General features: G+C 72.7%; 37 protein-coding genes and 3 pseudogenes (1 of these 40 running past the window's edge). 18 read left to right on the top strand and 22 right to left on the bottom strand.

Going from position 1 to position 57,671, the window contains the following annotated elements; genetic code table 11:
• The 3 genes in view from ACGFIZ_RS26090 to ACGFIZ_RS26080 are tightly spaced (at most 19 nt apart) and all read right to left on the bottom strand, a layout consistent with a single transcriptional unit that may run on beyond the window.
• A protein-coding gene (locus tag ACGFIZ_RS26090; protein WP_393423384.1) for a type I polyketide synthase crosses the window boundary here: on the bottom strand, nt 1–429 show its beginning. The gene continues 2,358 nt to the left of window position 1, outside the view; the window shows 429 of its 2,787 coding nt (coding positions 1–429); its start codon is at nt 427–429; the stop codon falls past the left edge of the window.
• Nucleotides 422–6,901, bottom strand: coding sequence for an SDR family NAD(P)-dependent oxidoreductase (locus ACGFIZ_RS26085; RefSeq protein ID WP_393423382.1), 6,480 nt, complete (start codon nt 6,899–6,901; stop codon nt 422–424). The genes ACGFIZ_RS26090 and ACGFIZ_RS26085 overlap by 8 nt, the downstream gene beginning before the upstream one ends.
• 19 nt (nt 6,902–6,920) lie before the next feature.
• On the bottom strand, nt 6,921–15,020 hold the full coding sequence (locus ACGFIZ_RS26080; RefSeq protein ID WP_393423380.1) for an SDR family NAD(P)-dependent oxidoreductase: 8,100 nt from the start codon (nt 15,018–15,020) through the stop codon (nt 6,921–6,923).
• Nucleotides 15,021–17,361: 2,341 nt separating this feature from the next.
• On the opposite strand from ACGFIZ_RS26080, the gene ACGFIZ_RS26075 reads away from it, so the two are divergent.
• Together ACGFIZ_RS26075 and ACGFIZ_RS26070 are read left to right on the top strand one after the other, a co-directional pair.
• Nucleotides 17,362–18,561: a cytochrome P450 gene (locus ACGFIZ_RS26075; RefSeq protein WP_393423378.1), complete on the top strand. Its 1,200-nt coding sequence runs from the start codon at nt 17,362–17,364 to the stop codon at nt 18,559–18,561.
• A gap of 74 nt (nt 18,562–18,635) precedes the next feature.
• Nucleotides 18,636–20,117, top strand: a complete 1,482-nt coding sequence (locus ACGFIZ_RS26070; RefSeq protein WP_393423376.1) for a M28 family peptidase — start codon at nt 18,636–18,638, stop codon at nt 20,115–20,117.
• A 229-nt stretch (nt 20,118–20,346) separates the two neighbouring features.
• On the opposite strand, the pseudogene ACGFIZ_RS26065 reads toward ACGFIZ_RS26070, so the two are convergent.
• A pseudogene (locus ACGFIZ_RS26065) lies at nt 20,347–20,739 on the bottom strand (sigma-70 family RNA polymerase sigma factor); the annotation flags it as partial.
• A gap of 204 nt (nt 20,740–20,943) precedes the next feature.
• Between ACGFIZ_RS26065 and ACGFIZ_RS26060 the strand changes: the two are divergent.
• From ACGFIZ_RS26060 to ACGFIZ_RS26050, 3 genes are all read left to right on the top strand, one after another.
• Nucleotides 20,944–21,714: an FkbM family methyltransferase gene (locus tag ACGFIZ_RS26060; protein ID WP_393423374.1), complete on the top strand. Its 771-nt coding sequence runs from the start codon at nt 20,944–20,946 to the stop codon at nt 21,712–21,714.
• A gap of 19 nt (nt 21,715–21,733) precedes the next feature.
• The gene (locus ACGFIZ_RS26055; RefSeq protein ID WP_393423373.1) at nt 21,734–22,840 is read left to right on the top strand and encodes a hypothetical protein; all 1,107 of its coding nucleotides are present in this window, start codon (nt 21,734–21,736) and stop codon (nt 22,838–22,840) included.
• A 500-nt stretch (nt 22,841–23,340) separates the two neighbouring features.
• Complete coding sequence (locus tag ACGFIZ_RS26050) at nt 23,341–23,628, top strand: PRC-barrel domain-containing protein (protein WP_393423371.1); 288 nt, start codon at nt 23,341–23,343, stop codon at nt 23,626–23,628.
• 3 nt (nt 23,629–23,631) lie between these two features.
• Here the strand turns inward: ACGFIZ_RS26050 and ACGFIZ_RS26045 are convergent, their stop codons facing one another.
• The gene (locus ACGFIZ_RS26045; protein WP_393423369.1) at nt 23,632–24,204 is read right to left on the bottom strand and encodes an NUDIX hydrolase; all 573 of its coding nucleotides are present in this window, start codon (nt 24,202–24,204) and stop codon (nt 23,632–23,634) included.
• 20 nt (nt 24,205–24,224) lie between these two features.
• Nucleotides 24,225–24,392 (bottom strand): annotated as a pseudogene (locus ACGFIZ_RS26040) (DUF6444 domain-containing protein); the annotation flags it as partial.
• Between the two features lie 603 nt (nt 24,393–24,995).
• On the opposite strand from ACGFIZ_RS26040, the gene ACGFIZ_RS26035 reads away from it, so the two are divergent.
• Nucleotides 24,996–26,024: a methyltransferase gene (locus tag ACGFIZ_RS26035; RefSeq protein WP_393423367.1), complete on the top strand. Its 1,029-nt coding sequence runs from the start codon at nt 24,996–24,998 to the stop codon at nt 26,022–26,024.
• 348 nt (nt 26,025–26,372) lie between these two features.
• On the opposite strand, the gene ACGFIZ_RS26030 is transcribed toward ACGFIZ_RS26035, so the two are convergent.
• Entirely contained in the window at nt 26,373–27,203 is an 831-nt protein-coding gene (locus ACGFIZ_RS26030) for an SAM-dependent methyltransferase (RefSeq protein ID WP_393423365.1), read from the bottom strand.
• 306 nt (nt 27,204–27,509) lie between these two features.
• Between ACGFIZ_RS26030 and ACGFIZ_RS26025 the strand changes: the two genes are divergently transcribed.
• Together ACGFIZ_RS26025 and ACGFIZ_RS26020 are read left to right on the top strand one after the other, a co-directional pair.
• The gene (locus tag ACGFIZ_RS26025) at nt 27,510–28,466 is read left to right on the top strand and encodes an NADP-dependent oxidoreductase (protein WP_393423363.1); all 957 of its coding nucleotides are present in this window, start codon (nt 27,510–27,512) and stop codon (nt 28,464–28,466) included.
• Between the two features lie 21 nt (nt 28,467–28,487).
• Nucleotides 28,488–29,699 (top strand): annotated as a pseudogene (locus ACGFIZ_RS26020) (von Willebrand factor type A domain-containing protein); the annotation flags it as partial.
• A gap of 656 nt (nt 29,700–30,355) precedes the next feature.
• Here the strand turns inward: ACGFIZ_RS26020 and ACGFIZ_RS26015 are convergent.
• From ACGFIZ_RS26015 to ACGFIZ_RS26005, 3 genes are all read right to left on the bottom strand, one after another.
• Complete coding sequence (locus ACGFIZ_RS26015) at nt 30,356–31,465, bottom strand: glycoside hydrolase family 26 protein (RefSeq protein ID WP_393423361.1); 1,110 nt, start codon at nt 31,463–31,465, stop codon at nt 30,356–30,358.
• A complete protein-coding gene (locus ACGFIZ_RS26010; RefSeq protein WP_393423359.1) occupies nt 31,453–33,366 on the bottom strand; it encodes a glycosyltransferase family 2 protein in 1,914 nt (637 codons plus the stop codon). The genes ACGFIZ_RS26015 and ACGFIZ_RS26010 overlap by 13 nt, the downstream gene beginning before the upstream one ends.
• Nucleotides 33,367–33,508: 142 nt before the next feature.
• On the bottom strand, nt 33,509–35,041 hold the full coding sequence (locus tag ACGFIZ_RS26005) for a glycosyltransferase family 39 protein (protein WP_393423357.1): 1,533 nt from the start codon (nt 35,039–35,041) through the stop codon (nt 33,509–33,511).
• Nucleotides 35,042–35,285: 244 nt separating this feature from the next.
• Between ACGFIZ_RS26005 and ACGFIZ_RS26000 the strand changes: the two genes are divergently transcribed.
• On the top strand, nt 35,286–35,918 hold the full coding sequence (locus tag ACGFIZ_RS26000) for a hypothetical protein (protein WP_393423355.1): 633 nt from the start codon (nt 35,286–35,288) through the stop codon (nt 35,916–35,918).
• Nucleotides 35,867–36,928, top strand: coding sequence for a kinase (locus ACGFIZ_RS25995; RefSeq protein WP_393423353.1), 1,062 nt, complete (start codon nt 35,867–35,869; stop codon nt 36,926–36,928). The genes ACGFIZ_RS26000 and ACGFIZ_RS25995 overlap by 52 nt, the downstream gene beginning before the upstream one ends.
• A gap of 1 nt (nt 36,929) precedes the next feature.
• On the opposite strand, the gene ACGFIZ_RS25990 is transcribed toward ACGFIZ_RS25995, so the two are convergent.
• The 5 genes from ACGFIZ_RS25990 to ACGFIZ_RS25970 all read right to left on the bottom strand — a co-directional run bounded on the left by ACGFIZ_RS25990 (nt 36,930) and on the right by ACGFIZ_RS25970 (nt 39,778).
• Nucleotides 36,930–37,226, bottom strand: coding sequence for a MoaD/ThiS family protein (locus ACGFIZ_RS25990; protein ID WP_393423352.1), 297 nt, complete (start codon nt 37,224–37,226; stop codon nt 36,930–36,932).
• A complete protein-coding gene (locus tag ACGFIZ_RS25985) occupies nt 37,223–38,338 on the bottom strand; it encodes a WD40/YVTN/BNR-like repeat-containing protein (RefSeq protein WP_393423350.1) in 1,116 nt (371 codons plus the stop codon). Before ACGFIZ_RS25985 ends, ACGFIZ_RS25990 begins: the two co-directional genes overlap by 4 nt.
• Before the next feature lie 138 nt (nt 38,339–38,476).
• Nucleotides 38,477–39,097, bottom strand: coding sequence for a dihydrofolate reductase family protein (locus tag ACGFIZ_RS25980; protein ID WP_393423348.1), 621 nt, complete (start codon nt 39,095–39,097; stop codon nt 38,477–38,479).
• A 133-nt stretch (nt 39,098–39,230) separates the two neighbouring features.
• Nucleotides 39,231–39,482, bottom strand: a complete 252-nt coding sequence (locus ACGFIZ_RS25975; RefSeq protein WP_393423346.1) for a hypothetical protein — start codon at nt 39,480–39,482, stop codon at nt 39,231–39,233.
• A complete protein-coding gene (locus ACGFIZ_RS25970; protein ID WP_393423344.1) occupies nt 39,479–39,778 on the bottom strand; it encodes a DivIVA domain-containing protein in 300 nt (99 codons plus the stop codon). The genes ACGFIZ_RS25975 and ACGFIZ_RS25970 overlap by 4 nt, the downstream gene beginning before the upstream one ends.
• 268 nt (nt 39,779–40,046) lie before the next feature.
• On the opposite strand from ACGFIZ_RS25970, the gene ACGFIZ_RS25965 reads away from it, so the two are divergent.
• On the top strand, nt 40,047–40,937 hold the full coding sequence (locus ACGFIZ_RS25965) for a helix-turn-helix domain-containing protein (RefSeq protein ID WP_393423342.1): 891 nt from the start codon (nt 40,047–40,049) through the stop codon (nt 40,935–40,937).
• Nucleotides 40,930–41,133 (top strand): DUF397 domain-containing protein, encoded by a 204-nt coding sequence (locus tag ACGFIZ_RS25960; RefSeq protein ID WP_393423340.1) that lies wholly within the window; start codon nt 40,930–40,932, stop codon nt 41,131–41,133. The genes ACGFIZ_RS25965 and ACGFIZ_RS25960 overlap by 8 nt, the downstream gene beginning before the upstream one ends.
• A gap of 61 nt (nt 41,134–41,194) precedes the next feature.
• Here ACGFIZ_RS25960 and ACGFIZ_RS25955 read toward each other — a convergent pair whose 3' ends face one another.
• Together ACGFIZ_RS25955 and ACGFIZ_RS25950 are read right to left on the bottom strand one after the other, a co-directional pair.
• Nucleotides 41,195–44,053 carry a tetratricopeptide repeat protein gene (locus ACGFIZ_RS25955; RefSeq protein WP_393423338.1) on the bottom strand — a complete coding sequence of 953 codons (2,859 nt, stop codon included), beginning with the start codon at nt 44,051–44,053 and terminating at the stop codon, nt 41,195–41,197.
• Complete coding sequence (locus tag ACGFIZ_RS25950; protein ID WP_393423336.1) at nt 44,046–44,507, bottom strand: hypothetical protein; 462 nt, start codon at nt 44,505–44,507, stop codon at nt 44,046–44,048. The genes ACGFIZ_RS25955 and ACGFIZ_RS25950 overlap by 8 nt, the downstream gene beginning before the upstream one ends.
• 115 nt (nt 44,508–44,622) lie before the next feature.
• Between ACGFIZ_RS25950 and ACGFIZ_RS25945 the strand changes: the two genes are divergently transcribed.
• Nucleotides 44,623–45,018 carry a hypothetical protein gene (locus ACGFIZ_RS25945; protein WP_393423334.1) on the top strand — a complete coding sequence of 132 codons (396 nt, stop codon included), beginning with the start codon at nt 44,623–44,625 and terminating at the stop codon, nt 45,016–45,018.
• 178 nt (nt 45,019–45,196) lie between these two features.
• Here ACGFIZ_RS25945 and ACGFIZ_RS25940 read toward each other — a convergent pair whose 3' ends face one another.
• From ACGFIZ_RS25940 to ACGFIZ_RS25930, 3 genes are all read right to left on the bottom strand, one after another.
• On the bottom strand, nt 45,197–46,051 hold the full coding sequence (locus ACGFIZ_RS25940; protein ID WP_393423332.1) for a hypothetical protein: 855 nt from the start codon (nt 46,049–46,051) through the stop codon (nt 45,197–45,199).
• A 318-nt stretch (nt 46,052–46,369) separates the two neighbouring features.
• Nucleotides 46,370–48,520 carry a UvrD-helicase domain-containing protein gene (locus tag ACGFIZ_RS25935; RefSeq protein WP_393423330.1) on the bottom strand — a complete coding sequence of 717 codons (2,151 nt, stop codon included), beginning with the start codon at nt 48,518–48,520 and terminating at the stop codon, nt 46,370–46,372.
• 59 nt (nt 48,521–48,579) lie between these two features.
• Entirely contained in the window at nt 48,580–51,102 is a 2,523-nt protein-coding gene (locus ACGFIZ_RS25930) for a DUF262 domain-containing protein (protein WP_393423328.1), read from the bottom strand.
• 1,184 nt (nt 51,103–52,286) lie between these two features.
• On the opposite strand from ACGFIZ_RS25930, the gene ACGFIZ_RS25925 reads away from it, so the two are divergent.
• Nucleotides 52,287–52,751 carry a hypothetical protein gene (locus ACGFIZ_RS25925; RefSeq protein WP_393423326.1) on the top strand — a complete coding sequence of 155 codons (465 nt, stop codon included), beginning with the start codon at nt 52,287–52,289 and terminating at the stop codon, nt 52,749–52,751.
• Complete coding sequence (locus tag ACGFIZ_RS25920; RefSeq protein WP_393423324.1) at nt 52,691–53,704, top strand: hypothetical protein; 1,014 nt, start codon at nt 52,691–52,693, stop codon at nt 53,702–53,704. The genes ACGFIZ_RS25925 and ACGFIZ_RS25920 overlap by 61 nt, the downstream gene beginning before the upstream one ends.
• 27 nt (nt 53,705–53,731) lie before the next feature.
• Here ACGFIZ_RS25920 and ACGFIZ_RS25915 read toward each other — a convergent pair whose 3' ends face one another.
• On the bottom strand, nt 53,732–53,926 hold the full coding sequence (locus tag ACGFIZ_RS25915) for a DUF397 domain-containing protein (protein ID WP_393423322.1): 195 nt from the start codon (nt 53,924–53,926) through the stop codon (nt 53,732–53,734).
• The gene (locus ACGFIZ_RS25910; protein ID WP_393423321.1) at nt 53,919–54,800 is read right to left on the bottom strand and encodes a helix-turn-helix domain-containing protein; all 882 of its coding nucleotides are present in this window, start codon (nt 54,798–54,800) and stop codon (nt 53,919–53,921) included. The genes ACGFIZ_RS25915 and ACGFIZ_RS25910 overlap by 8 nt, the downstream gene beginning before the upstream one ends.
• Before the next feature lie 417 nt (nt 54,801–55,217).
• On the opposite strand from ACGFIZ_RS25910, the gene ACGFIZ_RS25905 reads away from it, so the two are divergent.
• From ACGFIZ_RS25905 to ACGFIZ_RS25895, 3 genes are all read left to right on the top strand, one after another.
• Nucleotides 55,218–55,418 carry an AlpA family transcriptional regulator gene (locus tag ACGFIZ_RS25905; RefSeq protein ID WP_145776728.1) on the top strand — a complete coding sequence of 67 codons (201 nt, stop codon included), beginning with the start codon at nt 55,218–55,220 and terminating at the stop codon, nt 55,416–55,418.
• A gap of 521 nt (nt 55,419–55,939) precedes the next feature.
• Complete coding sequence (locus tag ACGFIZ_RS25900; protein ID WP_393423319.1) at nt 55,940–56,275, top strand: nucleotide pyrophosphohydrolase; 336 nt, start codon at nt 55,940–55,942, stop codon at nt 56,273–56,275.
• Between the two features lie 142 nt (nt 56,276–56,417).
• Nucleotides 56,418–57,587, top strand: a complete 1,170-nt coding sequence (locus ACGFIZ_RS25895) for a DNA/RNA helicase domain-containing protein (protein ID WP_393423317.1) — start codon at nt 56,418–56,420, stop codon at nt 57,585–57,587.
• The last annotated feature ends 84 nt before the right edge of the window (nt 57,588–57,671 follow it).

Raw genomic sequence — 57,671 nt, 5'->3', positions numbered from 1 at the left:
CACCTGCCCGGCGTGCTCGAGCGCCTCCCAGGCGACCTCCAGCAGGAGCCGCTGCTGCGGGTCCATGCTGGCGGCCTCGCCGAGGGAGAGGCCGAAGAAGCCCGGGTCGAAGTGGTCGACCTGGTCGAGGAAGCCGCCGTAGCGGGTGTTCATGGTGCCCGGGGTGGCCTGCTCCGGGTCGTGGTACGCGTCGACGTCCCACCGGTCGGCGGGCACCTCCGAGACCAGGTCCACGCCGTCGCGCAGCCGGGCCCAGAACTCGTCGGGGCTGTTGGCGCCGCCGGGCAGGCGGCAGCCGACGCCGATGATCGCGATGGGCTCGGTCCGGGCGCGCTCCACCTCGTCCAGGCGGGCCTGGAGGGTCTCGATCGCGACCAGGGCGCGCTTGAGCGGGGACAGCGCGGCGGTGGCCGCTCCGGCGTCATTCATGGGTCACCTCCAGGGCGGTGAGTTTCGCGGCCAGCAGCGCCTCGACGTCGGCGTCGTCGAGCGCCGCCACCCGGGCCACGATGTCGTCCTGCTCGTCGGGGTCGTCGTCGGCAGTCGGCGGCGGTGTCTCGGGCTCCCCGAACACTTCGCGGAGCAGGTAGTCGGTCAGCTTCGCCACGGTGGGGTGGTCGAAGGCGAGGGTGCTCGGCAGGCCGCGTCCGGCGAGGAGCCCGAGCGCGTTGCGCAGCTCGACCGCCATCAGCGAGTCCAGGCCGAGTTCCTGCAGCGGCTGCTGCGGGTTGACCGCCTGCCCGGGCGGCAGGCCCAGGATCGTGACGGCGGTGCCGCGCACGTACTCCTGGAGGACCTGGCGGCGCTCGGTGGGGTGCGCGGCGGCGATCCGCTCGCGGGCCCCGCCCTGGGGGGCCGGGACGGCGGCGGCCGGGCCGGCGCGGTGCAGGCGGGCGAGCAGCGGCGGCGGTTCGTCGCCGTGCTGGCGCAGGTGGGTCGGCCAGTCGACGGAGAACACGCCGGCCTGCGTCACGTGGGCGTCGAGCAGCAGGCCGAGGGCCTCGGTGGCCTCGTCGGGCGTCATCGGGCGGTAGCCCTGCGCCGCGAGGCGTTGCCGCTGCTGCTCGCTCATCCGCGCCGCCATGCCGCCGGCGGCCCAGGGGCCCCAGTCGACGCTGGTCGCGGCGAGGCCGCGGGCGCGGCGGTGGTGCGCGAGCGCGTCGAGGAAGGTGTTGGCGGTGACGTACCCGCTCTGGCCGGGCGAGCCGAGCAGCGCCGCGACCGACGAGCAGAGCACGAAGAAGTCCAGCGGCAGGTCGCGGGTCGCCAGGTGCAGGTTCCAGCCGCCGGCGACCTTGGGGGCGAGCACGCCGGCGAAGCGCTGCCAGGTCTGCCGCGCGAGCACGCCGTCGTCGAGCACCCCGGCGGCGTGGACGACCCCCCGCAGCGGCGGCATCGTGGCCGCGATCTCGGCGAGCACGCCGGCCAGGGCGGCCGGGTCGGTCACGTCGGCCTGCCGGGTGTGGATCCGCGCGTCGGGGTGCAGGGCGCGCAGGGTGGCGGCGACCTCCGCCGAGGGCGCGCTCCGCCCGAGCAGCACCAGGTGCCGCGCCCCCTTCGCCACCAGCCAGCGGGCGATCGCCGGGCCGATCCCGCCGAGACCGCCCGTGACCAGGTACGTCGCGTCGGGGCGTACGGCGGGCGGGGGCGCGTGCTCCACGACGACCTTGCCGACGTGCCGGGCCTGGGCCATGTGGCGGAACGCGTCCACGGCCCGGGCCAGGGGGAAGGCGCGCAGCGGCAGCGGCGACAGGCGGCCCTCGGCGAGGGCTTCGGTGATCTCCCGCAGCATCGACCGGACGAGGGCCGGGTCGTCGTCGGCGACGACCCCCAGGTCGAACGGGTGGTACGCGACGTCGGGCCGCAGCCGCGCGACCCGGTCGGCGTCCCAGATGCCGCGCTTGCCGATCTCGAGGAAGCACCCGCCCTCGCGCAGCAGGCCGAGGCTGCGCGGGATGAACTCGTCGGTCAGGGAGTTGAGCACGACGTCCACGCCGGCCCCGCCGGTGCGCTCGCGGATCTCGTCGGCGAAGTCCAGCGTGCGGGAGTGGAAGACGTGCCGGACGTTGAGGTCGGTCAGGACCGGCCACTTGGCGGGGCTCGCCGTGGCGAACACCTCCGCCCCGGCGGCCTGGGCGAGCTGCACGGCGGCCAGTCCCACGCCGCCGGCCGCCGCGTGGATCAGCACCCGGTCGCCGGGGCGCAGCCGCGCCAGGTGGCGCAGGCCGTACGCGGCGGTGCAGAACGCCACCGGGATCGTGGCGGCCTCGGCGTGGCTCAGCGCCGGCGGCACCGGCGCGACGCGGGCGGCCGCGACGGTGGTGTACGTGCCGAAGCTCTCCGGGGCCAGGGCCAGGACGCGCTCGCCCACGGCGAGGTCGTGGACCTGCGATCCCACCGCCACGATCTCGCCCGCGCACTCCAGGCCGAGCGGCCCCGCCTCGCCGGGGTACATGCCGAGGGCGTTCAGCACGTCGCGGAAGTTCAGGCCGGTGGCGTGGACGCGGATCTCGACCTCGTCCGGTCGGGGGTCCCGGCGCGCGGCCGGCTCGAGGGCGAGATTCTCCAGCACGCCGCGCTCGCGTACCCGCAGGTGCACGGGCTGCGCGGCGGCCGGTGGGGCCGGCGCGGCCGGCACCAGCCGGGGCACGTGGACGACGCCGTCGCGCAGCGCGAGCTGGTCCTCGTCGCCGGGCGCGAGGAGCAGGTCGGGCAGGTCCTCGGGAACCGGCCGGGGGTCGGCCGGGTCGAGGTCGAGGCAGGTGCAGGCGATCCCGTCCGCCTCCCGGGCGAGCGCGCGGCCCAGGCCCCACGCGGCGGCCTGCGCGACGGCGACGGGGGTGCCGGGCGTGACGGCCCGGGCCCCCCGGGTGACCAGCCACAGGTGGGGCGCCGGCGCGCCCTCGGCGGAGAGGACGCGTACCAGGTCGAGCACCGCGCGGACGGCGTGCTCGTGGGCGGACATGACCTCGTCGAGGGTCGGCTCGTCGGCCGCCGCGTCGAGGCCGGCCAGGTGCACGATGCCGCGCCAGGGACGGTCGGGGGTCAGGTGCCCGCGCAGCCGCGCCGCCGGGTCGTCGCCCGACTCGGAGGGCAGCAGCGTGACGTCGTCGCCCCGCGAGCGCAGCAGGTCGGCGAGGGCGGCGCCGCGACCGCCTCGGTCGCCCACGACCAGCCAGCCGCCCGCGCCGGGGGGCGTGGCGGGCCGGTCGGCCCGGGCGGGTTCCCAGGCGATCTCGTAGCAGAGGCCGGGGGCGGTCGCGCGCCGCAGGGCGCGGTGGTCGGCCCGCTTGAGCAGCAGCCCCTCGGCCAGCGCCAGCAGGGTGCCGTCGGCGGTGCGCAGCTCGACGTCCGCGACGGCCGTCTCGGCGCCGCGGGTGCGCAGCCGGGCGTGGCTCCACACCTCGGGCCCGGGCGACGCCAGCGGCGCGAAGCGGTCCAGCCCGATCGGCAGCCAGGACTCGGACAGGTCACCCGGGAACGCCGCCAGGGCCACCTGGAGGGCGGCGTCGAGCAGCGCCGGATGCCAGTGGTAGGCGGCGCTGTCCGCGCGGAGGGCGTCGGGCAGGGCGACCCGGCCCAGCGCCTCGTCGGCGCCCCGCCACAGCTCGGCGAGCCCGGTGAAGGCCGGGCCGTACTCGATGCCGATCCCGCGCAGCCCCTGGTGGAACCCCGCGACGTCGGCCGGCGCGAGCCGGTCCCGGAGCGCGGCCGGGGCCGGCCGCTCCCCCGGCTGGGGGGTGTATTCCCTTACCGTGGCGGTCGCGTGCCGGGTCCAGGGCTGCCGGTCGGGGTCGGTGGCCGGCTGGCTGAACACCTGGAACGTCGTCCCGTCCGCGCCGGGGGCCAGCACGACCTGGACCGGCCGGGGCGCGTCGTCGGGCAGCGCCAGCGCCTCGTGCAGCACCAGGTCGGTGACCTGTGCCGGGGCGGTGCCGGCGTGGGCGGCCAGGGCCAGTTCCAGGTACGCGGTCATCGGCAGCAGCGCGGCGCCGTGGATCCGGTGGTCGCCGAGGTAGCCGACCGTGGCGTCCAGGGCGGTGTCGAAGGTCGGCAGCGCCGTCCGGGCCCGGCGGCCCAGCAGGGAGTGGCTCCCGGCCGCCGGGGGCGCCAGGGGGCCGCCGGCGGGGCGGGGCGTGGGCCGCAGCCAGTGGCGGCGGCGCTGCCACGGGTAGGCGGGCAGCGCGACGGGCCGGCCGGGGCTCGGGTGCAGGCGCTGCCAGTCGACGGTGTGGTTGGCGCGGTAGAGGGCGGCGAGCCCGGCCAGGAGGGTGGACCGGGCGTCCGCGCCGGCCCGCATGGAGGCGACCACCACGCCGGCCTGGCCGCTCTGTTCGAGCTGCTCGGTGATCGGCCGGGCCAGCACCGGCTGCGGGCCGACCTCGACGACCGTCCGGGTGCCGTCCTCGACGCCCAGCTGCGCCAGCGCCGCCGCGAACCGGACGGGCTGGCGGATGTTGCGCCCCCAGTACGCGGGACCGAAGTCGTCGCCGGTGGCCGGGCGGCCGGTCACCGTGGACACGATCGGCACGGTGGCGGGGCGGGGCGTGACGCCGTGCAGCGCCCGCACCAGCGGCTCCCGGAACGGCTCCATCTGCGGGCTGTGGAAGGCGTACCGGACCCGCAGCATCCGGTTGGCCACCCCCCGCGTGGTCAGCGCGGCCAGCACCTCGGCCAGCGCGTCCGGGTCGCCGGCCAGCACGGTCGAGGTGGGACTGTTGACGGCGGCGACCGACAGCCGGTCGCCGTACCCGGCGACGGCCGCCTCGGCCTCGGCCGGCGGCAGCGCGACGCTCGCCATCCGGCCCAGGTCGTGCGCCTGCTGCATCACCCGGCCCCGGTGGAACGCCACGCGCACCGCGTCCTCGAGGGAGAGCACCCCGGCGACGTGCGCGGCGGCGACCTCGCCCACGCTGTGGCCGATCACCGTCTCCGGCTCGACGCCCCAGGAACGCCAGAGCGCGGCGAGCGCCACCTGCACCGCGAAGAGCGCGGGCTGGGCGATCTCGGTGCGGTCCAGCCGGGACCGGTCCTCGTCGGCGAGCACCTCGTCCAGCAGCGACCAGTCGGCGTGGGCGCGGAACAGCTCGTCGCAGCGGCGCATCGCCTCGGCGAAGACCGGCTCCTGCGTCATGAGGTCGCGTCCCATGCCGGCCCACTGCGCGCCCTGGCCGGAGAAGACGAAGACCGGGCCGGCGGGCGCGTCGGGGGCGACCGCGTCCACCGGGGCGGGGGCGTCGGCCAGGACGGCCAGCCAGTCGGCCAGTTCGGCGTGGCTGCGGCCGGCCACGGCCACCCGGAAGGGGTGGTGGCTGCGCCGGAGGCTCGCCGTCGCGCACAGGTCGCGCAGCGGCACGTCGCCGGCGGCCAGCACCGACCGGTACGCGCCGACCAGCGCGTGCAGCGCCTGCGGGCTGCGCGCCGAGATCGGCAGCAGCTCGGCCCGGTCGGAGTGGCCGGCGTCGGGTGCGTCGGCGGGGTCGGCGTCGGGGGCGTCGGCGGGGTCGGCGTCGGGCGCCTCGCCCACGACCAGGCAGCCGTTCGTCCCGGACCAGCCGAAGGAGCTGACGGTGGCGTACCGGGGCTGCTCGCCGCGCGGCCAGGGGCGCAGCTCGGTGGGGATGACGAAGCGCGACCCGGCCAGGGAGCTGTTCGGGTTCAGCGTCCGGAAGTGCAGGTGCGCCGGGACCGCCTCGTGCCGCAGCGAGAGCACGACCTTGATCAGGCCGGCGATGCCGGCGGCGGCCTCCAGGTGCCCGATGTTGGTCTTGACCGAGGTGAGCGCGATCGGCGGGGACTGCGGGCCGGCCGCGCCGAACACCTCGATCAGCGCCTCGATCTCGATGGGGTCGCCCAGCGCCGTACCGGTGCCGTGGGCCTCGACCGCGCCGACCGCGGCCGGGTCGACGCCCGCGTTGCGCAGCGCCTGCCCGACGATCTGGCGCTGGGACAGGCCGCTGGGCGCGGTCAGGCCGTTGGTCCGGCCGTCCTGGTTGACCGCGGAGCCGCGGATCACCGCGAGGATCGGGTCGCCGTCGCGCTGGGCGTCCGACAGCCGCCTGAGCACCACGGCGCCGCAGCCCTCGCCGCGGACGAAGCCGTCGGCGCTGGCGTCGAAGGTCTTGCAGCGGCCGTCCGCGGCCATCATGCGCATCTTGGTCGTGGCCATGCCGAAGTGCGGCCCCAGGGCCAGGTTCACCCCGCCGACCAGCGCGGTCCCGCACTCGCCGGCGCGCAGGCTCTGGCACGCCAGGTGCACCGCGACCAGGGACGACGAGCAGGCGGTGTCGACGGCGAGGCTGGGGCCGCGCAGGTCGAGCAGGTACGAGATGCGCCCCGCGATGACGCTGTGCGAGGTGCCGGTGCCGGTGTAGGTGTCGATCTGCTCGGGGTCGGCGAACTGGAGCCAGGCGTAGTCGTTGCTGTGGCTGTGCACGCCGACGAAGACGCCGGTGGGGCTGCCCGCGAGCCGGTCGCTGGTCTGGCCGGCGCTCTCCAGGGCCTCCCAGGCGACCTCGAGCATGATCCGCTGCTGCGGGTCCATCTGGTCGGCCTCGCGTGGGGCGATGCCGAAGAAGGCGGCGTCGAAGCGGTCGACCTCGTCGAGGAAGCCGCCCCAGCGGCTGCTCACCCGGCCCGGCGCGGCGGGGTCGCTGTCGTAGAGGGCGTCGGCGTCCCAGCGGTCGGCGGGCACCTCGGAGATGGCGTCGACGCCGTCGCGCAGCAGCTCCCAGAACGCCTGGGGGCTGTCGGCACCGCCGGGGAACCGGCAGCTCATGCCCACGATCGCGATGGGCTCGGTCCGGGCGCGCTCGGTGGCCTCGAGTTTGGCGCGCATGTCGCGCACCGCGGTCAGCGCGCGCCGCAGCGCCGCCGCCGTGGGCTGTTCCGTTGAGGACATGTGGGTTCTTGTCGCCTTCTCAGGAATCGAGGTCGTCGAGTTCTTGCAGGAGCAGCGATTCCAGGTCGTCGACCGAGAGTTCGCTCAGGTCGTCCGGGCCGGACGGCGCACCGGCCGCAGGCCCCGCCCACGGCTCGGGGCGAACGTCGTCGGCGGTGTCGCCGCCGTCGGGCGCGGGCGCGTCCAGCGGGATCTGCATCCGTTCGGCGAGGTAGGGCACCAGCACCTCGATCGTCGGGTAGTTCCAGATGACCGTGGACGGCAGCGGCAGCTGCAGGCCGGCTTCGAGGCGGTTGCGCAGTTCGAGCGACATCAGCGAGTCGAACCCCAGGCTGCGCAGCGGCGTGCCGACCCCGATCCGGGAGGGCGCCAGCCGCAGCACCCGGGACGCCTGCTCGCGGACGTACGCCTCCATCACGCCGCGGCGGCGCCGGCCCGGCTCGGCGGCCAGGAACTCCGCGCGGGCGCCGCCAACCGCCGGCTGCGGCGCCGCGCCCGGGCCGAGCAGCGCGAGCTGGTTCGTCCGGCCGGCAGTCGGGTACGCCGCCACCCACTCGGCCGCGTCGAACGGCATCACGGCGACCTGCGCGGTGTCCTGCCCCAGCAGCGTGCCCAGGACGGTCACGCCCTGCTCGGGGGTGATCGCCCGCAGGCCGCGCAGCGCCTCCTGGCCGCCCTGCTCCAGCCGGGCCGCCATCCCCACCGCCGACCAGGGGCACCAGTTGACGCTGAGCGCCGGGAGCCCGGCCGCGCGCCGGGTGTGGGCCAGCGCGTCGAGGAACGCGTTCGCGGCGGCGTAGCCGCTCTGGCCGGGCGAGCCGAGCACCGAGGTGACCGAGGAGAACAGGACGAAGAAGTCGAGGTCCTGGTCGCGCGTGCGCTCGTGCAGGTGCCAGGCGCCGTCGGCCTTGGGCCGGGCGACGCGGCGGTACCGCTCGGCGGTCTGCTGCAGCAGGATGCCGTCGTCCAGCACGCCGGCCGCGTGCACGACGCCCCGCAGCGGGGGCAGGTTCTCCCGCACGTACGCCAGCACCCGGCTCACCTCGTCGGGGGAGGTGACGTCGGCGGCGAGGGCGGCGACGCGTACGCCGGCCCGGGTCAGCGCGTCGACGGCCGGCCGCGCGGCGGCCGTGGCGCCGTTCCGTCCAACCAGGACGAGCTGGCGCGCGCCCTGGTCGGCCAGCCACCGGGCGACGCTGAGGCCGAGCCCGCCGAAGCCGCCGGTGATCAGGTAGCTGCCGTCGGCGTGGATCGGGGCGGCGCCGGCCGTGGCCGGGGCGACGGGCACCGTCTGACGGTCCGTCACCGACAGCACGATCTTGCCGATGTGCCCGGACTGCTCCATCAGGTGGAAGGCGTCGTGCGCCTCGGCGACGGCGAACCGGCGCATCGGCAGCGGCCGCAGCTCCCCGGCGTCGACGCGGGCGACGATCCGGCGCAGCAGCGCGCCGACCAGCGCGGGCCGTTCCCGGAACATCCGGTCCAGGTCGACCGCGAAGAACGCCAGGTTGCGGCGGAACTCGCCGAGTCCGATGTGGCGGTCCTGGTAGATGTCCCGCTTGCCGATCTCCACGAAGCGCCCGTACGGGGCCAGCGCGGCGATGCCGTGGGCGATGAGGTCGCCCGCCAGCGAGTTCAGGACGATGTCGACGCCCGCGCCGTCGGTCTCCGCGAGCACCTGCTCGGCGAAGGCGGCCGTGCGGGAGTCCATCACGTGCGGCACGCCCAGCGACTTCAGGTGGGCGCGCTTCTCCTCGCTGCCGGCGGTGGCGAAGACCTCCGCCCCGGCGGCCTGGGCGAGCTGCACCGCGGCCAGCCCGACGCCGCCCGCCGCGGCGTGGACGAGAACCCGTTCGCCCCGCTCCATCCGGGCGAGGTGCTCCAGGGCGTACGCGGCGGTGAGGAACGCGATCGGCAGCGTCGCCGCCTCGTCGAAGGTGATCCGCGCGGGCTTCGGCGCGACGAGCCGCGCGTCGGCGAGCACGTGCGTGCCGATGGCGCGCAGGGCCACCGCCACCACCTCGTCGCCGACCCGCAGGTCCGTGACGTCCGGCCCGACCGCCGCGACCACTCCGGCGCACTCGTCGCCCAGGGTGAGGTCCCCCTCGTCCGCGCCGGGGTAGAGCCCGAGGGTCTTGAGCACGTCGCGGAAGTTCAACCCGCTGGCCCGGACCTCGACGAGCACCTCGCCGGGGCCGGGCTGGACCGGCGTGAAGGCGCGCAGCTGGAGGTGGTCCAGTGTGCCGGTGCGGTCGAGCTCGAGCCGGAACGGGCGGTCCCCGGCGGGCCGCGGGGCGGCGGCGGGCTGCTCGGGGGCCGCCCGGGCGACCAGCCGCGAGACCAGGACGTCGGCGCCGCGCACGGCCAGCTCGGGCTCGTCCGCCGGCGCGAGCAGCGCCGTCAGCAGCGCCGCGTCCTCGTCGGCGAGGTCCGCGCCGAGGTCGACGCGGGTGCAGTGCAGGTCCGGGTGTTCGTGCTGGATGGTCCGGCCAAGCCCCCACAGGGGCGCCTGGAGGACCGCCGGGACCCGGTCGGTCGGGACGACGGCCTGGCTGTCGCGGGTCACCAGCCACAGCCGGGGCCGCCCGGCGGCGGGAACCTCGTGCAGCGCCTGGACCAGGTGCAGCACGCTGTCGGCGACCAGGGTGTGGCCGCGCTCCAGCGCGGCCGGGTCGGGCCGGGCGCCGCCGGCGTCCAGCGCCCAGCGGTGGATGATGCCGCGGCAGGGCCGGTCCGCGCCGAACGCGTCGGCGAGCAGGTCACGCAGGTGCGCCGGGTCGGTCGGGTCGACCTGGTAGGCGTCCACCCCCAGCCGCCGGTAGGTGTCCCCGGGTCGGACGACGACGCAGGTGCCGCCCCGTGCCGCCAGGGCGGCGTCCAGGGTGGTGTCGGAGTCGGCGAGGAGCAGCCACCGGCCGCTCCAGTCCGCCTCGGCGGGCGGGGTGGCGAGGGCGGGCGCCGGCTGCCACCGGATCTCGTGGAGCAGGTCGCCTCCGGCGGGCGTGGTCCGCTCCAGCCGGCGCAGGCGCAGGCCGGTCACGGTGAGCAGCACCCGGTCGTCGTCGCGCACGACGAGGTCCGCGGTGTGCAGCTGGTCGTCGCCAGGGTCGGCGGGCCGGATCCGGGCGTGGCACGACAGCGTCGCGCCGGGAGGCTCGCGCAGCTCGAACCGCGCGATCCCGACCGGCACGTACGTGTCGGCGGGCTGGTCCGGCAGCGCGGCGACCGCGACCTGGAGGCAGTTGTCCAGCAGCGCGGGGTAAACGGCGTACCCGTGGGTCGGCTCCTCGGCGAGCTGGATCAGCGCGGACGCCTCGCCGGCCGTGCGCCAGAGCTGCCGCACGCCCTGGAAGCGGGGGCCGTACTCCAGGCCCCGGGCCCGCATCGCCGCGTAGTGGTCGTCGCCGCTCCGCTCCGCGACCCGGTGCCGCAGCCCGGCGTCGTCCGCCTCCGGGACGGGCCGGTCGTCGGCGGGGCCGCGCAGCGTGCCGGAGGCGTGCACCAGCCAGCCGGAGGACTGGCCGGACTCGTCCGGCTGGCGGCTGGCGCAGCGGAACGCGAGCACACCGGGCGTGCGCTCGGTGAGGGTCACCTGGATCGTGGTGGGCCCCTCGTGGGAGGGCGCGAGGGGCTGGGTGACCCGCAGATCCTCGACGGTGTGGGCCCGCGTGCCGAGCAGGTCGGTGGCCGCGCTCAGGGCCATCTCGACGTACGCCGCCGCCGGGAGGAGCACCTGGCCGCGTACGCGGTGGTCGTCGAGGTACGGCAGCAGCTCGACGCCGATCTCGGTGGTCCACAGGTGGGTGCCCCGGTCGAGCGAGGACTCGACGTGGCGGCCGAGCAGCGGGTGGCCCACCGTCCGCCGGGCCCCGGTCGCGCGGCCGTCCGGCCAGTACCGCTCCCGCTGCCACGGGTACCCGGGCAGCCGGACCACCTCACCGGGGGCCGGGCAGAGGGCGCTCCAGTCGAGGGGTACGCCCATGCGGTACAGCTCGCCCGCGGTGTCCAGCATGGCCAACCGCTCGGCGGAGTCGCGGCGCAGGGACGCCAGGACGACGCCGTCGCCGCCGTGTCGGCGGCAGCTCTGCTCGACGGCGGTGGCGAGGACCGGATGCGGGCTGATCTCCAGAAAGCACGTCAACCCGTCATCGAGCAACCGCTGCACCATCGGCGCGAACCGCACCGGCTGACGCAGGTTCTCCCACCAGTACCCCGCATCCAACTCCCCGCCGTCGAGCACCTCACCCCGAACCGTCGAATACAACGGCACCGACGCCGACCCCGGCGACACCCCCACCAACCGCGCCACCAACTCATCCCGCAACCCATCCACCTGCGGACTGTGCGACGCCACATCCACCTGCACCCGCCGCGCGAACACCCCCCGCCCCGACAACGACGACACCACCGAATCCACCGCCTCCGACGACCCCGCCACCACCGTCGTCACCGGCCCGTTCAACGCCGCCACCACCACCGCACCACCAAACGGAGCCACCACCTCCTCAACCTCCGCAGCAGCCAACTCCACCACCGCCATCGCCCCACGACCACTGATCCGCCGCATCAACCCACTGCGCTCACAAATCACCCGCGCCGCATCCGACAACGACAACGCCCCCGCCACACACGCCGCCGCGACCTCACCCATCGAATGCCCCACCACCGCCGCAGGCTCCACACCCCACGACCGCCACACCGCCGCCAACCCCACCTCAACCGCGAACAACACCGGCTGCACCACATCGATCCCCCCCGGAACCGACCCAGCCTCAAGCACCTCCACCAACGACCAATCCACAAACCCCGCGAACGCCGCGTCACACGCCCGCACCACCTCCCGGAACACCGGCTCCCGACGCAACAACTCCCGACCCATCCCCAACCACTGCCCACCCTGCCCCGGAAACACGAACACCACCCGAGGAACCGACGACGGCACCGTGGAGGGCGGGTGCTCGTCGGCGAGCCGGGCCTCCAGCTGGGCGACCAGGTCGGCGCGGGAGGCGGCCGCGACGGCGAGCCGGGTGCCGTGGTGGGTACGGCGGACGCCGGCGGTGTGGCCGAGGTCCCGCAGCCGGATGTTGGGGTGCCGGCGGAGCAGTTCCACGGTGCGTCGGGTCAGCTCGGTCAGTGCGGCCGGCGAGTGCGCGGACAGGGGCAGCAGCACGGCGTCCCCGGCCTCGGGGTCGCCGGGCTTGGCGGGCCGCCGCGGCGCATCGGCGGCCGTGGGGCACTCGCGGTCGTCCCCGGCGGCCACGGGCGCGCCCGCACCGGCCTGCGCGGCGTTGCCGGCGGGCTGGCCGGCCAGCTCGGGCGGCAGCGGGACCGGCGTGACGTCCTGCGGATAGAGCGCCGGCCAGTTGAGCGGTTGACCGAGCCGGTAGAGCGTGGCGGCGGTGTCGAGCAGCACGCCGCGCTCGTCCTCGTCACGGCGGGCCGAGGCCAGGATCATGCCGGGTCGGTCGTGCCGGGCCAGGCTCTGTTCGACGGCGGTGGCGAGGACCGGATGCGGGCTGATCTCCAGAAAGCACGTCAACCCGTCATCGAGCAACCGCTGCACCATCGGCGCGAACCGCACCGGCTGACGCAGGTTCTCCCACCAGTACCCCGCATCCAACTCCCCGCCGTCGAGCACCTCACCCCGAACCGTCGAATACAACGGCACCGACGCCGACCCCGGCGACACCCCCACCAACCGCGCCACCAACTCATCCCGCAACCCATCCACCTGCGGACTGTGCGACGCCACATCCACCTGCACCCGCCGCGCGAACACCCCCCGCCCCGACAACGACGACACCACCGAATCCACCGCCTCCGACGACCCCGCCACCACCGTCGTCACCGGCCCGTTCAACGCCGCCACCACCACCGCACCACCAAACGGAGCCACCACCTCCTCAACCTCCGCAGCAGCCAACTCCACCACCGCCATCGCCCCACGACCACTGATCCGCCGCATCAACCCACTGCGCTCACAAATCACCCGCGCCGCATCCGACAACGACAACGCCCCCGCCACACACGCCGCCGCGACCTCACCCATCGAATGCCCCACCACCGCCGCAGGCTCCACACCCCACGACCGCCACACCGCCGCCAACCCCACCTCAACCGCGAACAACACCGGCTGCACCACATCGATCCCCCCCGGAACCGACCCAGCCTCAAGCACCTCCACCAACGACCAATCCACAAACCCCGCGAACGCCGCGTCACACGCCCGCACCACCTCCCGGAACACCGGCTCCCGACGCAACAACTCCCGACCCATCCCCAACCACTGCCCACCCTGCCCCGGAAACACGAACACCACCCGAGGAACCGACAACGGCGCCGGGCTGGTCTCCGCGGAGGTGGCGTCGAGCCAGCTGTCGAGCTGGCCGACCAGTGCCTGGGGCGTACGCGCGGTCAGGGCGAGCCGGTGCGGCTGCGCCGAGAGCTGCCGGGCGGCGGTGTAGCAGAGGTCCGCCAGGGCGACGGGGCCGGCGGCGAGGTCCCGGACGCGGGCGGCCACCTCGCGCAGCGTGGCGGCGTCGGGCGCCGACAGGGGCAGAAGCTGGGCCGGTGGGGTGGTCGCTCCCTCCAGGACGAGGTGGCAGTTGGTGCCGCCGAACCCGAACGCGCTGACCCCGGCGAGCGGCTTCTCGTCGGGCACGGGCCACGGCTCCGCCGTCCGCGGCACGCGCAGCCGCAGCTGGTCGAAGGCGATGTGCGGGTTGGGCTCGTCGAAGTGCAGGTTCGGCGGGATCGTCTGGTGCCTGATCGCCAGGGCGGTCTTGATCAGGCCGGCGATGCCGGCGGCCGCCTCGAGGTGGCCGATGTTGGTCTTGACCGAGCCGATGACCAACGGGCGGTCGGCCGGGCGGGCCGCGCCGAGCACGGAGCCGATCGCGTTGGCCTCGATCGGGTCGCCGAGGATCGTGCCGGTGCCGTGGGTCTCCACGTAGTGGACCCGGTCGGGGGACACGCCCGCCGCGGCGTACGCGGCCTGGAGCATCGCCACCTGCGCCTGCGGGTTGGGCGCGGTGAGTCCGTTGCTGAAGCCGTCGTTGTTGACCGCGGAACCGCGGATCAGGCAGTGGATGGTGTCGCCGTCGGCCAGGGCCCGGGACAGCGGCTTGAGCACCACGATCCCGGCGCCCTCGCCGCGGACGTAGCCGTTGGCGCGGGCGTCGAACGCCTTGGACCGGCCGTCGGGGGCCATCGCCCCGAACTTCGACATCGCCACGGTGCTCTCCGGGGCGATGGTGAGGTTGACGCCGCCGGCGAGCGCCACCGTGGACTCGCCCGTCCGCAGGCTCTGGCAGGCGAGGTGCACCGCCACGAGCGAGGACGAGCAGGCGGTGTTGACGGTCAGGCTCGGCCCCTGCAGGCCGAGGACGTAGGAGACGCGGGCCGAGACGACACTCAGGTCCTGCCCGGTCGCGGTGTGCGGGGTGATGTCCTCCGCGTGGTGGCCGAAGAGCTGCCCGTAGTCGTGCCACATGGCACCGCAGAACACGCCCGTCGCGGTCCCCTTCAGCGATTTGGGGGCGATCCCGGCGTCCTCCAGCGCCTCCCAGGCCAGTTCGAGGACCAGACGCTGCTGCGGGTCCATCTGCACGACCTCGCGTGGTGCGATGCCGAAGAACTCGGCGTCGAACCCGTCGACCTGGTCGAGGAACCCGCCCCAGCGGGTACTCATCTTGCCCGTGGCCGTCGGCGACGGGTTGAAGAACTCGTTGACGTCCCACCGGTCGCCGGGCACCTCGGTGACGGCGTCGACACCCGCCGTCAACAGTTTCCAGTAGGCGTCAATGTCCTTCGCGCGCGGGAACCGGCAGGCCATTCCCACAATGGCGATCGGCTCGGACTCCCGAACCGCCCGACGCGCCACGACGGGAGATGGCGAGTCGCCGCCCTCCGTGAGGAAACGGACCAGTGCGTCAATCGTCGGATAGCCCCAGACAAGCGTCGCCGGCAGCGGTCGCCCGAGGTATCGGGAAAGCGCCGCGATGAGGCTTGCGGCGCGCGCCGAATTGAGGCCGTAGCGGCTGAGACGCTCCTGCCTGTCCAGCCCGGCCGCATCCAGGCCGAGCAACTCGGCCAGGTGTTCCCGGAGCAAACTCTCCACGGCCGAGGCGGTGGGCGAATCACGACGGACTGATTCCTGGTCGTCCTGGTGCATGCACGTGTCCTAAACGAGAGAATCCCCTGCCTGAAGGGCGGCACCCGGCATCCTCGCGGCGGGGCGAGATGCGGACGCTGCCGGCCGAGAGGCGGCCGGTGGGCCGGGAGCAGGCGCGGAAGTCGGGTCAGGAAGTGGTGCCGCCTTCGTGCGGCGCGGGCGGATATTCGCAGCTCAGCATGGTTCCGACGGCCACGAGCCAGACGGCCGTCGGCCGCTGGCCGGAAGGGAACGGCGAGCCACTCGGGGCCGCTGCGCCCCCGCGCCCGCACCTGTTGTCGATGGGCGGTTCCGCTGCGGACCGCCCACGGAAGGAGGCTTGCGAGACAGCGGGAGCCTCGGCTGGCGGTGACCAGAAAGGCAGCGAACCGGCTTACCAGGCAATTGCCGTGAGAGGCTGGTCATGTCCGGCAGGGCGGGGGCGAAAGGCGTGATCCGCACGGGTGACGTGACCCGTCGAGCAGGAAAGACATCGCTACGCCGTGGCAGTTCACCCACAGCACCCCCCAATACACGAAGCCAGGCCAACCCAGGTTGTTACCAGCAAGCCAACCCGCTCGTAACAAGCTGGAAAGAAACGAGACGGCTGGTGGCCCGAAGGCCGGACGACTCGTGAGCAATCCGCCACGACCGTGGCGACGTCCCCCCGACGCAGTCTTCAACTGATCGCTCGGCCGGATGCTATCAGCGGGACTCGACGATCTGGCAAGACAGATCGGACCGTCACTTTTGGCCGGTCTCGGCCGATCGGTGGCACTAGGCCGGGACTCGTGGCGATCGCGTCCACACAGGACTGACAGCCCCGCTTGGCCGAGTCCGCGGACCGACCCGTACCCACGACAACCAGCGAAGCCAGCAGCAGTCCAATCGATCAGCACGGATACAGCGGCCGTGGAAGGCCCGGCTCGCCCGGTCCCGGACGGGCGCCTCAGAGCCCGCTCTGTCGGCATCCCGACCGGCCGGCCGAACGGCTCGACGCCAGCCGATCGGACGACCTCCGGACACTGTGCGGCGTCCGCGCCGGAGCCGAACGTCGGGAAAGGATGGTCGGGCTCGACCGGTCTTCCTCGACCGACGACATCCCCTCCGACCGAACGCCCCGTTGGCATGGTCGCACCGGCGCGAACGACAACCTGGACGGGCCGCCGGCCGATTTCGCGACGCGACCCCCCGCCGGCTCCCGAAGCCGCCGGTCACACCCGACGGCAGCCCAGCCGGATATCGCACACGCCGACGCCTGCCAGACCAGCGAATCTCTCCCCCACCCGGCTCGGGTGATCCACTCCATGTCGCCGACATTGTGGAGTTGACCCGAGATCTTGGTGGAAATCGGCCCCTCCAGGGGCCATTTCGCACCAAGATTGCGGAGAGCCGAATCGGGATGCGCCCATGTCGCCGCCATGGAGTTGATCAGCGGGCAGCCGACGTGCGGCACTCGCGCACGGACACCATCGGGCCGCCGCCGCACAGCCGGGAACGGGCCGCCGAGATACACCGGAACGGGCACCGCCGAAACGGACGCCACACACAACGGGCGCCGCGGCACAGCCGGGGCCGGGCACCGCCGCACAGCCGAAACGGACGCCGCACACACGGACGCCACACAACGGGCACCGCGGCACAGCCGGGGCCGGGCACCGCCGCACAGCCGAAACGGACGCCACACACACGGACGCCACACAACGGGCACCGCCGCACAGCCGAAACGGGCGCCACACAGCCGGGAACGGGCGCCGCGGTCGACGGTGCGCCGCGTCGGGCACGACGGCGCGCCGACGTGCGGGCGCCCCGACGGCGACGCGGCGACCGGGCGCGCTCCGCCGCGGCGCCGCCGCCGGCAGCGACCGGCAGCGACCGGCGCCAGCCCCACCGGCGCCTCGGCCGCCTGCCTGCCTGCCAGCCAGCCAAATGACGATCGACTATGTGTCCACCGCCCGGCAAGGTTCACCATATGAAGGCCGGCCCATTGTCCGACGCCGAATGTTGACACCCGGGTAGCCGCTGTGGCAGGTTGACGAATGGCGCGGGGAAAAGCCGCTCGGAAGATTTTTTCAACGGCTTGCGTCGTTTCCGGAGCGCAGCACTCCGGGCCTCTTCCGACCCGCATCAGGGATTTCCGCCGGTCGTCGTCAGCATTTACCGATGATCCTGGCACCGAGTGGAAGGGAGACGCTCATGCGTTACATCCACTGACACGTCGCGTCGCCGCGGCCGTCCGGGCGGGTCCGGACGGCCGCGGTGTCACCTGCCCGCAAACAAGCCCACCACCTCGGAAGGGACGCGCCCTGTGGCGGACGAGACCACCGCGGCGGTACGCGACGCGAGCTACGATCCGCTGGCCCCGCCCGTGATCGCCGACCCGTACCCGCACTATCGGAAACTCCGGGAGACGAATAAGGTCCACTGGCACGAGGCGCTGGATTCCTGGGTGGTCACGGGGTATGCGGAGTGCCGGCAGGTGCTCGGTGACACCACCGACTTCGGCTCCGACTTCCGCCGCGTCGGTGTCGATATCCCGGACACCCAGTTGAGCGTGCAGTCACTCGATCCGCCCGAGCACGGCGCCATTCGGCACCTGCTCGTTTCGGCGTTGCACGGGCAGCCGCTGGAGGCCGTACGACAGCAGGCGGCGGCGATCGCCGCGGACCACCTCGCCGAGCTGGCGGGGCAGGTGGGGCCGGTCGACCTGGTGCGCCGCTTCGCGCGCCCGGTGGCGCTGCGCACGATCACCGCCTTCCTGGGCGTGCCGCCGCCCGACGGCGAGCTTTTCGAGCAGTGGTCCAACGCGATCGTGCGGAGCATGGACGCGGGCCTCGATCCCGCCCGGGCCGAACCCGGCAACCACGCGCGGGCGGAGCTGAGCCGGCTCGTCGCCGGGTGGCTGGCCGACACCGACGAACGGGGCTTCCTCGGGGCGGCCCGGCGGGCCGCGCGCACGGAGGACGTACCGGCGGCGGTGCTGGCCAACTCGCTGCGGGCGGTGCTGCACGCCGGCTACGAGTCGGTCAGCCGGCTGCTGGGCGCCGTCCTCGCCCGGCTCGTCCGGCACCCGGAGCTGCTGGCCGCTTCCGCGACCCCGCACGCCACCGAGGCCCTGCTCGACGAGCTGCTCCGGCTCGACGGCCCGGTGCAGGCCGACGCACGGGTGTGCGTCGACGACAGCACGGTCGGCGGCCAGCCGATCCGGCGGGGCGACGTGCTGGTGCTCTTTCTCGCCGCGGCCAACCGGGACCCGGCGGTCTTCCCCGAGCCCGACGTCGTGCGCCTCGACCGGCGTCGGGGCCTGCACCTGGCCTTCGGGCGGGGCGCGCACGCCTGCCTCGGCGCCGGGCTGGCGTCCCTCCAGCTGCGCGAGGTGCTGGCGGCGCTGCGCGCCGGCGGCCTGCGACTCACGCCGGCGGGCCCGGCCGCGTACGAGCCCACGGCCACCCTGCGGGGCCTGGCCGAGCTTCCCGTCTCGGTGCGCCGGGCTGACCAGCCGGGCTGACCGGACCAGACGGGCTCGACGGCAGCCGCCCCGTCGACGCGTACCCCCGAATCCCACCGACGACCGGAGGTGTCGTGCGTAGCTTGACCGCGTTCCACAAGAGACTGGCCGGCCTGGTCGGCGTGCTGCTGCTGGCCGGGGCCGCCCTGCCTCCGGGTGGCGCCGCCCGGGCCGCGCCCGGCACCGCCGGGTCCGAGGCCGCGCGGCCCGGCGTCGCCGCGTCCCTGGCCGACCGGCTGGCGGCGGCCGTCACGGGCGCCGACGTCTACGCCCACGCGGCGGCGCTGCAGCTCATCGCCGACGCCAGCGGCGGCAACCGGGCCTACAACCGCGTCGGGTTCACCCGCTCGGCGGAGTACGTCGGCACGCTGCTGCGGGCGGCCGGGTACCGGGTCGTGGAGCAGCCCGTCCCCTACACCGACTTCGATGTCACCACGGAGCGGCTGCGGGTCGACGGGGCCGCCGTCACGGACGTGCCGGTGCTGATGACCCGGTTCACCCCGTCGACGCCGGCCGACGGCATCGAGGCGCCCGTGGTGGCGCCGATCGCCGGACGTACCGGGTGCGACCCGGCCGACTACGACGGCGTCGGCGCCGCCGGGGCGGTCGTAGTGGTCGCGCGGGCGGCCTGCGGCTACACGCGGCAGCAGCAGGTGGCCGCCGGCGTCGGGGCGCGCGCCGTGCTGCTGTACTACGTCACCCCGTCGCCGGAGAACAGCTACCGGTTCCACGCCTTCGTCCCGCAGGCGTTCACGATCCCGGTCGCCTCGGTGTCGCAGCGCGACGGCGAGGAGCTGGCGCGGGCGTCGCGCGCCAGCGGCGTACGCGCGCACCTGACGCTGCGGGCCAGCAACGTCGAGCGGACCACGGTGAACCTGATCGCCGAGACCGCCGGCGGCGACCCGGACAACGTGGTGCTGCTCGGCGCGCACCTGGACAGCGTCACGGAGGCGCCCGGCATCAACGACAACGGCGCGATGGCCGCCACCGTGCTCCAGGTGGCCCTGGCGCTGGCCGGACGCCAGCACGCGGTGACCAACAAGGTGCGGTTCGTGTGGTGGGGCGCGGAGGAGATGGTCAACGTCGGCTCCGGGCACTACGTGTCCACCCTGTCCGCGGACGAGCGGCGGCGCGTCGCGGCCGTGCTCAACGGGGAGCTGATCGCCTCCCCCAACTACGGGCGCTTCGTCTGGGACCGGGGCACCGGCGGCGGGCACGTGATCGCCGGCCTCTTCGTCGGGTACTTCGACCGTCGGGGGCTGCCGTACGAGCGGACCAGCCCGGACTCCGTCGGGTCCGACCACCTGGCGTTCGAGGCCGTGGGCATCCCCACCGGCGGGATCGACGGCGGCAACCTGGGGGTCAAGACGCCGGCCCAGCAGGGCCTGTTCGGCGGCCAGGCGGGGCAAATGTTCGACCACTGCTACCACCAGCCCTGCGACCGGCTCGACAGCCTCAACCGGCAGGCCCTCGACACCAACGTCCCCGCCGTGGCCTGGGTGCTCGGGCGGCTGGCCGAGGACGTGACGGACGTCCGGGCGGCGGGGGCGGGGTGACGTCGACCCAGCTGTCGGCGTAGTCGATGTACGCCACGACCTGGCCCTGCGAGGCGGTCGCGGTGTTGCGCACGGCGCAGTGGTTGAGCACTCCGCGTTCGGTCTCGTAGCGCACCCGGCTGCCCCGCACGACGGGGTACTCGCCGGCGCAGCCGCGCGCCGCCACGTACATCCCCCGGGCGCTGTAGTTGTTGATCCAGCCGTGGAAGACGAGGTGGTCGCCGCCGGCCTCCCGCGCGACGGCGACGGTCTCCGGCTCGTCCGCGTCGGCCGCGGGCAGCTCGTCGAGCAGCCGGTCCGGGTAGGGCTGCAGCCACCGCACCTCGCCGCCGGTCGCAGGCTGCGGGCGGCACTTGGCGAGCAGGTCCAGGCAGGCGTTGGTGGCGATCCGGTACAGCCAGGCCCGGAACGTCGACCGCCCCTCGATGGTCTCCCGCCGCCGCCAGGCACGCAGGAACGTCTCCTGCACGGTGTCCTCGGCGTCCTCGAACGACCCGAGCATCCGGTAGCAGTGCACGTGCAGCTCCCGCCGGTGCCGCTCCGCCAGCCCCGAGAACGCCGGCTCGTCGACCTCGCCCAGCCCGCTCCCGCCCAGCTCCTCCAGCCGCGTGTCCGTACTCATCACGTCATCCTTCCGCCTCGTCGTGTCCCGTCGTAGGTGTGACGCGGGTGCGGGCGCGACAACTCATCACCGGGGCCGGTCGGCATGGCTGGTCCGGTGGCGGAACCGACACGCGGTACGGCGACGCGGACTTCTGCTCTCCCCAGGGGACCGTTTTCGGCTGAATCGGGCAGAATCCGGCGCAGTCGGGGCTACGGTCTTCGCGTGGACGCCCGCACGAGAGCGATCCAGGCGCTCAGGACCGATCCGGAGCTGTCCGCGCTCCGCCGTTCACTCGACTCCTACTACGGGCACCCCGAGCGTGACACCGCCATGGACGAGCTGTACGCGCAGTTCGTCCACGCCGGTGACCTCGTCCTCGACGTCGGGGCGCACGTGGGCGACCGGGTCGGCAGTTTCCGCCGCCTCGGCGCCCGCGTCGTGGCCGTGGAGCCGCAGCCGCTGTGCGTACGCGCCCTCCGCGCCCTGTACGGCGGCGACGACCGGGTCACGGTCGTGGAGGCGGCGTGCGGTGCCCGTTGCGGCGGCGTCGAGCTGCACGTCAACTCCGCCAACCCCACGGTGTCCAGCGCCTCCTCCCATTTCGTCCAGGCGGCGGACGGTGCGGACGGGTGGGAGGGCGAGGTGTGGGACTCGACGCTCACCGTACGGTCCGTCACCCTCGACGGGCTCATCGCCGAGCACGGCGAGCCGGCCTTCGTCAAGATCGACGTCGAGGGTTTCGAGGACGCGGTGCTGGCGGGGCTGAGCCGCGCCCTGGCCGCGCTGTCCTTCGAGTTCACCACGATCGAGCGCCCGCTGGCGCGACGCTGCCTCGACCGGCTCGCGGCGCTCGGCTTCCACGGCTTCAACATGGCGCTGGGTGACGACATGGCCCTGACCTTTCCCGGGTGGCTGTCGGCGGAGGCGATCGCGGCGCACCTGGACGCGCTGCCGCACGCCGCCAACTCCGGCGACGTGTACTGCGTGTCCTGACCGGCCGGGGGGTCGCCTGATGCGGTGGGTCTCCGGAGTGCTCGGCCTGGCCGTCCTGGTCGTCACGGTGGGCAGCGTCCTGCGCAACCTGGTGGTCCCGCGCGGCCTGGGTTCGTTGCTGGTACGGGTGCTGTGGCGGTCGGCGCGCCGGCTGCTGCGCGGCGCGGCGGCGCCCTTCCGCAGCTACGACGCACGCGACCGGCTCCTCGTCTGGCTGCCGCCGATCGTGCTGCTCGCGATGCTGTGGTCCTGGCTGGCCGGGCTGCTGGCCGCGTACGGGCTGCTCATGCACTCCGCCTCCGGGCTGTCGTGGCCCGACGCGTTCCGGGAGGCCGGGTCCAGCCTGTTCACCCTCGGGTTCGCCTCCGGCCCCCGCAGCCGGCTCACCCCGCTGGACTTCGCGGCCGCCGCGAGCGGGCCGCTGGTCATCGCGCTGCAGATCGCCTACCTGCCGACGTTGTACGGCGCGTACAACCGGCGGGAGCTGGAGGTCACGCTGTTGCAGTCCCGCGTCTCCCTGCCCGCGTGGGGGCCGGAGCTGCTGGCCCGGCAGGCCCTCGTCGGCACGGTGGACGAGCTGCGCGGGCTGTACGAGGACTGGGAACGGCTGGCCGCCGACATCGGCGAGACCCACACCAACTACCCCGTGCTGCTGTCGTTCCGCTCGCCGCGCCCGTACCGCAGCTGGGTGATCGCCCTGACCGCGGTGATGGACGCCGCCGCCATGCACATCTCCCTGGCCCCGTCGGCGGCGCCGGTCCCGGCCGCGCGGCTGATGCTGCGCTCGGGCTTCACCGCGCTGCGCGACATCGCCCGGCTCGTCCGCGTCCCGTTCGATCCCGACCCCCGCCCGGACGGCCCGCTCCAGCTCACGTTCGAGGAGTACGCGGAGGCGGTGGCGCACGTGCAGCGGGCCGGCTTCGTGCTGGAACGCTCGGCCGAGGAGTCCTGGCCGCACTTCCGCGGCTGGCGGGTCAACTACGAGAGCATCGCGTACGAGTTGGCCCGCAGCCTGGACGCGGTGCCGGCGCTGTGGACCGGCGGCCGGGACTTCCCCGGCGGGCCGGTCGCGCCCCGCCGGCCGACGGACCGCCGGCCGGGGCACCCGCGCGGCGACCGGCCCTGACCCGACGGCCGGTCACGCCGCCGGCCGGACGGGGTCGCGTGACACGGGAAACGCCTCGCGGACAGGGTTGGCGGGCCGCACGGCGTGGGTAGGTACGACCAGGTGACGAGGACGTACCGCTTGACGGTCGCGGCCCTGGCCGTGCTGGGGCTCTGGGCGGGGCTGGCGTACCAGGCGACGCGACCGGAGGACGCGTCCGGCTACCTGCGCACCGCGCTGCAGGTGGCCGCCTCGGCGCACGGCGCCGCCGCCACCGGCGCGCTGGTCGGCCGCCAGCAGCTGCGTGTCCGCCTCTTCGACCCCGTCGCCAGCACCGCCTACGACGACGCCGTACGGGCCGTGGCCGGCGCGCAGAAGAAGCTCGGGAGCGCGCTCGCCCCCGACGGCGCCTCGACCGCGCTGCGCGGTCACCCTCTCCGTGCGTCGCGAGATCCTGCCCGACCCGCCCCTGGAGACCTGGCTGCGCGACGCCCTGGTCGCCCGCATCCCCGGAGCGACCGATGCGGGCTGACCGGTCCGGGGAGACGCTGCGCGCCGGCGCCCTGCTGCGGCGTCCCGTCCGGGACGCCGACGGTCGCGTCCTCGGCCGGGTCGCCGACATCGAGACCACCCGCGACGGCGAGGGCCGTGAGCGCGTCACCGCCCTCATCGTCACCGCCGGACGGTGGGGTCGGCTCCTCGGCTACGAGCGCCACGAGACGGCGGGCCCGTGGCTGCTCGAACGCCTCGCCCACCTCGTCCTGCGCCGCCACCTCACCCGCGTGCCGTGGCGGGACGCCCGGCTCTGAGTCCTACCCGACGGGCCGGGCGTCGTCGAGCAGCCGCCGCACGCGGGTCAGGCTCTCCCGCAGGTTGTCCTCGCTGGTCGCCGCGCGGGCCTCCGCCGGCGTGAACCAGCGCAGCGGCGCGTCCGGCGTCTCGGGGCGGGCCGCCGCGGGCTCGGCCGTGGCCAGGACGAACCGCAGGTCGGCGTGCTCGTGGGCGGGCTCGTCGCCCCTGGCGTTCACCGGCACGATCACCAGGTGCAGCAGCGCCGCGTCCGGCCACGGGACCAGGTCGGTCAGGCCGGTCTCCTCGCGGCCCTCGCGCAGCGCGATGTCGACCGGGTCGGTCTCCCCTGGGTCGCCGTGACCGCCGACCTGCAGCCACGCCTGCTGCCGCTGGTGCCAGCGCAGCAGGATCCTCCCGCTGTCGGGATGCACGACCAGCGCGGACGCGGTGAGGTGCAGGGGCGTCGACCGCAGCCACGGGTCCTCGGCGGTCGCCAGCAGCTCGCGTACGCGGGCCACGTCGGCGGCCTCCGTCGGGTCCTGCGGGCGGAAGTTGGACAGGAGGTCGACGATCGGTCGGGCGACGGCGGGCATGCCGGCGAGCTTAGCCTGGGCGCCTTGACCGGCCCATCCGACGACGGCGGCTTCGACGACGTCCGCGAATCCCTGCGCAGCTTCGCCTCCAACTCCGCGACCCGCTGCGTCAACACCTCAATCCGCGCGTCCCGCTCGGCCAGAGCCTGCTCCACCCGGGCAAGCCGCTCCAGCCGCCTCACAACCACCGGCGAGTCGGACACGACGGTCAGGATGCTCAGACCACCACCAAGATCAAGCCAGGCGGCCAAGAACCTGCTGACCAGTCACGTCTTGTAGGCAACTCCGAGGGCGGTGTACGGTGACACCCAACACAAAGGATCAAGTAGTTTACTGTCCATGATGGACGGCGACCAGATGCGTTGCTGCGCAGCTTTCGCTGACCCTCAAGTCGCTCGTTACTGTCTGCTTATCGGTGCTGTTGGCGGCTAGTCGCCACCTCGGTGGCGCTTGGCTTGTGGTCCCCCTTCCAATGTCACTGTCGAAATTAGAACTCGCCTTTGTCTCGGGATTCTTCCTCTCATCGCGATTGAATGCACTGTCGTTCCGCCCGACGAAATGTGTCCTTCCGTGGGGGAGGTCGCGGCTCGTGCGCCAACTACTGCCCCTGGCCCGACTGATGCCTGGTTCAACAAGTTGGGCCCCGAGGCGCTGTACGACATCCGTGGACGGCGCGGCGGCGGCCCAAAGGTCATCGGCGCGCCGCGTGCGAAAAAGCCGCAAATGCGGTATTCGAAAGGAGGAGGGGTGCGGACCAGCAAGTGCCGTGCTCCGGACTGAAAATGACAGTAATGGATGAATCGAATCTGACTCCCCTGCCGCTGCTGCAGCTGAGTAGTGGTTTCTCGAGCTTCAAGACCTTCGCCGCCGCAGTGGAGTTGAGTCTGTTCACCCGGCTCGCCGACGGTCGGACGATGAGCGTGTCGGAGGCGGCTGCCGAGTTCGGACTACCGCATCGTCCGGCGGATCTGCTGCTCACCGCTTGCGCCTCGCTGGGATTACTGGAGAGACGCGGTGACGGGTACGGAAACACCGCACTCGCCGAGAAGTTCCTGGTCGAAGGACGCCCCTACTATTTCGGTGGGTTGGTACGGTTCTACGACAAGCGCGAGTACCCGGCGTGGGATCGTGTTCTCGATGCGCTTCGGACGGACAAGCCGACCGCCTGGGACCCGGAGGTCCAAGACTCTCCGTTCGTGGCCGAGGACTCGCAGATGCTGCAGTTGTTCTGGGACGCGATGCACTGCATCTCGACATTCACCGCCCGTGCTCTCGGTGAGGTCTACGACTTCGGCAGGCACTCCCGTCTACTGGATGTGGGGGGCGGCTCCGGAGCGTTCCCGATCGAGCTGTGCCGCCATTACGCGCACCTGTCGGCGACGGTGTACGACCTGCCCCACGTGTGCCCGATCGCTGATTCGAAGATCGCCGATGCTGGACTGAGTGGACGGATCACCACGGTTGCCGGGGACTTCCTGCGCGACGCCGCGCTGCCTGCGGGCTACGACGTGATCCTGTACAGCATGATCATGCACGACTGGGGTGAGGACACCGACCGGGAACTGCTGCGACGCGCCCACGAGGCACTGGCACCCGGCGGTGTGGTCATCATCAGCGAACTGATGCTCAATGCCGACCGCACCGGCCCCGCCGAGGCCGCCCTGATGGGTATGAACATGCTCATCGAGACCACGGCCGGCAAGAACTACTCCGAAACCGAGTACATGAACTGGCTACAGGATGCCAAGTTCTCCGACATCCGTACCCTGCCGTTCGTCGCAGCCGGCGCGAACGGGGTCGTCATCGGCGTCAAGGACTGACCGGACCGTGACGACAGTCGGGGTGGCGGGCGGCAACGGGTCGCCTGGTGCAACGTCGCCGCCCTGTTCCGCCTCGACGTCACCGGCTGAGCCGCCGCGCCTCAGAAGGTGGCCTGACGTGGCAGCGAGTGCGAGTGTGATCGAGTGGCGTGCCGCATGGTCAGCTGGAAGATCCAACCGCACGTTGTGAGCGACGAGGAAATCGACGCGGACATGGTCGCCACGACACGCGGGGTCGCTGATCAGGATATGCGAGGGCCCCTTCCCTGGGTCGGGAAGGGGCCCGGCCGCGCCCGCCGCGGGCAAGCCGACGGTGCCGCGCGCGGGCCTTCACGTGCACCGCCCCGGTCAGGGCTTGCGGGCGAGGCCGGCCCAGTAGTAGGCGGACTTCGGGTCGGCCGGGTCGCCGTCGTCCGGCCGCCACGCCTTGACGGGTACGACACCCGGCTCGACCAGCTCCCACCCGTCGAAGAACCGCTCCACCTCGGCGTGGGTGCGCGGCACCAGCGTCATGCCGCCCCGGGTCGCCGCGGCGACCGCGGCGTTCATCTCCGCCGGGTTGAACTCCTGGGTCGGGTGGGTGATCGCCAGGTAGCTGCCGGAGGGCAGGGCGTTCATCAGGGTGGCGAGCCTGCCCCTGGGGTCGTCCTCGTCGCGGAGCAGCATGAGCACCGCGACGAGCGTGAGCGCCACGGGCCGGCCCAGGTCGAGCGTGTCGGTGAGGCGAGGGTCGGCGAGGATCTGCTCCGGCTGGCGCAGGTCGGCGTGGATGTACTCGCTACGCCCCTGCTCGCTGCTGATCATCAGTGCCCGGGCGTGCGCCAGGACGATGGGGTCGTTGTCGACGTAGACCACGCGCGTCTCGGGTGCCAGTGCCTGGGCCACCTCGTGCAGGTTGGGCCGGGTGGGGATCCCGGTGCCGACGTCGATGAACTGACGGATGCCCGCCTCGGTGGCGAGGTAGCGGGCGACCCGGTGGACGAAGCGTCGGTTCTCCTTCGCCATGGCCGGAAGCGTGGGGATCGCCTCGATCATGGCGGCGCCCATCGCCCGGTCGGCCGCGAAGTTGTCCTTCCCGCCGAGCCACCAGTCGTAGACGCGGGCGGAGTGCGGGGCGGAGACGTCCACACCGGACGGCGGGAGACCCTCGCTTCGGCCTTCGGCGCCACTGCGCGACATGGTCGTCTCCCTCCACCCGGGCCGGTCCTCGATGCGCAGCCTAGGCGATGCCCCGCGGGGCCGGCCGAGGGGTACGCGGGTCTGCGCATCCTACGTCGACGCCCACATCTCGTGGCGAGCCTGGGCCACCGGATTGGGCAGCGCCGGGTTGGTGGTGTGGGAGAGGCGGACACCTGATCCTGGTCACGGCCGACGGCGGGCTCGCCTCAGCCACCGGCCGCTCTGCGCGTTCTTTCGCCTTTGCGGGTATTCCTGCTGGGATACCCTTATCGGGCCAAATACCCAGTCCGGATGAGGTGATCTCGGGTGCGAGCGGTGGCGGTCGCGAACTACAGCGCGCGTCCGACGATCATGGAACTTCCCGATCCCCGGGCCGGGCACGGGGAGGTGCTGGTCGCGATCCGTGCGGCGGGCGTCAACCCGATCGACCTGGCGATCGCCAACGGAGAATGGGCGGCCCGGGGCGCGGACGCGAGATTTCCCCTGATCATGGGCATCGACATGGCGGGGGTCGTCGAGGCCGTCGGCGAGCACGTGACCCGGTTCGCGCCGGGCGACGCCGTGTTCGGCCAACTGTTCCTGCCGCCCCTCGGCTCGACCGGGACGTACGCCGAGCAGGTCGCGGCGCCGGAGGAGGCGAACCTGGCGCGGGTGCCACCCGGGCTGGATCTGGAGACCGCGGCGACGCTGCCCACGGCCGGCGGCGCCGCCCTGAACATCGCCGACGGCCTCGGGCCGCTGACCGGCGAGACCGTGCTGATCGTCGGCGCGGCCGGCGGGGTCGGGTCCTTCCTGACGCAGTTCCTCGCCGCCTCCGGCGCCAGGGTGCTCACCGTCGCTCGGGCGGGCGCGGCGGACCGGTTGCGCGCGTACGGCGCGGCGGAGAACTTCGACCGCGCCGCGGTCTCGATCCCGGACGCCGTGGGCGCGGCGTGCCCGGACGGCATCGCCGTCCTCGTCGACCTGGCGAGCGACGCCGAGGCGTTCGCCGCGCTGGCGCCACTCGTCCGCGTCGGCGGTACGGCCCTGTCGACCCGTTTCGCCGCCGACGTCGACGACCTGGCCGACTACGGAATCAGCGCGATCAACTTCGCGGTCAACATGACACCGGACCTGCTCGCGCGGCTCGCGGACGCCGTCGTGGCGGGCCAGGTCGCGGCCCCGTCGATCCGGACGGTACGGCTGGACGACGCGCCGAGCCTGCTGAGCCGGTCCCTCACCAGCGACGGCGAGGGCAGGATGGTGATCCTCCCCGCCGGATGAGGGTGAGCGGCCGTCGCCCAAGTGCCACTGTGGAGGCTGCCGGTCTCGTCGGGGTTCCGCGCAGGTAACGGCTTGCCCACGGGTTTGCGACGGCCGACCGCCGCCGCGCTCGTCCTCGCCGCCGCGCTCGCCGGCGCCGGGTGCAGCGGTCCCGGTACGTCCGGCCGCGCCGACCGGGAGCGCGGGGCTCCCCAGCAGGACACACCGTGGGGGGTCGGCGGCGAGACCGCCCCCGAGGACGACGCCCGGTCCACCTTCGCCCTCGACGTGGACACCGCGTCGTACGGCAACGCGCGGCGGCTGATCATGGACGGCCGGCTGCCCGAGCGGACGGCCGTCCGGCCGGAGGAGCTCGTCAACTCGTTCACGCACTACCCCGAGCCGGAGGGCGACGGGTTCGCCGTCCACGCCGACGGTTCCCGGCTGCCCGGGTCGCACCGGGCGGAGCCGGCGGGCGACGTGCGGCTGCTGCGGGTGGGCCTGCAGACCCGCTCGGAGGACCGGGCGAACCGCCCCGACGCCGCCCTCACCTTCGTGGTGGACGTCTCCGGCTCGATGGGCGAGCCGGGCCGGCTCGACCTCGTCCAGGACGCCCTGCACACGCTGGTCGACCAGTTGCGGCCGACCGACTCGGTGGCGCTCGTCGCGTTCAGCACGAAGGCGCGGACCGTGCGGGAGATGACCCGGGTGGCGGACGCCGAGGAGCTGCACGACGCCATCGACGACCTGCGCGTCCAGGACAGCACCATCCTGGAGGCGGGGTTGACGCTCGGCTACCGGGTCGCCCGGGGCGGGTTCCGGGCCAGGGCGACCAACCGGGTCATCCTGCTGTCGGACGGCCTGGCGAACGTCGGCAGCACCGACGCCGACCCGATCCTGCGCCAGGTCCGCGAGGAGGCCGACAAGCAGATCGCGCTGCTCGGCGTCGGCGTCGGCAGCGAGTACGGCGACGCGCTGATGGAGCGGCTCGCCGACTCCGGCGACGGCCTGGTCGTGTACGTCAGCGAGCGCGCCCAGGCCCGGGAGGTGTTCGTCCGGCAGTTGCCGGCGACGTTGCGCGTGCGGGCGTTGGACGCGAAGGCGCAGGTCACCTTCGACCCGGCCACGGTGCGCTCGTACCGGCTGATCGGTTACGACAACCGGGCGGTCGCCGACGACGACCGGGTGGACGGCGGCGAGATCGGCCCGGGGCACAGCGGGACCGCGCTGTACGCGGTCCGGCTCACCGAGGAGGCGGCCCGCTCGGCGCCGGTGGCCCGGGTCGAGGTGCGCTGGCTCGATCCGGCCGACCGGGCCGCCGCCGAGGCGAGCCGGTCCGTCACGGTGGACGACCTGTCCGGCGGGTTCGACCAGGCGTCCCCTCGGCTGTGGACGAGCTACTGCGCCGCCTGGTTCGCGGAGGTGCTGCGGGGGCGAGGTGCGCCTGACCGATCTCGCCGGGACCGCCCGGCGGGCCGCCGACGCGACCGGCGACCGGGAGGTGCGCGACCTGGCGACCCTGATCGACCGCGCCGCCGAGCTCGGGTGACCCCCGCCCCGGGGCGGCGACCAGCCGGTCAGTCGGCGAGTTCCAGCAGGGGGAAGGCGCGGTGGCGGCGGGGTGGGATCAGGAAGTTCTGCCGTCGGGTGCAGGTGAGGAAGCGCTCCAGGCCGTTGTCCTGCTCGGCCACCCGGTGCCGGCGGGCCAGGTCGACGGCGGCCTGGAGGGGTCGGGGCGCCCTGGCCGGAGGCGGCGCCGCTGGCGGACTTCCCGCCGTCGGACCCGCTCGACGAGGTGGTGCGCCGGCGCGGTTCGCAGCGGCGCATGGACCGGTCGGCGACGCTGCCGCGTCCCCTGCTGGAGTGGCCGCTCGCCGCGGCCCTGCGGGGCGTCGTGAGGCCGACGCCGTCTACTTCGGCAGGTCGGTGCGCGGGACCGTGTCCGGCGACCAGCCGAAGTCGTACTGGGCGACGGCGACCGCCTTGGCGAAGGCCCTGGCCACGGCGGGTGAGCTGACGATGCGCCAGTCCCGCTCCTTGTTCACCTCGAACCAGATGACGCCGATGACGTCCGGGTGGCTCGGCAGCACCCGGAACGTCTCGGTGATCCACTCGGCCTTGCGGCCACCGGCGTCGGAGGCGCCGGTCTCGGTGACGACCAGCGGCCTGCGGCTGAAGGTGCGGATCTCGTCGATGCTGCGCTTGAAGATCGCGTCGAAGGACAGGTAGGCCGCGAAGGCCCCCGTGCCGTAGTAGCCGGAGAGACCGACCCAGTCGACGTAGGCGTCCCCCGGGTAGAACGTGGACAGCTTCGGGTCCGAATCGTCCCATCTGACGTTCGGGCTCCACACCCAGGTGACGTTGGTCGCCCCGACCTCCTCGAACAGGTCGTGGACGTGGCGCCAGGCCCGGACGTAGTCGCCGGGGCGGTTGCCGTTGACCGACTCGCACCACGGGTACCAGTCGCCGTTCATCTCGTGGGCGAACCGGATGGCCACCGGGTAGCCGAGCGACCGGATCCCCTCGGCCCAGGACCGCAGGTGGCCGTCGAGGCTCCCGTCGGCGATCCGGGACAGCCCGTACCCGGGCTGGTTCGCCCGGATCTTGTCGATCTCGCGGTTCTTGAGGCCCTTCCTGCGGTGCTCCTCGTCCACGCGTTGGTCCCACGGCTCCCAGCCGAGCATCGGCAGCATGCCGCGGCCGCTGATCCGGTCGAACAGCGCACGGTCGAACGGGGTGGCGGCCCATCCCGCGCTGAACAGCATCACCTGCGGCTGGCGCTGCGCCGCCGCGGTGAACGCCTCCACCGGCGTGAAGTCGTACGGCCCTTCGCGGGTCATGATGCCGACGAACGTCTTGCCGGCCGGCGGGAACAGCGCCGGGGCCGGTGGGGACGACGCGGTCGATCCGGCCGGTTCCCGTCCCAGGGGCGCGGCCCGCGGGGCGACGGCGAAGGCGTACGTCAGCAGCAGCGCGCCGGCCAGCGCCATCATGACCCGCGGGACGCTCAGCCGTGCCACGGTGCGCCCCTTCCGGCGGTCACCCGCGCCCTCGGCGGGCGGCGCCGGCTCGCGGCGCGCCCGGCACGCGCGGCCGCGTCGCGGCGATGCCGGCCGCGCCGGTACGCGCCGCCCGGGTCCGGTGCGCGGCGGGCCGCGAGGCCCGACCCGATCGCGATCAGCGGCGGGAGCAGGCCGGTCAGCAGGGTCAGCACCGGCCACACCCGCAGCAGGGCCACGTCGTGGTCCAGCACGAAGCTCGCCCCGAGCAGGGCGGCGGCGAAGGCCGCCCACGCGTAGTGCAGCCGGAACGTGCCGAGCGACTCGGTGGTGCGCAGCTTTCCCTTGGCGGTGACCACGAACGCGAGCTTGCGGCGCAGCAGCGCCCCGACGGCGGCGGCCACGTACACGGGGCCGGTGAACAGCGCCAGCGCCATGCCGACCAGGCCGATCTCCTCCCGTTCGTGGGGGGCGATGTTGAAGCGGCGCAGCCAGAGCCACAACACGAACCAGGCGCCGATGGTCGAGCCCCACAGCGCCGACCAGACGGTGACGTCGAGTTGGGCGGTGCCCACGCCGGTGAGCAGGTACAGGGCCGTGGCGAGGTTGCCCAGCAGGAGGCTGACCGCCACGCTGGGGTAGTAGAACTGGAGCAGGCGGTACTGCCAGCGGCGCCGGGACGGCAGTTGACGCGGTGCGCGCAGGTCGGGGCGTACCAGGATCTCGCAGATGCCGGCGGCCCACCGCTTCTGCTGGTTGAAGTAGTCCGCCCACGACGTCGGGCCCTCCCCGATGGCCACCACGTCCGGGGTGTAGACGCCCTTCCACGGGTGGCCCGTCTCCGGGTTGACGGCGGCGTGGACCCGGATGCTCGTCAGGTGGTCCTCGATGATCGAGTCCTGGTAGCCGCCGATGCCGCGCCAGGCCGCCGGTCGGTAGAGGTGGCCGGTGCCGGTGAGCAGCGGGGCGTCCAGCCCGTTGCCGCCGCGCGCGATGAGGCCGTTGTAGAGGTACTGCTGGACGGAGGCGCCGTGGGCGACCCAGTTCTGGTGCATGTTGCCGTAGACCTGCGGGGTGACCACGAAGGCGACGTCGGGGTCGCGGAAGTAGCCGAGGGTCCGCTCCAGGAAGCCCGGCAGCGGCACGTGGTCCGGGTCGACGTTGGCGACCACGTCGTACCGGTGCTCGTGCTCCGCCCGCCAGGCGTTGTGGTTGCCCGACTTCGTCCTGGCGCGGAACTCGCCGCTCGGCTGGTTGTACCGCGGCTGGCCCTTGCGGCTGAAGTGGTGCACCCCGAGGCGCGCGGCCATCTCCTTCACCGCCGGGTCGTCGCCCTCGTCGAGGATCCAGACGTCGACCTGGCCGCAGTAGACGATCTGCCGCATCCGCCGCAGCGTCCGCTCGGCGACGTCGATGGGCTCCTTGCTGGGCACGATCGTGGTGAGCAGGGCGACCCGCAGGCCGACCGGCGGATCGACCGGGACCGGATCCTTGGCGTGGAACGCGAACACCCACACCACCACGTTCTGCGCGAGGCGGATCAGCTCCACGCCGACGACCACGCAGAAGCCGAGCCGGGCCGCGATGGTCTGCCAGTCGCCGAACCCGGTCACGCCCGGCCCGGGTACGTGCGCGGGCAGCAGCAGCCAGCCGACGAACAGCACGCCGGCGGCGCCGTTGACGCCGACGAGCAGCGTCAGGACCAGCCGGGACGCGGGCGAGAGGACGTGCCGGAACCGGACCGCCGCCTCCGCGCGCGCCGGCGCGACCAGCGGTCCGGCGGTGGCCCCGCACGCCGCGTACGCGAGGCGCGCGCTGATGTTGCGCTGGCGGCGGTCGGGGCGCCGCCCCGGCGTGGCCCCGGTCGGGGCGTCGACCGGCGGACGGCCACCGGCGGTCCGCTCCCCCGCGGCTTGAGACAAGCGTGTATCGCTGGCGACGCCCACGTTCCCCCCATGACTGGCTTCTGCTCGCCACGAACTCGGCCTCGACCGATCCTATGCCGGCAATACGGTCAAAAAGTGCAGATCGGGCGAAGGGTGCTCACACCCGCGCCGGCCGCGGTCACCCGCCCGCGCCCCGGTCCACCAGGAGGGCCAGGGTGAGCCCCGTCGGCCGCCAGACCTGCGCCACCCGGTACGCCGTCCGCAGCACCCGCTCCTTGTCGCCGGCCATGCCGTGCAGCGGGTCCGCCCGCTCACCCAGCCGGACCACCCACAGCCGCCGCGTGTCCCGCAGGCAGTCCCCGACGTCGGCGCGTTCGGCGGCCGGACGGGGGCCGCCGGCGTCCCGGGCGAGCACGTCCGCCGGCCGACGCGCGGCCGGAAGATAGCGCGCCAGCAGGTCCCGGCCGGCCCGGCCGTCGGCGGTGTCGGCCGGGCCGTAGACGACGCCGTCGCCGGGCCGCATCCCGCGCTCGACGATCGCGGCAAGCTGCCGGGTGGCCTGCTGGTGCCCGTCGGGTTCCCGCAGCGCCACCTGCGCGGGCGCGCCGACCAGCGCGATCGCCGCCAGCACCGCCACGCTCCAGCCGGGGCGCGCCCGGGCGAGGGCGACCCCGCCGAGCGTCGCCCAGGCCGGGAGCGTGAACAGCAGGCCCTGCGGCAGCCAGACGGGCGCCACCTGCGCAAGGAGCAGCAGCGCGAGCGGCGGCACCACCGCCCACGCGGTGAGGACGGCGGCGGCGGACCGCAGCGGAAGACTGAACAGCGCCAGGCCGAACAGCACGGCTCCCAGGGCGGCGACGCCGAACAGCTCGCGGGGGGCCGCGGCCAGCGCCGCCAGGTCGGGCACCCGGGCGGCCGGCGGGCCGGGCAGCCCACCGAGCCGGGCCAGGGCGACCACGGGAAGCACGCCGAGGCACGCCGCGGCCAGCCAGCGGCCGGCCACGGCACGCCGGAAGGCCAGCACGGCCCAGCCGTGCCCGGCGAGCAGCAGCAGCCCGTGGACGTGGCACAGGCCCAGCGCCAGCACCGAGGCGCCGTAGGCGGCGCAGCGCCACAGCGTCGGCCGGTCGACGGCCCGGGCGAGGGACAGGGTGGCGAGCACGGCGGCCAGCACGGCCAGCGCGTACGGCTGCGCCTCCTGCGCGTACCGGCTCGACGCCGGCAGCAGCGCGAGGAGCACGCCGGCCAGCAGGCCGACGCGCGGCGTGAACAGCCTCGCACCCAGCACCCCGACGAGGGCCGCCGCGGCGGTCATGGCCAGCATCGACGGCGCCCGCAGCGCCAGGTCGGACGCGCCGAGGGCCTCCGCCCACGCGCGCGCCAGCAGGTGGTACGGCGCGGCGGGCAGGTCGCCGGCGCGCAGCGTGGACCAGGTCTCGCGCCACGACGCGGCGGTCGTCCGCCAGGTGGCGAGCTCGTCCCCGCCCAGGCCGGGCACGCCCGCGCCGGAGGCGCTCAGCGCGGCCATCAGCAGTGCGGGAACCAGCCACGCGGCGACGGGCGACCGGTGGCCCCCGACCGCGGTGGACCCCGGGGCGCCGCGGCGGCCCGCGCTCCCGGCATCCCCGTGGCCCTCGCCCCAGGGGTCCTCGGCGCCGACCGCCGCCTGCCGCAGCCGGGGCAGGACTATCGTGTCCGCGTCCTTCAACATGTCTCACGCATTCCTGTGGATCCGGCGATCGAGGCCACGGCAGAGCCACCCCCGGGCGACGGCGGGCCGGCGTCACGGCGTACGGATCTGTCGGCGCGCGCCGATGCCGGGGCCTGGGCCTGGGTCGATTACGGGGCGCCACCTGGAGCATAGTGAGACTAACTTGGACGAAACGCCCAGTTGCCGGAGAAGTAGACCCGGGTGGCCCGACGCGGGACGCGAGGCTGCCTCTACGATTCCGCCCATGGCACTGCTGTACCGGGCCGAACTGCACCCCACGAAGCTCGAACTCCTGGCCGGCTGGCTGCCCGGCCGCCCGTGGTACCGGGGGCAGGCGGGTGACGTCGTGCGGCTGGCGTCCTACCGTTTCGACGACCCGGCCGGGAAGGTCGGGATCGAGACCACCCTCCTGCGGGTCGGCGACGGACCGGTCCACCAGGTGCCGCTGACGTACCGGGACGCGCCGCTGGACGGCGGCGACGACTGGCTGCTCGGCACCGCCGAGCACTCGGTGCTCGGCCGGCGCTGGGTGTACGACGCGTGCGGCGACCCCGTCTACGCCGCGGCCCTGGCCGGCGCGATCCTCGGCGGCGCCGGCCAGGCGCAGGAGTACTTCGAGGTCGACGGCCGGCGCCAGCTCCGCGAGCCCACCATGACCGTGACCGGCAGCGGCGGCGAGGGCAGCCCCGTCCCCGCCGTCGGCGCGCTGCGCCGGGTCGTGGACGCCGACCCCGCGCTCGTCGTGACCGACGCCGTGGAGCTGGCCGTCCCGCGCCGCCTCGGCGACGGCGCGGGCGGCCCGGCCGGCGCCCGGCTGGTCGGCACGTGGCCGGGCCAGCCGACGCCGCTGCCGCTGGCGTACGCCTCGCCGCGCTGAGCGGCACCGCGTCCCGACCGGCCGGCAGCGACATGCGTGACCACGGGCCGGCGGCGGCGGCCGCCGCGTCCACGTCGTCGGCCGCCGGGCGGTGCCCGGGCAGCCCCGGCGTCGGCCAGGCGTACGGGACGTTCGGCGAACTGCTGCAGGGGGCGCTGCCGGAGGCCGACGGGGACTTCCTGGTCACCATGCCGATCGCGCGGTGGTCCACGGCGGTGTTCCACCGCGAGCCCGGGCTGCCGCGGGTGACGGTGTGGCCACCGCACAAGACGAAGGCCCGCACGCTCGCCGGCATGATCATCGCGGACCGGGGAGCGGGGACCGCCGGCGGGACGCTCGTGCTGCGCAGCGAACTGCCCGAGGGCAAGGGCCTCGCCAGCTCGTCCGCGGACCTCGTGGCGGCCGCGCGGGCCGTGTCCGGCGCGCTCGGCATCGAACTGCCGGCCGACCGACTGGAGGACTACCTGCGCCGCATCGAGCCGACCGACGGCGTCCTCCACCCCGGTGTCGTGGCGTACCACCACCGCGCGGTGCGCATCCGGTCGACGCTCGGGTCGCTGCCCCCGGTGTCGGTCGTCGGGGTCGACGAGGGGGGCGAGGTGGACACGGTCGAGTTCAACCGGCTCCCGAAGCCCTTCTCCGCCGCGGACCGGCACGAGTACGCCGGACTGCTCGACCGCCTCACGGCCGCCGTGCGCGCCGGGGACCTCGCGGAGGTCGGCAGGGTCTCGACCCGCAGCGCCGTGAAGAACCAGCGGCTACGGCCGAAGCGGCTGCTGGCCGCCGTGCGGGAGGTCAGCCGGGAGCTGGGCGGTCTCGGCGTGATCTGCGCGCACAGCGGCACGACCGTGGGGGTCCTCCTCGACGACGCCGACCCGGGGTACGCCGACAGGCTGGCCCGGGTCACCGCCGCCTGCCGCCGCCTCGCCGGCAACGCGACGGTGTACCCCGGCCTCACCTTCGACCTGCCGGCACCCCGGACGTCGGCGGGCGGCCACTGCCGCGGTTGAGCTAACCGCCGGCCATCGCGCCGAGGATGATGAACGGCTCCTCGCCGGCGGTGACCCGCTCGGGCAGCGGCGCGTCGGGCGACTCGTTGGACAGATCCTCCTGGCAGGCGTAGAAGCGGACGAACGGGCGGCGCTCGCCGCTGTACCGGTCACGGATGGTGCCCAGCAGCATCGGGTACCGCGCCTCGAGGCTGTCCAGCACCAGCCGCTGGGTGGCCGGCCCGTCCATGTCGAGGCACACCTCGCCCGTGACGTGCGCCAGGTTCTTCAGGTGAGCCGGCAGGACCACCCGGATCACCGCAGCACCTGGACTTCCACGGAGAGCACCGCCGGCAGGTCCCGGACGATCGGCGCCCAGCTGTCGCCGCCGTCCGCCGAGTGGTAGACCTGGCCACCGGTGGTGCCGAAGTAGATCCCACACGGGTCGAGCGTGTCGACCGCCATCGCGTCGCGCAGGACGTTGACGTAGCAGTGGGACTGCGGCAGTCCCCTGGTCAACGGCTCCCACTCGCCGCCGCCGGTGCGGCTGCGGTAGACGCGCAGCCTGCCCTCCGGCGGGTAGTGCTCGGAGTCGCTCTTGATCGGCACCACGTAGACGGTCTCCGGCTCGTGCGCGTGCACCGCGATCGGGAACCCGAAGTCCGACGGCAGGTCGCCGCTGACCTCGCGCCAGTTCGCGCCGGCGTCGTCGCTGCGCATGACGTCCCAGTGCTTCTGCATGAACAGGGTGTCCGGCCGGGACGGGTGCTGGGCGAGGCGGTGCACGCAGTGGCCGACCTCCGAGTCCTGGTCGGGGATCTCGCCCGAGCGCAGGCCCTTGTTGATCGGCAGCCAACTGGCGCCGCCGTCGTCGCTGCGGAACGCGCCCGCCGCCGAGATGGCGACGTAGATCCGGTCCTTGTTCGCCGGGTCCAGGATGATCGTGTGCAGGCACATGCCGCCGGCACCGGGCTGCCACTTCGCCCCGGTCCGGTGCGTACGCAGGCCGGTCAGCTCGGTCCACTTGCCGCCGCCGTCGGTGGTGACGTAGAGGGCGGCGTCCTCGGCGCCCGCGTAGACGGTGTCCGGGTCGTCGCGGGACGGCTCCAGGTGCCAGATGCGCTTGAACTCCCACGGGCGCGGGGTCCCGTCGTACCACAGGTGCTCGCCGACGTCGCCGGCGTAGGCGAAGTCGTTGTCGACCGTGGTCCAGGACCTGCCGCCGTCGTCGGACCGCTGGATAAGCTGCCCGAACCAGCCGCCGGACTGGGACGCGTACAGCCGGTCCGGGTCGGCGGGCGACCCGGTGAGGTGGTAGATCTCCCAGCCGCCGAAGTGCGGCCCCTCGACCGTCCAGTCGTCACGCCTGCCGTCGGACGTCAGCACGAACGCGCCCTTACGTGTGCCCACCAGCACTCTCACGCCGCTCATATCCTCATCCTTCTCCTCGTTTCCCCTGGCTGGACCGACCGCCGCGCCGAAACTCATCGGTCTTTGTCAGTCGTACTCCCCGGGTACGACGATTCGGCGTCCCGGCCGAGCCGAGAGCCGACCGACGGTCGCCGGTTCCTACTGCTCGGGCGTCGACGGCAGGTGGGCTTTCGCGTCTTCGTAGGTGGCGTTGCCGCCCGGTCCGGCCGGGCCGTAGACGAGGTTCAGCACGCCGGTCTGGAACACCTGCGACGAGATCAGGGTGAGCGGAATCGGGGGGAGACCCTCGTCGAACAGCCGCATGCCCCGGCGTACGGCGATCGGGTGCACCAGCAGGTGCAGCTCGTCCAGCAGCCCGGCGTCCAGCAGCTGCCGGACGACGGAGACCGAGCCGCTCATGCCGATCGTGCCGTCACCCGGCTCGTTCTTCAACGCGGTGACGGCCTCGACGAGGTCGCCGCGCAGCTGCTCGGAGTTCCGCCAGGTGAACTGGAGCCGCTGGCGCGACACCACGACCTTGCGGGTGTCGCCGAGCTTCCGGGCGAATGGGGCATCGTCCCCGCCGGCCGCCTCCCGGTCGGGCCACGCCCCGGCGAAGCTGTCGTACGTTTTGCGGCCCAGCAGCAGGACGTCCGCCGCGCCGAGCGTGGCGTCCACGGCGGCACCCATCTCGTCGTTGAAGTACGGGAAGTGCCACTGGTCAGGCGCCTCGACGACGCCGTCGAGCGAGATGAACAGGCCTGCCTTGATCGTTTTCATGCCGGGTCTCCCCCGTGGTCGCTGAACGTTCCGTCATCCGCCGAGACCTCGGATGTTAAATCGATTTGACCAGACGGAGATGGATTTGCGGGGATGGGAACGAGGGATCCCCGTCGACACCCCAGGCAGGGAATCAGCGGTGGAGGCGGCGGGCGCAGGGGCCGTCGTGGTCGGCGCAGAGCAGGCAGCGCCGGCCGCCGGGCATCAGCAGGTCGCAGAAGACCCGATGGCGTAGGTTCTGGTCGTCCTCTGCGGAGACCGTGGTCTCCCCGGGGTCGGTCTGCGGCAGCACGCGCATCCAGCGGCCGACCACCCGAGCGAGGCGCTGCGCGGCGGGCAGGTCGGCGGCGAGGATCGGCACGTGGATGACGTACCGCTGGGTCACCGCTCGGGTCCCCCGGCCTGGCGGGCGCGGGCCTGCTCGGACTGCCAGCGGCGCAGCGCGTCCTTGATGACGGCGGCCTCCCGGCGGCTGGCGGCCAGCGCGGCGTGGACGGCGGCCAGGTCGCCGGCGACCCGGTCGAGGAAGGCGTAGACGTCGTCGGGGTCCAGGCCGCGGCGTCCGAGCCCGACCGGCCTGAAGCGGCGCTCGCGCACCTGCCACGGCAGCAGACTGGTGTACGCGCTGGAGCGGTAGGTCGCTCCGCTCCGCTGGGCCGGTCGCTGGTTGCGGACGCTCATCCGTTCCCACTCCCTCGCTCGTCGTCGGTGGAAGGGTGGGCCGCCCACCCTCCCCGCACGGGCGGACCCACCCCGGCCCTGCCACCGCAGCTTCGATCAGCGGTACGGCAACACGGCTCTTGGTGGTCAGCGTGTGGCACAGGGGAGCCACGACGCAACGTTCCACAGCGGATTTTTCGCGGAGTGTATTGACTTTCTTTACTGCAACCTGTAGAGGTTTCAAAGCAACATCACGCAGTGTTGCAGGGCGGAATCAGGGAGTGCTCGAATGCCGGAAGACATCGGATCGACCGTGCCGCGCCGGCAGCTCGGCCGGCTGCTGCGCCAGTACCGCACCGAGGCCGGCGTGACGCTGGATGCCGCCGCCGAGGCGCTCGAATACAGCCGGCAGAAGATCTGGCGCATCGAGTGCGGCCTGGGCGCGGTGCGGGTGCTCGACGTCAAGGCCATGTGCGAGCTGTACGGCGTCTCGGCGGAGATGACCGACGCGATGAAGGGGCTGGCCGCCGAGACGAAGTCGAAGGGCTGGTGGCACGCGTACGGGGACGCGGTGCCGAGCTGGTTCGAGCTGTACGTCGGCCTGGAATCCGCCGCCGCCAAGCTTCGCCAGTACCAGGAGACCGTCGTCCCCGGTCTACTCCAGACCCGGGAGTACATCCAGGCGCTGGCGCGCGTCGACCAGCCCACGGCGACCGATGAGGACCGCGAGCACGCCGTCCAGGTACGTCTGCAACGGCAGAACCTGTTGACCCGTCGACTACCTCAACCGCCGCGCTTGGACGCGATCATTTCCGAAGCCGTTCTGCGACGCCGAGTCGGCGGACGAGCCATCATGATCGGCCAGCTAAGCGGCCTTCTCGAAGCCTCCGAGCGACCCAACGTCGCCGTTCGGGTGGTACCGCTCGCCGCCGGGCCGCATATCGGCGCGGTCGCCGGCTCCTTCGTCATCCTCGACTTCCCAGCAACAAAGGGCGGCCGAGCCGCACCAGAGCCCTCGGTCGTCTACAGCGAGTCGCTCACCGGCGCGCTCTACCTCGACAAGCCTGCCGAGCTGCGGGCCTACGAGCAAGCGTTTGCGAGCGTGGCTCAGCTCGCGCAAGGTGAGGCAGAATCGAGGGACACCATCAAGGGAATCATCGGGGAGCTGCGGCATGACTGACCTGACGGGCGCCGTCTGGCGCAAGAGCACCCGCAGCGGCGGCAACGGCGGCGAGTGCGTCGAGATCGCCACCAACCTCCCCGGCATCGTCGCCGTACGCGACTCCAAGGACCCGGCCGGACCGGCGCTGATCTTCGCACCGGAGATCTGGGGCGATTTCCTGGCTGCCGTCAAAACCTGGGTGCCGCTCCACTGAATGCGCTCCCTGCCGTCGTGATCATTCCGTCCGGCTCGGAGGACGTTGGCCCTGCCCGAGGTCAGTCGGCGGCAGGCGGAGGCGTCGGGGCGCCGACCGGGCTCGACGGCGGACGGCCGAGGTCGGTGGCCGGCGCTGTGCCGGACGACGGGCCGGATGCGGCGGGCGACCGGTTCAGGGCGGCCAGGACCGTCTCGCGTACCTGCTGGGCGTGGGCCAATATCCGCGCCGCCCCTCCCCTGCTCTCGGCGTCGCGGCCGCGCAGGATCTCGACGGCCTCGTCCACGGTCGCCCGGGCCCGCGCCAGGTCCGTGCCGATCCGCGCCCGCACCTCGGCGTACCCGAGCAGGGCGTGGGCCAGGTCGTCGGCGTACCGGGGCGGATCGTCGGCGCTGAGCCGGCGGCGGATGGCGACCGCCTCGGTGGTGGCGTCCAACGCCGCCGCGACGGCGCCGGCCTCCGATTCGCGGCTTCCCAGGTTGCGCAGGATGCTCGCCAGGGTGGGCAGGTACGCCTGCGGGTTGGCCGCGGCGAGCCGGCGGTAGATGCCGGCCGCCTCCCTGGTCACCACCAGGGCGTCAGTGCCGCGGTCGGCCCGGGCGAGGGCGTTGCCGTAATTGTTCAACGCGGCGGCGAGGGCGGGCAGGAACGCCGTCTCGTTGCGCCGCACCAGGTCCCGCCGCAGGTCGACCGCCTCGGCGAAGGCGTCCAGCGCCTCCGGAATACGGCCCAGTTCGGCGTACCGGCTGCCGAGGTTGTTCAGTGCGGCGGCCAGATGGGGCAGATGCGTGGCCGGTTGGGCGTCGGCCAACTCGCGGTAGTGTTCGCCGGCCTGCCGGACGAACTCCAGCGCCGCCTCCAGGTCGCCGAGCTTGACGCGAAGCAACCCGGCGTTGGTCAACGACGATGCGAGGTCGGGCAGCAGGGTCCGGTCGGCGTCCACGAGGCGTCGCCGGATGCGCAGCGCCTCGTCCGTGGGCGCCACAGCCTCCCGCTCGTAGCCCAGCTCGGACAGCAGCAGGCCCAGGTTGTTGAGCGCGATGGCGAGGCCGGGCAGGTACGCCGGGTCGTCGGTGGCCAACTGTCGCCGGAGGGCCACCGCCTCCTCGATCTCGGGCCGGCCCTCGCGCTGGCGGCCGAGTTCGGAGCGCAGGACACAGACGTTGTTCAGCGCGGCGGCCAACAACGGCCGGTACACGCTGGGGTCGTCGCGGGCCGCCGTCCGGTACTCCTCGACGGCCGCGAGGGTGGCGGCCAGCGCCGCCTCGTGGTGGCCGGCGTTGGCCAGCCGCCAGCCGTGCAGGCCCCGCAGTTGGCCCCGGCGGCCGGGGTCGGTGGCGGTGGCCAGCCGGTGCTCGGTCAGCCGAGCGGTGATCGCCGCGGCCCCGGTGTCCAGGTCGACGTCCCGCTCGGTGGGCAGCAGCCGCTCGACCGCGCGCAGCACCTCGACGTCGAGGTCCGCCGCCTCGGTGAGCGTGGTCATGGCCGCGCTGCCGGCCGCAAGCAGCAGAGTCGGGTCTCGGCGCAGCAGTGGGTACAGGTGTGCGGAACCGACGTGCGGCCAGCGCTGCGCGGCGGCGGCCAGGAATGTGACGGCGCGGGCGGGGCTGGCGCCGACCGCGATCGTGTCGCCCGCGCACAGCCGGTCGAGCAGCTCCCCAGCCCAGGGGCGGGCGGGGTAGTCCTCGCCGTGCCCGGGCAGCGTCAGGGCGAGGAAGTCCTCGGCGAGCCGGTCCGGGTAGAGGGGTTCGAGCACGGTCGCCTGGCCGGCGGCCGCGGGTGGGTAGCAGACGCGGTGGTCGGCGAGCAGCCGCTGCGACGGCACCGGCAGGCCCAGCCGGTCGACGACCTCGACACCGGTGGTTTCGGTGGTGTTGCCGGTGAGGGCGGCGACGAACACCATCCGGTTCATCAGCTCCGGCTCGGTGCGGATCGTGGACGGGCTGTGGCCGTCGCCGGCTGCGTGCAGGTTGACCCAGTGCAGGTGTTCCCGGTCGAGCAGGTAGCTGGTGAGGCCGGCGGCGTCGCGGGGTGTCGGGCGGCCCCGGGTGTGCGCGTCCACGGCGACGAGGGCGGCGATGTGCACGGCGAGGACCAGACCCATGTCCGGCCCGGACAGGGGACGGGGACAGGCGATCACCGTCGGGTCGCCGATGTCGTACCGGTCGGCGAAGCTGTCGCGGGCGGCGTCGAACATCGCGGCGCGGACCCTCGGCTCGTCGGGCAGCGCCGGTAGGTGGTGGCTGGTGGTGCTGGCCATGTGGTTGGCGAGGGCGGCGCGCACCGCCGGCCAGCCGGTGTCGCTGCGGGCCAGCAGCAGGATCCGGGTCGGCACGCCCGGCTGGTGCAGCAACGCATTGCTGAACAGCCAGGTGAGATGGGTGGGTGGCCAGCGGTCGGCGTAGTCGACGACGAGCAGCACCCCGACCCGCCCGTCAACGGTCAGGTCCTGGCTGCTGGGCGAGGGGAGCACGGTGCCCAGGCCGTGCACGGCCTGGACAACCCGCCAGCCCGCGCGCTGCGACTCGACGGCCAGTTGGGCGGCCAGCCGGGTCTTGCCCTGCCCGCCGGGTCCGTACAGCCAGCGGACGGCCAGGCGCGGCCGGTCGTCGCGCCACCGGCGCAGGGCGACAAGTTCGTCGTCGCGGCCGGTGAACGGGACCACGGCGTGCCGGGCGTTGAGCATTCGGCTGGGCAGCTCCCGCAGCCAGTCCGCATCGGGGGTCGCGGCGTCGCCCCAGTTCTCCAGCAGGTACAGCGGGCTGCCGTCACCGAACACATGCAGGTCCGCGCCAATCACCCCGTAGGCGTAGCCGCCGACCGCCGAGACGCGCTGGGACCACCGGGGCTGCGGGGCGGCCTCTTCGGGCTCGCGCGGCGGGTCCTCGGCGTCCTTCGGCTCGGGCCGCCCGTCAGTCATCCGATCCTGACCGGACGGGCGGTCCCGCGGTGGGCGGGCCGTAGTGGTTGATGACGTTGCCGAACATGGCGCCCTGCGCCGTCGCCCCGGACGCGGAGGCGGTGATGTTCTGGACCCACTGCTGCTGGGGGGTCGGTAGTCGGGATCTGATCTCGTCGCGGAGCTTGCCGAGCGGGCTGGCCGCCGCCTCGTTCGCCTCGAGGAAGTCCAGCAGGCGGGCCTGCCAGCCCGGCAGCGACCGCCAACGGACCGTCTCCCGTTCGGCGGGCGGCGCCTGCTCGATCTCAGCGGCGAGCCGGTCCAGCCTGCCGGCCACCATCTCGCGGTCGCGGTCCCCGGTGCCGAGAAGCCGGACGAAGCCGCCCCGCGCATCCGGCCACACGGCGGTCGCCGGCGCGCTGACCAGCACGGAAGCAGCCGTGGTGGCCAACTGCTGCCGGTTCGTCGGATCCATCGATCCCCCTCGTCGTCGGCTCACCCTGCCCCGACGACTGTGCCCGATACCGTCAAGCGGGTCCATGTCGGGCCGGGCGGTGCGGCCGGTGGCGGTAACCAACCATGATGGACGCATGGGCGGGAAGTGGTGGGGTGCCGCGCGGCAGTGGGCCTGGGTGTTCGTCGGCGTCGGCGTCGTCGGGGTCGGCCTGTGGGTGGTCACGATGGCGCTCGGCGCGCGTACCGATGACGGGTTCGACCGGTGGGTGGGCTGGGCCAACATCCTGGCCCTGCCGGTTGGGGCGCTCGGCACCGCGCTGGTGCTGCTGGAGCGCGCCAGCCGTCGCCGGTCCGCCCCCACCGGCGACGGAACGCCCGCCCCCACTGGCTGCGCCGGCCAGCAGACGCAGCACGTCCACGCCACTGACGGCGGCACCGCGCAGGGCGTGATGAACGGCGACATCGTCAACTACGGCTACCCGCCGCCAGCCGGTCCGCACGCCGACGAGCAGCGGGACGGCAGCCGCTGACGCCACCGGACCGGCTGCCGGGCGTCCGCCTCGGACCTGTCGATTTCCTGACGGTCCATGACACTCGGTAGCCCCTGCTGGCCCGCATCGCGGATCGCCGTGCCACGCGCGGCGAGGCGCGGGAAACACGTCGGGGAGGGACGGTGAACCGTCCCTCCCCGGTGTTGGACGAGCCGCCTCAGGACAGGAACTTGTCCAGGGCCGCCTCGATGGTGCCGGAATCCGGCGATGCGTACGACTTCATGGTGGTCTTGTCGTACGAGATGACGATCGGGCACCGGTTCGCCGGGGCGCTCACGGTGCCGCCGTCGCCGATCTTCTCGCCGGTCTTCGCCGCGTAGAAGGTCAGGGTGTAGCGCGACGAGACGTAGTCGATGGTGACCTGCTTGTCCGAGCTGTCCTTGTACCGGCACTCCCTGGGCGTGCCCTCGCTGCCCTCGACGAACTTGAGGCAGCCGACCACGGAGACCGTCTCGAAGTCGGCGGTCTTGGCGTAGTACGGCTTGCTCGAGGGGAGCGACTTCGACGACCAGTACGTCGGCCGGCCAGGGTTGTTCGAGAAGACGTACGCCTTGGCGCCGGACGCGCCGTCGTAGGGCGCCGCGTTGAGGATCTGGCTGCCCTCGCAGACGTCGCCCAGGTCGCTGGAGTAGCGGGCGGTCACCGCGTTGTTGCTGTTGCCGGAGTCCTGCGACTCGGACTGCCCCGGGGTGGGGGTGGCGTCGGTGCCGGACTCGGTGCTGGATCCGCTCGGGGTGGCGGACGCGATCGGGGTGGGATCGTCGTCGTTGTTGACGAGGGCGAACCCGATGCCGGCGCCGCAGAGCACGAGCAGGACCACCACGGCAGCGGCGGACAGGCCGATGATCAGGCCCCTGTTCGACTTCCGCGGCGGCCGGACGGGGGCCCCGAACTGCGGTGGCTGCCCTGGCTGGCCGTATCCGGGGTACCCGCCCTGCGGGGCCGGCGGCCCGCTCCACGGGGTGACGTTCGGATCCGTCTGCCCTCCGTACGGAGGGTGACTGTGGGTCATCTGAAGCCCTTATCGCTGTCAACGAGTCCCCAGGCGCGGGGATCATGCAACAGGGTAGTGAGCGCTCCAAATCGCGCCGGTTGTCGGCGATCCGGCCGAGTCCCAGGTCGTAACCGCCGGAATCCTGGCCATCACACTCCGTGTCGGAGCGCGGGTGCCGTACATCGACGAGACCGGAGGCATCGGAGGCGCGGATCCGGGCCGCTACAGCGGGATTTCGCTCCTCGCGTCGCTCGGGTGTGGACGCCAGTCGGGGGTACGTCTCCTCGCATGACGAGGATCACCCATGCCGGCGTCGCCTGCACGGGCTCCTGGGACCTAAGTCGCCGGCTCCGCAAACGCCAGGAAGGGGCTGGGCGATCCACTCCACGAGACGTGCAACGCCTCTCTCGCCCTCGTGCTGGCGACGAAGAGCAGACAGCGTTCCCTGAGCATGTCGCTGTCGTGCTGCAACGCGTCCACCTCGGGCGGCGTGACCTCCTTCGCGAACGGCACCGCCTTCGTCGTCACGCCGACCATCGCGACGCACCGGAACTCCAGCCCCTTCATCGCGTGCATCGTGGCGAGCCGCACCCCGTCCACATCCGCGCCGGGCTGGTCCCGCACCCACACGGCCGGCACGTCGGCCGCCGTCAGCGCGTCGTAGACAGTACGCAGGGTCGTGTTGAAGCGCCCGCACACCGCGATCTCGCTCGGCCGCACGCCCTGGCTCAGCCACTCACGTACCCGGTCGACGAGCGCCGCCACCTCCGCCTGGCTCGTCGGATGGCCCGCGGCCTGCGGCCGCTTGCCGTGCAGCAGCGACCGGTACCCGACCAGGCTGTCGTCCCCTCCCCCGCCGAGGTCCTCGACCCGTGACCCGACGAGGACCCTCGTCGACCAGGACAGAATCTCCTCGGTGCTGCGGTAGTTGATGCGCAGCCGGCTGCTGCGACCGGCGACGGGGATGCCGAGGGCGGTGAGGGACACCCGGGAGTCGTAGATGCGCTGGTGCGGATCGCCGGTGATGAACAGGTCGTCCGGACCGGGCGGCACCGCCGCGCGCAGCACACGCCACTGCGCGGGGTGCAGGTCCTGCGCCTCGTCCACGGCGACGTGGTCGAAGCCGTGGATAGCAAGGTCCGCGCCGTCGAGCAGTTGCGCCGCCCGCGCGCACACCTGTAGGTGCGTGGCTGTGCCGGCCGCCGTCAGCTCGGCGGTGAACATCTCCACGGCGTCCCACACCCGGTCGCGCCGCCGCGCGCCGAGGGCCGCCCCCCGGCCGCGCCGGCTCGCCTCCCGGTACGCCTCTCGGCTGCGCACGTCGTGCGCCAGGATGACGTGGCGGAACTCCTGGGCGAGAAACTGCTCGGGCCAGGGCAGGTCCAGCCGCCGACACACCCGCCGCCAGACCTGCCGCTCGTCCGCGTCCCCGATCGGAGCCGGCACCCCGCCGGCCAGGGTGCGAACGGTGCGGTTGGCGAAGGCGTTCACCGTGGTCACCTCCACCCGCGCCAGCTGCTTCTCGTCGTCGAGGAGCAGCGCCAGGTTCTCCCGTAGGGTCGCGGCCAGGGCATTGGTGTACGTGGTGAGCAGCACCCGGCTGTCGGGCGACCGGGACAGCAGGTGCTTCACCCGGTGCAGGGCCACCACCGTCTTGCCCGTGCCGGGGCCGCCCGTCACCTGCGCCGGCCCGTTGTAGGAGACCCGGTACGCGACCCGCCGCTGGGACGGGTGCAGGAACACCCGCCAGGCGGCGAAGGGCTTGTCGAGGATCTCGGCGAGCTCGTCGGGTCGGGTCACCAGGGTGATGCGGCTGGTGGTGTTGGCGATCGCGACGGCCAGGCTCTCGCTCGGCTCCGGCGTCGCGTCCGCCGGCCGGCGCTCGGCCACGACGTCGCGGTAGACCTCGTCCGGCGTGAAGCCCTCGGCGAGGTACTGCAGCACCTCGAACTGGTCCTCGGGCAGCAGCGTGCCGAACGCCTCCAGCTGACGCTTGTCGATGATCGTGCGTACCGCCCGCAGCACCTGATCGTCGATGCCGAGATGCCGCAGCACGGTGTCGGAGTAGCGGGCGAACAGCAGGCTCGACGCCTCCGCGGCAGCCTTCTCCAGCGCCGGGGTCAGCTGCTCGATGGCGACGACGTTGCGGACCTCCAGGGCCCGGGTCGCCGTGTTCACCGTGTAGAGCCGCTTCGCGGCCCAGGTGTACGCGTCGTCGTGCGGCACGACGTTGAGCAGCAGGAAGGTGTCGCTGCCGTCGTCGGGCGCCAGCACCACCCCGCGCCAGAAGTCGGTAATCCGGATGGTCCGCATCCGGGGGTCCCGCGCGTTGTTCACCGACTCCAGGCGCAGGCCCTTGTCTGCGTACAGCTCGGCGATGCTGAGCTGCTGGAACTTCTCCATCGCCTTACGCACGCCGGCCCTGACCGGCTTCTCCAGGACGTCGTAGCTCTGCCAGAAGCTGTTGGCGAAGGCGAGCTGGGGCACGAGGGGTCTCCAACGGGTGGCGCGCGGTGGCAGGGGCGAGGCCGAAGGATAGGCGAGCGTCAGATCTCGGTTTGCGTGGCCTGCCCGTAAAACCAGCGGAGATGCTCGATCAGCGCTTCGCGCGCCTTGGCGTTGACGAGGACGCCGAGGGTGAAGCCGGGGCGGAGCGCCAGCTTGGCCGTTGCGATCTTTACGCCCGGCAGCTCGTTCAGCCGCTGACGGAACTGCTCCCGGAGCGCGATGTCGTCGAACGGCGTCCGGGTGCTCAGGTGCTGGAACACGATCTCGAACTTCCCGCTCGGATAGATCGTTGCGGGCCAGATGTTGCCGAGCTCGTGGTCCTTCCCGCGCGCCATCAGGAAGCACGAGGTCTCGCCGCCGGAGCCGTAGAGCAGCATGCCGCCCATTCCGGCCCAGGCTTCGAGCACCGCAACCGTTCCGTGCGCGACCTGCGCGTCCTGGAGGTCCGTCAACTGCTCGAGGAACCGGTCGTCCAGCGAACTGTTGCGCCGGGACCGCGGTCGGAGAAGCTGGCCGGGCCCGTCCTGCTGCGGCATGCCGGCAAGTTGGGCCAGTTCCTCGACACCGATGCGCTGCGCCTGGCTGGCGCGGCCGTACTTGTCGAACTCGACACCCTCTTCCCGCAGCAGATCCTGCGGGGAGTCGGTGCGGGAGGGGTCGAGCCAGCGGAAGTTCGGCGCGACCACGCCCTCGGCCTGGAGGACCCGGTGCGCGTTCGGCGCCGGGTGGTTCGCCAGCCGGGCACCGACGGAGACAGGGTGGGTGCCAATCAGCGCGGCCAGATCCCCGTACGCGGTCCAGGAGCTGGCGGGCAGCGCGGCGAGCGCTGTGTTCATGACGTCCCAGGGCACCTCGGACTTGTTGCCCGCTTCCTCGGTTGGCCCGGGCCAGGTGGCGATGATCCGTTCCGCGAGCGCATCCGCGCGGGCGTGGATTTCGGGGCGTCCCCAGCGCTTCTGGTCGGCGATCTCCCGGTTGAGCGCGATCCCGCTCTTCCCCAACTGCGCCCGCTTAACCAGGAAGGAGCTGTTGCTCAGTTCCGCGTTGTAGCCGGTGAGAGTCAGGTTGCCCAACGTGTGCACCAGGGCCTCGTGCACCTCGGCGAAGCTCTCCTCCCCTTGCAGGTCCTCACTCAGCATCTGCCGCCACTCCGCGGTCGGGCTCTGCGGCATGACGTGCTCGATGGTCAGCGATGCTGGAGAGACTGGCTCCTTGCTGCCATACGACTCCTCCAGCCACTGAAGCACCAGCTTGCGCTGGGTCGCGCGCCCGTTGAGATAGAACGGGATGGATCGCACCGCTTCCCGCAGGCTGGTGTCGGTGGCGTAGTACTTCCGGCCGACCGACAGGTATGCCCGCACTGCCTCGTCGACCGGCAGGTCCTTACGCATGTCGGTCACGATGCGCAGCAGGACCCGGTTGATGCTCGCGGTGGCACGGCCGATCAGCAGGCGCCGGATGAAGTAGCTCTCGGCGTACAGCATCGCCGAGGCGATCTGGTCGGAGGTTGCCGTCCCCTCCTTGCGGCGGTCCAGCAGGTGCAGCAGCAGCGGCAACACGGTGGTCGTGTCCCACGCGTTGAGCCGGGCCAGCCGCCGCCGCACCTCCGGGTCCTGCTCCTCGTCAGGGTGCAGGATGATCCGCAGGAGCGCGCCGAGGCGGCAGAATCGGCGCACCTCGGCCTCGATCTCGGCCTCGGTGTGCAGGCCGTTGAGCCGCGCCTGCTGGCCGACGTAGGTGTCCGTCTGCTTCACCTCAGGGTTGCGGTGCACCAGGTCCAGCCAGAACAACTGCTCGAGTTCACCGGAGTCCAGCTGCTTCTGCAGCGGGAACCACAGCGAGTCGTAGACCGCCTCGCCGCGGCTGGGCAACCGCATGAACAGGTAGTTGCGCAGCAGGTCGGCCTGGGTGAGCTTCAGGCCGGTGTTGTTGAGCGACTCGAAGATCCGGTAAACGTTGTCGCCGGCACCCGCCACGACCGAGACCAGCGCCATCCCCGAGATGACCGCGTCCTCGATGCGCTCGATGTCCATCGGGTCGTCCGAGCCGGCAACGCCAGCAAGCTGCGCTCCGAAGAACCGATAGGCCGCCCCGACCGGGTCGCTACCGCCTGCCTGCGGCGTCGCTTCCAGGCATGCCTCGTATGCGGGCCGGTCGGCTTGAGTAGGGACGATCTTTAAACGGTGGGCTGGCTTCCACTTGTTGATCAGGTATTCCTGGTCGATGCGGTCCCGATGGCCTGGGTCCTCATGCTTGGCCCGGTGGTCGCGAATGGCGCAGAGCAGGATCGACAGGGTGGTCAGCCGCTGCTGGCCGTCCACCACCAGGAACTCCGAAACGCCCGCCGGCCCGTTCGTCGGGCTGGGGGCGAGCACCAGGGAGCCGATGAAATGCGTGAGGCTACCGTTGTCGGCCCGCTCCTCGGCCAGCTTTCGGATGTCCTCCCAGAGGCGCTTGAGCTGCGAGTCCGTCCACGAGTACGTCCGTTGGTACAGCGGCACCCGATACTGCTTCGCGCCCTCGAGCAGCTCCCGCAGCGTCGTTTCCTTTGCCGCGACCATGCACCGACTCCTCGTCTCTCCAGGCAATCCACAGCGGTCGGAGCAGCCCAGAATAGGCGGAAATCGAAGCGCTTCCCCATGATCGTTCTGTCGGCATTGCGACACATGTTGGCCGGACACCATCTTGATGGGGACCTCGCATGAGGTCCTCCTCCGAACAGGCCGGACCAGCCCACCGGTCAGCGCTTCCATCTGAACGGCCGGCCACTCGGGGTGGGCTCGCCCATCAAGCAAGAATCAAGCGGCACGAACGCGGTGGCGGCCCACAAATCTGCCGGCCGCACGACGCAGGCGTCAACGCGCCAACTCGGCAGGCGATGCATCGGAGGGCGACATCACCAGCAGGGGTTCGATCGGCGACTGGTACGCCGACGCGGAAATGCGAGGCACTGCGGATCACGGCCGCGATTGGGAGAACGACGACATCCCGGATCGCACACCAGAATCCTGGCTCGACGACCTGGGGATCGCGTCGCCGCCGTACTCGCCAGGCGGCGATGGAGGCGAAGCGCGGCGGTCCGGGACGGGTGGAGCGCCGCACCGTCCGGGAACCGCCTGTCAGTGCATGCCCTGCAAGTCCCGACTTGGCAAGGTGGTCGGCCATCCCGCGGCATCCCTCGCCACAGCCGCGCGGAAACTGCTGGACACGATGCCGGGCGCGAAGGACAGCACCTTGGCCCGCCATCTGCGGCGCTCGGGTTGGCCGGATGTCACCGCAGACCAGGTCGGACGGGTGCTGCAGGGCTTGAACCGTCGACAGCCACAGCGGCGTCCGGCCCCGGCCAAGAAGAACCCGCTGAGGTCTCAGCGCCTCGCGGACGCGGCGAAGGCAGCTCAGGGCAAGCACCCGAGGTTGGGTATTCGAAAGGTGACGCAGAAGCTCCGGAAGACCGGCTGGCCCGCCGTGACCGAGGATGAGGTGCGGGCCGCGCTTGCTGCACCGCCTCGCCCCGCGAGCCTCACTCCTTTGATCCCCACCCGGCCGCTGCCCACCCCACGGACTCGCCCGGATGCCTGCCCGGCATGCGGAGTGGTCGTGGGGTCGTTGGGTTTGTGCCGCTGCTCCTAAACGCCGCGGTCAACAAGCAGGACGCGAGCGCATCCGTCGCCCCATTGACACTCTGAAATTTCTCGATCACTCTGGGTGTTCTAACCCATGCGATAGGTCAGCACCGGGGGTGGGCGTGGAGATCGAGTCCCTCGTACGATCCCTCAATCAGCCGTCCAGACTCGTCGTCGAATCCTCCCCTCGCCTTGTCGACGCCGTCGAGAAGTACGCCAAGGACGCCGCCGAGAAGAACGACGCGTACCGGTACGGCAAGGCGCCCGTCACGGTGACGATCGGCCCGACGGTGGGAACCAGCCCGGCGCAGGTGCTGCACGAGCTCGGGGTGGCGACCACGCTGTTGACCGCGTCGCCTCTGGCGCAGGTGGCCCGCCACTGGGCGCACGTCCGTTACTGCGCGACGCTGACCCGGCAACGCGGCATGCTCGGGCTCACTCCGTCAGCCCAGAGCCTCGTATACCACCACAAGGTGACCCAGTCCGAGCAGTTGGGCATCGGCCTGGCTCTTGTGGTGGCAAAAAGGTGCTGCAGCGGCAATACCGCCAGTGGACCTTCTTCGCGGTCGACGCGGAGGTGGCGCTGAAGGCAGGGTTCATCGACGGGGCGGGCGCGGTGGAACGCACCTCGAAAAGCCAGAAGCGTCCGGACTACTTCCTGGTGGGGCACCACAGTTCGGGTCGTCGCAGCCGGATGAAGATCGTGGTGCTGGAATGCAAGGGCACCCATCAGCCACCGAGCTTCGCCTACGGTCAACTCGCCCGGGCCGCGGTGCAGGTGAGGACGCTCAATGTCGGTGGCCGCCGCCCCCCGGCACTGATGGTCGCGTCCTGCCTGGCGGGGCGTCAGATCACGTCGTACATCCTCGATCCGCCGGGGGATGACGAGTTGTGGGACGGCGGCCCCGACGACTTCGACGAGTTGCTGCACGGCCGCCCAGAGGACCACCACTGGCGGACCCGGCCCGCCACGGCCGACGAGGCACGGACTTGGCCGGCGGCGGTTGAGGACGCCGGGCCGCCCGGTACCACCGGCCCCGACCCGACAGACGAGCTGCCGCCGGGAGCGCCCGAGGTGTTCGACGTGCCCGAGGAACGGCGTGGCTGGTTCACGCAGATCCTGACCCGTGCGGTGGCGGCCACCGCACTGCTGTTCGCCGGCGATAACGCCACCGCCCGTCATTACGCGACGCCACGGCAACGTGGGGACGAGGAACCCCACACCGGCCAACTGAGGCTGTTCGAGCTGGACCCGTCGTGGGCAGAGAGCACCGCCACGTCGCAGCCCGTGGCGGACGACCTGCGTGCGGAAGGCACCCTCTATCGCGCGCCGCTGCCGAACGGCAAGGCCCTGGAGGTGTTTCGGGGCGTGGAGAGCAGCCTGTACCGCCACCTCGCGGACGGCCAGGTTGCCGCGTACCTCCGTGCGGCACCGCTGATCCGCCGCCGGTGGTCGCGGTCCCGGCCGCGCGACGGGGTGGTGTCGCTCGGCCGGGACGGCACGGTCCTCACCATCCGCGTCACCGACCGGCGCCGCTGAGGCACCACCGAAGGGCGTTGGCGCGCCTCAATGCTCCAAGCTGGCCGCCCGAACGAAGGCCGCCCAGGAGTCGGGCGGGAAGGTGAGCACCGGCCCGCTGCGGTCCTTGCTGTCGCGTACGGCGACGACGCCGGGCAGGTCGTCGGCGACCTCGACGCAGTTGCCGCCGTTGTCGCCGCTGCGGGTGCTGGTGCGCCAGTTCGCGCCGGTCAGGTCAACCATGGTGAACCTCCTGCATGATCTTCTCGATCAGGTGTCGGGACTGCTCTTCATCCAGGGCCAACGAGTCGAGGCTGGCCCAGGTCTCCTCGTACGCGGAAATCTCCTCCTTCCGGTCGAGGTACAGCGCGCCGGTCAGCGACTCGCTGTAGACCACCGACGGTTCGGGCTCGACGCGGTTGCCGGGCGGGAAGTCGAGCACCACGAACGCGCCCGCGACCGCGCCGTGGTGCAGCCCGGCGGCCAGCGGCACGACCCGGATCGACACGTGCGGCAGTCGGCTCGCCTCCATCAGGTGCCGAAGCTGCTCCGCCATTGTCGCCGAGCAGCCGACGGCACGCAGCAGCACCGCTTCGGAGAGCATGACGTCGAGCCGGGGCGGCGGGGGCAGCCGCCGGCGCAGCAGGTCCTGCCGTTGCAGCCGCACCTCGACCAGGCGCTCCTGCTCGTCCTCCGTCAGGCCCGGCCGACGCTGGCAGACGGCCGTCGCGTACCCCCGGGTCTGCAACAGCCCGGGGACCAGCGCGTCGTCGTGCTCGCGCAGCCGGCACGCGGCGGACTCCAGGCCGACGTACAGTTCGAACCAGTCGGGGACCGTGTCGCCGTACGAGTGCCACCAGCCCTTCACCCTCGTCTCGCCGGCCAGGGCGATTAGCGCGCCGGCCAGCTCGGGCGTCGCCGCGTACAGCTCGCACATCGCCCGCACGTCGAGCCCGCGCACCGCGCACAGGCCCGCCTCGATCCGCCACACCTTCTGCCGGCTGCACTGCAACGCCTCTGCCGCGCCGTCCAGCGTCATCCGCGCCTCGGTCCGCAGCTCCCGCAGCGTCCGCCCGAGCTGCCGGCGCGGCACCGTCGACCCCAGGTCCTCAGCCATCCGATCCCCGCCCCTCGACTCTTCGGTCCGCGCAGCGCCGCCGGGCGCCGGGCGGCTCCGGGTCGTAGCGGTCCGCGCGCTCGTTCCGCGCGGGAGCCGCCCGCCGCCGCGCGGGCCGCTCGTAGACGAGCGCGCCGTCGCACCGCGAGGTCGCCCATTCATCGGGTACGCCGTCAGGCGCGCCCGACCGCCGGCAGCGGCCCGGCACCTCCCCGTCGGGTACGACCTGCCCGGTCAGGTCTGCTCCGGCCCTCCCGGGCCGCAAGAACCACTTCCACCGCCTACTCATGCCCCTCCCACCTCTGCTAACCGCAAACTCCACGTGCACAGATGAACAGACTACACACTCATACGCAGGTGAAGAGAGCATCTGCACAGGGAACAGATGTTCAGCTCGCATGCTCCTACCGTCGACGCATGGGGAAGCTCCGGTTGGTGGCGAGCCAGGAGGTGCAGGAGATGCTCCGCGTCTCCCGTACGCGCGCCTACCAGATCACCAACTCGAAGACCTTCCCCGACCCCGTGGCCGTCCTGTCGGTCGGGCGGATATGGCGGGCCGAGGACGTGGAGCGGTGGATCAGGGACCACCGACCGGATCTCCAGGACGCGGAAGAGTAGCCCCGATCCCTCGCCACCCCACCCTCGCTGGCCGGTTCGATCAGCGGACTGATAACTCAGGTGCAGCGCACTCCTTCGGATCTGGTTCCGTAAGACGGAGGACAAGACGCTGCTGGGTGTCGGGCGACGTGTCGCGGGCCACCGCGTACCGGTACGTGGTCAAGGGCGTAGCGTCCTCGCCGCCCAGGCACCCGGCCTGCAAGTGGCGTTGCCGCGGGTCGTCGGCGACGGCTGGTCGTGCATGCCCCTGAACGGCAAGTTGTTCGACTGCGTCTTCCGAGGACGTGGACAGAGTGGTCAAACGCAACGAGTACGCCGCCGCCGACATCGGGCAGCACTGGATGATCAACCAAGATCCGGCCCAGACCGGCACCGTGCACCAAGAGCCAACAATGCGTTGATCTCGGCTGGCGCGTCGCCCAGTCTCCCAGGTGGCGTTCAGGCAGCCAGGGGTCGCGGCTACATTCCACTCTGCTCGGTGTTCACACCGACCGCATTCACCCGCACGGAAGGGAACCCGGATGGATCACCTCATGCGTGACGTACGGGCTTTCGCAGAGGCGCGGGATTGGCAGCAGTTCCATACCCCGAAGAACCTCGCCATGGCCCTCGCCGGGGAGGTCGGAGAACTGCTGGCTGAGTTCCAGTGGCTGACCCCGCAACAGGCCGCTGAAGTCATGTCCGACCCCGAAGCGGGCGCCCGTGTGAAGGCCGAGATCGGTGACGTCATGATCTACCTGACCCGGCTCGCCGACGTCCTCGACATCGACCTGGTCGAGGCCGCACTCACGAAGTTGGACGAGGTGGCTACCCGATACCCCGCCGCTGAGGCAAGGGGGTCGGCCGCGAAGCGGTAAGGCAGCCGACAGCAGGGCCATGGCGAGAAATTGATCTCTTCGCTACAGTCCACGACATCAAAGCGCGTAACGACGGGCTTCCGGCCGTGGCCGGACACGCCCCCCATGCGCACGATCACTTCGTGCTGCCCGGGGGCATGTGTTGTCCGAGTTCCGCATTTCCGCCGACGGTCTGCTTTGCCTGGCCACCAGCGGCACCCTCGCCGACCGGATCGCGGAACAGATCGGCCACAAGGTGAGCCCCGCCGAGCACCGTTCATGGTCGCGCAGCCTGGCGGTGCTGGGACAGGATCTCGCCGACGCCGGCCTGGGCCAGGTCGAGGTGCTGGTCGAGTACCAACTCCCACTGACCAGCAAGCGCGTCGACGTCGTGCTCGCCGGGGTCCACCCGACGACCACCGAGGACTCGTACGTCGTCGTCGAACTCAAGCAGTGGTCCCACGCAGAAGCCTACGAGGGCTCCGACCGACTCGTCCTAGTGGAGCATGCCAAGGGGCCACGGCTGCACCCGGGCGTGCAGGTCGGTGACTACTGCGAATACCTCACCGACTTCCTCGGCGTTCTCGGTGACCCGCGTAACCCGGTGCGCGGCGCGGCGTACCTGCACAACGCCGTGGACCGGGACGTCAACGACTTGTTCGCCCGCCGCCCCACAGAGCAGAGCCGGATCTTCACGAAGCAGCGGCGCGGCCAGTTCCTCGACTATCTCCGTACCCATCTGGCACCCGCGCCGGGGGCGGTCGCGGCGGACCGCTTCCTCACCAGTTCGGTGCGGCCCAGCAAGCACCTCCTGTCGTACGCGGCACAGGAACTGAAGGAACGGTCGCACTTCACGCTGCTCGACGAACAGCGCCTGGCGTACGAACTGGTGTTGCACGCGGTGGAGCGGGCCAGGTCGGCGGACCGGAAGTCGGTCGTGGTCGTGTCGGGCGGGCCCGGCAGCGGCAAAAGCGTGATCGCGCTGTCGGTGCTGGGGGAACTCGCCCGGCAGAACCGGGCCGTCATGCACGCCACCGGCTCCCGGTCGTTCACCCAGACCCTGCGCCGTTACGCCGGCCGTGGCTCCACCCGACTGAAGAACTTGTTCGCCTACTTCAACAGCTTCATGTCGGCGGAACGCAATGGCTTCGACGTGCTGATCTGCGACGAGGCGCACCGGATCCGGGAGACCTCGGTCAACCGGTTCACCCCGAAGGCCAAGCGGGACAAGGCCCGGCCGCAGGTCGACGAGCTGATCGCCGCCGCACGGGTACCCGTCTTCCTGCTTGACGAGCACCAAGTCGTGAAGCCGGGCGAATTGGGGCTCTTGTGATGTTCTCGTGGGTGGGTTGACGCCCTGATCAACAGGGCACGCCGTGTCCCGTCTAGGTTTCTGGCTTGTCGAAGGTCAGAAACT

This window comes from Micromonospora sp. NPDC048830 (assembly GCF_043198215.1).
GTDB lineage: Bacteria > Actinomycetota > Actinomycetes > Mycobacteriales > Micromonosporaceae > Micromonospora.
Note: the sequence above shows the minus strand (reverse complement) of the source record. Positions and strands in the feature narration are given on the sequence as shown.

Coding starts and splice junctions, on each gene's coding strand:
- ACGFIZ_RS26085 (WP_393423382.1), bottom strand. CDS start 6,901: ATGTCCTCAACGGAACAGCCCACGGCGGCGGCGCTGCGGCGCGCGCTG.
- ACGFIZ_RS26055 (WP_393423373.1), top strand. CDS start 21,734: ATGCGGTGGGTCTCCGGAGTGCTCGGCCTGGCCGTCCTGGTCGTCACG.
- ACGFIZ_RS26050 (WP_393423371.1), top strand. CDS start 23,341: ATGCGGGCTGACCGGTCCGGGGAGACGCTGCGCGCCGGCGCCCTGCTG.
- ACGFIZ_RS26045 (WP_393423369.1), bottom strand. CDS start 24,204: ATGCCCGCCGTCGCCCGACCGATCGTCGACCTCCTGTCCAACTTCCGC.
- ACGFIZ_RS26035 (WP_393423367.1), top strand. CDS start 24,996: ATGGATGAATCGAATCTGACTCCCCTGCCGCTGCTGCAGCTGAGTAGT.
- ACGFIZ_RS26030 (WP_393423365.1), bottom strand. CDS start 27,203: ATGTCGCGCAGTGGCGCCGAAGGCCGAAGCGAGGGTCTCCCGCCGTCC.
- ACGFIZ_RS26005 (WP_393423357.1), bottom strand. CDS start 35,041: ATGTTGAAGGACGCGGACACGATAGTCCTGCCCCGGCTGCGGCAGGCG.
- ACGFIZ_RS26000 (WP_393423355.1), top strand. CDS start 35,286: ATGGCACTGCTGTACCGGGCCGAACTGCACCCCACGAAGCTCGAACTC.
- ACGFIZ_RS25985 (WP_393423350.1), bottom strand. CDS start 38,338: ATGAGCGGCGTGAGAGTGCTGGTGGGCACACGTAAGGGCGCGTTCGTG.
- ACGFIZ_RS25980 (WP_393423348.1), bottom strand. CDS start 39,097: ATGAAAACGATCAAGGCAGGCCTGTTCATCTCGCTCGACGGCGTCGTC.
- ACGFIZ_RS25970 (WP_393423344.1), bottom strand. CDS start 39,778: ATGAGCGTCCGCAACCAGCGACCGGCCCAGCGGAGCGGAGCGACCTAC.
- ACGFIZ_RS25965 (WP_393423342.1), top strand. CDS start 40,047: ATGCCGGAAGACATCGGATCGACCGTGCCGCGCCGGCAGCTCGGCCGG.
- ACGFIZ_RS25960 (WP_393423340.1), top strand. CDS start 40,930: ATGACTGACCTGACGGGCGCCGTCTGGCGCAAGAGCACCCGCAGCGGC.
- ACGFIZ_RS25955 (WP_393423338.1), bottom strand. CDS start 44,053: ATGACTGACGGGCGGCCCGAGCCGAAGGACGCCGAGGACCCGCCGCGC.
- ACGFIZ_RS25950 (WP_393423336.1), bottom strand. CDS start 44,507: ATGGATCCGACGAACCGGCAGCAGTTGGCCACCACGGCTGCTTCCGTG.
- ACGFIZ_RS25945 (WP_393423334.1), top strand. CDS start 44,623: ATGGGCGGGAAGTGGTGGGGTGCCGCGCGGCAGTGGGCCTGGGTGTTC.
- ACGFIZ_RS25940 (WP_393423332.1), bottom strand. CDS start 46,051: ATGACCCACAGTCACCCTCCGTACGGAGGGCAGACGGATCCGAACGTC.
- ACGFIZ_RS25930 (WP_393423328.1), bottom strand. CDS start 51,102: ATGGTCGCGGCAAAGGAAACGACGCTGCGGGAGCTGCTCGAGGGCGCG.
- ACGFIZ_RS25915 (WP_393423322.1), bottom strand. CDS start 53,926: ATGGTTGACCTGACCGGCGCGAACTGGCGCACCAGCACCCGCAGCGGC.
- ACGFIZ_RS25910 (WP_393423321.1), bottom strand. CDS start 54,800: ATGGCTGAGGACCTGGGGTCGACGGTGCCGCGCCGGCAGCTCGGGCGG.
- ACGFIZ_RS25905 (WP_145776728.1), top strand. CDS start 55,218: ATGGGGAAGCTCCGGTTGGTGGCGAGCCAGGAGGTGCAGGAGATGCTC.
- ACGFIZ_RS25900 (WP_393423319.1), top strand. CDS start 55,940: ATGGATCACCTCATGCGTGACGTACGGGCTTTCGCAGAGGCGCGGGAT.